Below are 56,443 nucleotides of genomic sequence, written 5' to 3' on the forward strand. Positions count from 1 at the left end.
GCAGGCGAACTGAGAATAGTCACTGAAAATGCAGAAGCCGCCTCATGGGCGGCTTCTTTCAATTCAGGAGCGTAATCCGCGCTCAATGTGCGGCGGACATGTCGCCCAGCACTTCCTTGGAAGCCACGGTTGAATCCGCGTTCAGCTTGTAGACCATGGGAACGCCCGTCGCGAGGTTGACGCCGAGGATCTGCTCCTTGGTCAGCTTGTCGAGCACCATCACCAGCGAGCGCAGCGAATTGCCATGCGCTGCGACCAGCACCTTCTCGCCACGTAGCACGCGCGGCAGGATTTCGGTCAGGTAATAAGGCCAGACGCGTGCACCGGTGTCGCGCAGGCTTTCGCCACCCGGCGGCGGGATGTCGTAGGAACGGCGCCAGATATGCACCTGCTCCTCGCCCCACTTGGCGCGGGCATCGTCCTTGTTGAGGCCGGAAAGATCACCGTAGTCGCGCTCGTTCAGCGCCTCATCCTTGATCGTCTCAAGGCCGGTCTGGCCGACGTTTTCGAGGATGATGTCGCAGGTCTTCTGCGCACGGGTGAGCACGGAGGTGAACGCGATATCGAACTTGATGCCGTAATCGGCAAGCGCCTTGCCGCCGGCATTGGCTTCCTGCACGCCGAGCTCGGTGAGATCAGGATCACGCCAGCCGGTAAACAGGTTTTTCAGGTTCCAGTCGCTCTGGCCATGGCGCACGAGCACGAGTGTACCGGTCATCGACAATTCCTCTTCTGACGATCAGGGGGTGGAGTTAAGCCCGAGCACGTCGAGCATGGTATAGCGACCGGGCTTCTGGTCCCGGGCCCAAATGGCGGCCTTCAAGGCGCCGCGGGCAAACAGCGAACGGTCGGTCGCACTGTGAGACAGGGTCACCATTTCGCCTTCGCTGGCAAACAGCACGGAATGCTCCCCGATCACCGAGCCGCCGCGCAGCGTGGCAAAACCGATCGAACCTTCCTCGCGCGGTCCGGTATGGCCGTCGCGCACCCGAACGGAATGATCGGCAAGCGATATGCCCCGGCCTTCTGCCGCTGCTTCGCCGAGCAGAAGCGCGGTGCCCGAGGGAGCGTCGACCTTGTGCTTGTGATGCATTTCGAGCACCTCGATATCCCAGCCGGCCGCATCGAGCGCCCGCGCCGCCTGCTTGATCAGAACCGAGAGCAGATTGACGCCGAGGCTCATATTGCCCGACTTCACGACGCGGGCATGCCTGGCCGCCGCATCGATCTTCTCTTCGTGCTCCGGCAGGCAGCCGGTGGTGCCGATCACGTGGACGATCCGCGCCTGCGCGGCGAGTGCTGCGAACTCGACGGTCGAAGCCGGCGTGGTAAAGTCGATGACCCCATCTGCGTGAACGAAGGCCGCGAGCGGATCGTCGGTGACGGCAACGCCGAGCTTCGGCAGGCCGGCCAGTTCGCCGGCATCCTGACCGAGCACGGCCGAGCCTGCCCGTTCGACCGCCGCATGCAGGACAAGGCCTTCTGTCTCGCTGATCAGCTTGATCAGCGTCTTGCCCATGCGACCGGCGGCACCGACGACGACGAGCTTCATGGGTGTATTCATGCGGGTCTATTCCTGGCTGATGAGCAGGCCGTTCGGAGCAGCCTGCAGATTGTTGAGGCGAGCGTAAAGACCGCCCTGCCGCTGTGCAAGGCTCTCATGCGTGCCTTCTTCCACCACTTCGCCGTCCTGCATGACAATGATCTTGTCGGCATTGACGACGGTCGATAGACGATGCGCGATGACGATCACGGTGCGGCCGGCCATGGCCGCATCGAGCGCCTGCTGCACGGCCGCTTCCGATTCCGTGTCGAGCGAGGACGTCGCCTCATCGAGGAGCAGGATCGGTGCGTTGCGCACCAGCGCGCGGGCAATCGAGAGCCGCTGCCGCTGGCCACCGGAAAGCGTGATGCCGTTCTCGCCGACGGGCGTATCGTATCCCTGCGCTTGCGCCAGGATGAAGTCATGGGCGTTTGCCAGCCGCGCCGCGTCTTCGATTTCGGCATCGGTCGCTTCCGGACGGCCGTAGCGGATGTTGTCGCGGATCGTGCCTTCGAAGAGGTAGGGTTGCTGCGACACATAGGCGAGTTGCTGGCGCAGCGACGATTTCGTCACGTCTGCAATATTCTGCCCGTCGATCAGGATCTCGCCTTCGGCCGGATCGTAGAAGCGCGGAACAAGCGTAATGACCGTGGACTTGCCGGCACCTGACGGTCCGACCAGCGCAGTCGTCTTGCCGCCTTCGGCCGTGAAGCGCAGCTTGCGCAAGACAGGCTCGTTCGAGCCGTAGGCAAAGGTCACGTCACGGAATTCGATCTTCGCCTCGGTCACCGACATCTGCTGGGCGCCGTCCTTGTCCCGCTGGTTCGGCTGCGTGTCGAGGATCTCGTAGATCATCCGCGCATTGACGGCGGCGCGTTCCATATGGACCTGCAGACGCGCCAGTCGCTTTGCGGGCTCGTAAGCGAGGAGCAGGGCCGTGACGAAGGAGAAGAAGGCGCCCGGCAGCACGCCGCCATAGATCGATTGATAGGCGGCATACGCCATGACGCCGGCAATCGACAGGCCCGCCAGGCTTTCGGTCAGCGGTCCGTTGCGTTCGCTGAGGCGGGCAATCCTGTTGGCGCGTCCCTCTGCGGCATTGATCGTCGACTGGATCTTGTTTTCCAGCTGGCTTTCCATGGTGAAGGCCTTGACGATCGCAATGCCCTGGACCGCTTCCTGGATCGCGCCGAGAACATGCGAGTTCAGAATGACCGATTCCTTCGTCGCGCTTCGCAGACGCCGCGAGATATAGCGCAGGCCGAGGAAAAGCGGCGGCGCCACGGTGAACACGATCAGCGACAGGACGATGTCCTGATAAAACATCACGGCGAGCAGCGCGACGAGTGTCACGAGGTCGCGCGCAAGCGAGGTGATCGTCATGTTGAGAACGTCACGGATCCCGTTGATGTTCTCGTTGATCTGGGCCGCGAGCCGCGCCGACCTTGCCTCGCTGAAATAGCCGACGGAGAGCGACATCAGATGGGAAAACAGGCGACGCTGGTAACGCGCCACGATGTTGTTGCCGATCGTCGACAGCGTCACGGCCTGACCGTATCCGGCAAAGCCGCGAATGAGGAAAGCCGCGAAGATCGATCCGCAGATGAGCCAGACGAGGTCGGCGCGCCGGTTGGCAAAGGCCTCGTTAATGACGGCTTCCATGATCCAGGCGGTGAAGGCGGTGGTCAGGGCAACCGTGATCAGGCAGACAATGGCGAAGGCATAGCCCGCCACATGGTCCCGGCCATTTTCGGAGATCACGCGCTTCAGGACAGCGGAGACGCTGTCCATGTCTGGCTGACGGGTCTGGCTATCCTGAGCGTCCAAAAAAGAATGTCCTGTCCTGTTGCCTTGCACGCCTCGAAAGGCGCCGCCGCTCTATAGCCAGTCGCAGCGCCTTTGACCATAGTGGGACAGGCGCTCAGCGCCAGTGACGCCCTTCGGTCGCAAGCCCGAAATCCGAAGGCGCGGTCGCAAAGGCGGCCAGCCCATGCAGGGCCGCCTGCGGATGGGTCACGACGAAGGTTGGGATCCCGTGCATCACGGCCTGGTGCGGCGCCTTGTCTTCGAAGGCGGCGCGGAACTCGCCGCTCTGCAGCGCCGGCAGGATCTTTGGCGAGATGCCACCGGCGAGGAATACGCCGCCCTTCGCCATGAAGATCAGCGCGAGATCGCCGGCAACCCGACCCAGATAGGTGGCAAACAGGCTGAGCGCCTCGCCCGCTCTCGCATCGGCGCCCGAGATACCCGCTGCCGAAACCTCGGCAGGCTCGTCGTAACGCGGCGTCAGGTTGCCGTCCGCCTTGCAGAGCGCCCGGTAGATGTTCATCAGACCTCGGCCGGAGAGCAATTCTTCCGCCGAGATCCGGCCAAGCGATGCGTTGGGGTCGCGCACAGGCGTTAGATGCGGCCAGATCTGGTGATCGCGACTTGTGCGCGGGCCGACATCCACATGCCCGCCTTCGCCCGGAACCGGAAACCACATGTCTCGCGCCCGGACCAGACCGGCAACGCCGAGTCCCGTGCCCGGACCCAGCACGACGCGTGAGCCGAGCGGCGCTTCGCTCAGCGAACCGAGATGCTGTCGATCATCGACATCCAGCGTTGCGGCCGCAAGCGCCTGCGCCTCGAAGTCGTTGAGCAGCAGCACTTCGGAAAAGCCCAGATCGGCCATCAGCACCTTCGGACGAACCACCCACGGGCAGTTGGTGAGCGGCACTTCGTCGCCCTTGATCGGCCCAGCCAGCGCCAGGATCAGTGAACGCGGCTTGTGGCTCGTCGTCTCCAGAACACTCGCGCGGATGGCGTCGTCGATCGTGGCGAAATCCTTGTTCACCACATTGGGGAAGCTGACCTTCTCGCCGCTCTCGTCGAGGAGGATCCAGAAGCGCGCATTGGTGCCGCCGATGTCACCAATCAGGATCGGAAAGGGAAGGGTGTCGTCGCGATGTGTCTGGGCCATGGTCTGTCCGGTCTTGGGCCCCGCTGCTCAGGCAGTCAGGGTCTGCATCAGGATGTCGGCGGTTGCGAGGTTCAGCGCCATCGGAATGTCATAGACGGTCGCCAGACGCATCAGCGCCTTGACATCCACATCATGGGGCATGGGAGTCAAGGGGTCGACGAAGAAGACGAGCATGTCCACTTCGCCGGTCGAGATCAATGCGCCGATCTGCTGATCGCCACCGAGCGGACCGCTTTTCAGCCGCGTCACATCGAGCTCGGGCACAGCATCCTTGATCCGGCCGCCGGTCGTGCCGGTCGCGACGATCCGCCAGCCCATGAGTTTGGCCTGGTGACGCCGGGCGAAATCCGCCATGTCGTCCTTTTTCTGGTCATGCGCGATCAGGGCGATGCAACGGGTGCGGCTCACGAGGGACCCCAGCTGATTTAAATCGATTTGATGGACCCATCTAGCGCAGGCAGAGGCGCTTGAAAAGCGCCTGGTACAACCTCGTCTTCACCAACCGGCCGGCCGGGCCGGGGGGACCGGAACGATGGCGGGCAATTCGAAAGGTTCAGCCACCCTCGCGACCGACGGTGCCGCGAAGGCCGACGCTGCGCTGCCGGGCATCGAACCACCTGCGGCCTGATAGGTCACCTCGAACTCGCTCGATGGGCCTTGCGCATCGAGAACCATGGCGCAGGCCTTGGGCAGATCGGAGACCTGCACGGCCCGTGGCTTCGGCGCAGGCTTTGCATTCGGGTCCTTCTTCGGCGCGGCCCACGGCTCCTTGGTGAACCACCAGGCAAGCGACTGATCACAGCCATCGCCGGGCGGTACGGCCGCCTGTGGTTTGCAGCCGGCAGCGCCTTCGGGGCAGCGCATGCGGATATGGAAATGCGCGTCATGGCCGTAGATGGGCCGGATCTTGCCGAGGACCGCGCGGTCCCCCGTCCAGGTGTCGCAGAGCTTCTTCTTGATCGCCGGATTGACGAAGATGCGCTCGACTTGCGGATAGCTCGCCGCCTGCACGACGACCCGGGCATGGGTATTGGTCCAGAGCCGCTTGTTGACGGTCAGAAACTTGTCCTTCTCCAGCATGGAGGTAAATGGCAGATCCTCGCGCTGCTGTGCTGAGAGCGGATTGGCAGGCTTCGGCGTAAACCAGATATCGGCATCGAGCCCGATCTGATGCGAGGCATGACCCGACAGCATCGGCCCGCCGCGCGGCTGCGAGATGTCGCCGATCAGAATGCCGGAACCCCAACCGAGCTGGACCGCATCTTTCGAGAAGCGCTCGAGAAGCGCGATCATCTCCGGGTGGCCCCAACGTCGATTGCGTGAAAGCCGCATCGCCTGCCAGGTGGGTCCGTCCGTCGGAATGGCGACCGCGCCGGCAATGCAGCCCTTGGCGTAAGAGCCGTAGGGCGAGGGGGCCGCCTTGGCTGGCAGTGCCATACCGCCGAAAAGCTCTTTGGCCGGACGCCCCTCGGCAGATGCCGTGTCGCTGATGACGGTCGCGAATGCGCAGGCAAACGTCAGTGCCATGGCGAGCGGGCGTGCGCCCTTGGTTTTCTTCATCGTGTGCATGTCCCCGGTCGATCCGAATTCGATCCCCCGCCGGATGGCCGGGGTGAATCACCTGTGAGTCTAGCCTGAAACGGAATTGGGGTGAATCTGCGGAAGCCACGACGCTCACATCTCTGTCAGTCCCCTGTTTTTTGCCTGGTTTTGCCCTATCCTGCTTCGCAACAAGAGCAGATAAGGGGAAGTCGGCGGATGGATCGCAACAAGTCGAGCTTTGCAATCTGGGGCCTGATGGCGGTGTTGGCATTCACGCCATCTCATGGGGCGGCGGAAGAAACGGCAGAGCCGTTCCGCCACGGTGTCTCGATTTTGGGCGACCTCAAATATCCGCCCGGCTTTGCTCATTTCGATTACGTCAATCCGCAAGCGCCGAAGGGTGGGACCCTGCGTATGTCGGCGACCGGAACCTTCGACAGCTTCAACCCGGTACTCGACAGGGGCGAAGCGGCGCCCGGCTTGATCAACGTCTTCGACACGCTTCTGAAAGACACGAGTGACGAGATTTCCACCGGCTATGGTCTGCTCGCGGAAGGCGTCTCATTTCCCGAGGACATCTCGAGCGCCACCTTCCGTCTTCGTGCCGAGGCTCGCTTTGCCGACGGTGAACCCGTCAAGCCGGAAGACGTCATCTTCAGCTTCGAGAAGCTGAAGGAACTGAACCCACTCTACATGAGCTATTACAGCCATGTGGTCGCGGCCGAGAAGACCGGCGACCGCGACGTCACCTTCCGCTTCGATCAGAAGAACAACCGCGAACTTCCGATGATCCTTGGCCAGTTTCCGGTTGTCCCGAAGCATTGGTGGGAGGCGAACGGGTCTGGTGGCCAGCCTCGCGACATCGCACGCACGACCTTGGAGCCGGTCATCGGGTCGGGGCCGTACAAGATCGCCGAGTTCAAGGCAGGCTCCACCATCCGCTACGAACTGCGTGACGACTATTGGGGCAAGGATCTCAACGTCAACTTAGGCTACAACAACTTCAAGAACATCACCTACACCATGTTCGGTGACCGCGACGTCGAGTTCGAAGCCTTCCGCTCCGGCAATACCGATTTCTGGGTGGAAACCCGAGCGGCGCGCTGGGCGACCGGCTTCGATTTCCCCGCAGCAAAGGATGGCCGCGTCAAGAAGGAAGAGTACGAAAACACGTTCCGCGCCACCGGTGTGATGCAGGCGCTGGTGCCCAACATGCGGCGCGAGATGTTCAAGGATCAGCGGGTTCGCAAGGCGCTCAACTACGCCCTCGACTTCGAGGAGCTGAACCGCACCGTCTTCTACAACGCCTATTTCCGCGTCAGCAGTTTCTTCAGTGGAACCGAACTTGCCTCCAGCGGGCTGCCGCAAGGCCAGGAACTGGAGCTCCTGACTGCTCTGAAGGACAAGGTTCCCGCTTCGGTCTTCGACACGCCTTACACGAACCCCGTCGGCGGGTCTCCGCAGGCATCGCGAGACAATCTGCGCAAGGCCGTCGAGCTCTTCAAGCAGGCGGGCTACGAGCTTCGCGGCAATGCTATGGTCAATGCGCAAACAGGCCAGCCCTTCCGCTTCGAGCTCCTACTGTCCAACCCCCAGCTTGAGGTGGTCGCGGTCCCTTACCAACAGCAACTGCGCAAGATCGGCATCGAAATGTCCGTCCGCACGGTCGATCCTTCGCAATACACCAATCGGACCCGAACCTTTGACTACGACATGACCTGGACCGTCTGGGCTCAGACGCTGAACCCGGGCAATGAACAGCGTGATTATTGGGGCTCGACATCGGTCAACCGCGAGGGATCCCGGAACTATGCCGGTATTGCCGATCCGGCCGTCGACGCCCTGATCGAAAAGATCATCTTCCCGGCCGACCGAGAGGAGCAGGTCGCCGCCACCAAGGCCATGGACCGAGTGCTCCTTGCCCATGACTATGTCATTCCGCTCTATTATGGCGGCACGTCCCGCTATGCCTTCTGGGACAAGTTCGAGCATCCCGCCGAACTACCGACCTACAGCACCGGCTTCCCGTCGATCTGGTGGGCGAAAAGCCCATGATCTCCGCTCGGGGCTTGCGCCCCCTGTGTGAGACTCTAGGAATGTAGCGGGCGAATCGCTGGATAACGGAGCAGCTGATATTGGCGGACGATACGAGCTTGGACATCGTGGGCAGATCTGATTGTGAGTGGGGGCGCCCCGCATGACCGCCTATATTTTCCGGCGTCTGCTGCTCATGATACCCACAATGATCGGCATCATGGGGATCTCCTTCATCGTTATCCAGTTCGCCCCCGGCGGCCCCGTCGAGCAGGTCATCGCGCAGCTCAGCGGCCAGGGTGACAGCGCAGATGCGCGCCTTTCGGGCGGCGGGGACATGCTGGGCCAGTCCGCCGGCGCAGATGAGGGGGGCTCCCGCTATCGCGGCGCCCAGGGGCTCGATCCGGAGCTGATCGCCAAGCTCGAAAAACAGTTCGGCTTCGACAAGCCGCCGCTCGAGCGTTTCCTCGAAATGATGTGGAATTACATCCGCTTCGATTTCGGCGAGAGCTTCTTCCGCAACACCTCCGTCATCGACCTGATCATAGAGAAGCTGCCGGTGTCCATATCGCTCGGCCTCTGGGTGCTCTTGATTTCCTACGCCATTTCGATCCCGCTCGGCATCAGGAAAGCGGTCTCCGACGGCTCCCGTTTCGATGTCTGGACGTCAGGCATCATCGTCGTTGGCTACGCCGTTCCCGGCTTCCTGTTCGGCATACTGCTGATCGTGCTTTTCGCCGGTGGATCCTTCTTCGACTGGTTCCCGCTTCGCGGCCTTACCTCCGACAATTTCGACCAACTCTCCTGGTGGCAGAAGATCCTCGACTACTTCTGGCATCTTGCATTGCCGCTGACCGCCCTCCTTCTTTCGGCCTTCGCCACGACCACGCTGCTCACGAAGAATTCCTTCATCGACGAGATCAAGAAGCAGTATGTCGTCACCGCCCGCGCCAAGGGTCTCGGCGAGCGCCAGGTGCTCTACGGTCACGTCTTCCGCAACGCCATGCTGATCGTCATCGCCGGCCTGCCGGGCGCCTTCATCTCCGCCTTCTTCACCGGCTCGCTTTTGATCGAGAACATCTTCTCGCTTGATGGCCTCGGCCGCCTCGGCTACCTCGCAATCGTCAACCGCGACTATCCGATCGTCTTTGCGACGCTCTATATCTTCTCGCTGATGGGCCTCGTGATCGGCCTGATCTCCGACCTGATCTACACCTGGATCGACCCACGCATCGATTTCGACCGGAGGGATGTCTGATGTCCGCCGTCGAAACCACGACCGTTGCTCCGCCGAAGAAGGGTTGGTTGAACCCGACGAACCGTCGGCGGCTTGAAAACTTCAAGGCGAACAGGCGCGGCTTCTGGTCCTTCTGGATCTTCATGGTGCTTTTCGTACTCAGCCTGTTTGCCGAGTTCATCGCCAACGACAAGCCCGTTATCGCCTCCTACAAGGGCGAGATCCTATTCCCTGTCGTCGTCGATTACCCAGAAGAGAAGTTCGGCGGCTTCCTCGCCGTCACCGACTATCGCTCGCCCTTCATATCCGACGAGATCAACGCCAATGGCTGGATGGTCTGGCCGCCGATCCGCTATTCCTACCGAACGGTCAACTCCGAGGTCCCGCATTCGGCGCCGACCGCACCCTTCTGGCTGATGGACAAGGAGACCCGTTGCGCCGCCTATCCGCTCGGCGCCGAGGATCCGAACTGCGTGCTCGGCAACATGAACTGGCTCGGCACGGATGATCAGGCCCGCGACGTCATGGCGCGCATGATCTACGGCTTCCGCATCTCGATCCTCTTCGGCCTGGCACTCACGCTCGCCTCCGCCGCGATCGGGGTGACGGCTGGTGCCGTGCAGGGCTACTTTGGCGGTTGGACCGATCTTCTGATGCAGCGTTTCATCGAGATCTGGTCATCCATGCCGGTTCTCTACATCCTGCTCATCATCGCAGCCATCCTGCCGCCCGGCTTCTTCGTCCTGCTCGGCATCATGCTGCTTTTCTCCTGGGTCGGCTTCGTCGGCATCGTCCGCGCTGAGTTCCTGCGTGCGCGAAACTTCGAATATGTGAATGCAGCCCGGGCGCTCGGCGTCGGCAACGGCACGATCATGTTCCGCCATCTCCTGCCGAACGCCATGGTCGCGACCCTGACCTTCCTGCCTTTCATCCTCTCAGGCTCGATCACGACGCTCACCTCGCTCGACTTCCTCGGCTTCGGCATGCCGCCCGGCTCGCCTTCACTTGGCGAACTGATCGCCCAGGGCAAACGCAACCTCCAGGCCCCCTGGCTCGGCCTCACCGCCTTCTTCACCATGTCGATCATGCTCTCGCTCCTGATCTTCGTTGGCGAAGCCGTCCGCGACGCCTTTGACCCGAGAAAGACCTTCCGGTGATGCTGGGTTCGTCAAAAGACAGCATCTGTGGCATGATGGACGCAGGCCTGATCAGGAGTGTGATGCGATGAACAAGATCGTCAGAGAGCATTATCCGGTTGAGAATTTGCCGGCGGATCTGCGTGAGGGACTGACCGAGGGCAGCACAGTTCGCGTCGTGCTGGAGATGGAAGGCGACGCCCCGAGCCCGGCCAAAACGAGCTATGAAGAGTTCATGAAAAAGGTAGAGGCCTATCGCAGCCAGGACGACCGCCGCGTTACGACCGCTGAAGCCGTGGCGCGTATTCGGGAACTTCGTGACGAATGGGACGACTGATGCCGCAACGGCACCAAATCTACCTCGACACGAATGCTGCGATCTTGCTCGTTGAGGGTGATGGCCCTCTACGTGACTTGATGCGAAACTTGACCAGCAAGGCATCATCTCGACCGAGCGCGATCTTGTCTACGAGCGCGTTGACCATTTCGGAACTGCTGGTGAAGCCATTACGCGATGGCGATATGAGACTCGTTGAAGTCTACAGGGCTTGGGGCTCGGGTCTGCCGTGGCTACAGATCGTTCCCGTAGCGAGCAACATCCTGGATACCGCCGCACAATTGCGGGCCCGCCGGAACAGCCTGAAACTGCCAGATGCCATCCATGTCGCATCAGCTCTCGCTGTCGCCACCACGCATTTCTTGTCAGATGACCAAGGCATTTCCAACTCTGTGACAAATTCGTCCTCGAAAGAGCCTGACTTGTTTGAAGTTTGCCGGTTGAACGCGTCCTCTCTCACCTCCCTGATCGAAAGCCTTACCGCATGACCGAACCCCTGCTCTCCGTGCGCGATCTGTCCGTCGCCTTTCACCAGGGTGGCCGCAAGAGCCTGGCGGTCGACCATGTCTCGTTCGACATCCAGCGCGGCGAGATCGTCGCTTTGGTCGGCGAATCTGGCTCCGGCAAATCGGTCTCTGCTGCATCCATTCTGAAACTTCTGCCCTATCCGGCAGCGAGCCACCCATCCGGCCAGATCCTCTTCGACGGCCGCGACCTGATGACCGCAAGCGAGCCAGAGCTCCGTTCCGTGCGCGGCAACGACATCACCATGATCTTCCAGGAGCCGATGACCTCGCTCAATCCGCTTCACTCGATCGAGCGGCAGATCAGCGAAATCCTCGCACTTCACCAGGGATTGCAAGGCGCACCCGCTCGCGCCCGCGTGCTCGAACTTCTGCACCAGGTCGGCATTCGCGATCCGGAAAAGCGGTTGACTGCCTTCCCCCATGAGCTTTCCGGCGGCCAGCGTCAGCGTGTGATGATTGCGATGGCGCTGGCCAACAGGCCGAAGCTCTTGATCGCCGATGAGCCGACCACAGCCCTCGACGTCACGGTCCAGGCCCAGATCCTCGAACTCTTGGGGCGCCTCAAGTCGGAGCACGGTATGTCCATGCTCTTCATTACCCATGATCTCGGCATCGTCCGCAAATTCGCCGATCGCGTCTGCGTCATGACCAAGGGCAAGATCGTCGAGGCAGGTCCCGTCGAGGATATCTTCGAGCGACCCCAGCATGCCTATACGAAGAAACTGCTCGCCTCGGAGCCGCGCGGCGAACCACCGTTGCTGGACGAGACAAAGCCAATTGTCATGCAGGGCGAAGACATCCGCGTCTGGTTCCCGATCAAGGCCGGCTTCCTGCGCCGCACCGTCGATCATGTGAAGGCGGTCGACGGCGTTGACCTCACGCTCCGCGCCGGCCAGACGCTCGGCGTCGTCGGCGAATCCGGTTCCGGCAAGACGACGCTCGGTCTTGCCCTTTCGCGCCTCATCTCCTCGAAGGGGCGCATCAGCTTCATCGGCAAGGACATCGATGCCTTCTCCTACAGCGAGATGCGGCCGCTGCGCGATCGCCTGCAGATCGTTTTCCAGGATCCCTTCGGTTCGCTGAGCCCCCGCATGTCCGTGGGCGAGATCATCGCGGAAGGTTTGAAGGTTCACGAAAAGCAGTTGACGGCAGAAGAGCGCGACAGCCGCGTTGCCTGGGCACTGGAGGAAGTTGGCCTCGACCCCGCCACCCGCTGGCGCTACCCGCATGAATTCTCCGGCGGCCAGCGCCAGCGCATCGCGATCGCCCGCGCCATGGTGCTGAAACCCCGTTTCGTCATGCTCGATGAACCCACCTCCGCCCTCGACATGACCGTCCAGGCGCAGGTCGTCGATCTCCTGCGCGATCTGCAGGCCAAACACGATCTCGCCTATCTTTTCATTAGTCACGATCTCAAGGTGGTGAAGGCGCTCGCGAACGAACTGATCGTTATGCGCGGTGGCAAGGTCGTTGAGAAAGGCCCGGCCGCAGAGGTCTTCGCTGCGCCCAAGGCCGATTACACCCGTGCCCTGATGGCCGCCGCCTTCAATCTCGAAGCCGTCGAAGCCGGCGGCATCCGCCAATAATGTGAGTCTGGAATGTCCGAAAAACGCCCCGTCGTCGTCGATCTCCGCTTTGCCCGCGAAAGCGTCGTCAATGCGCTTCGCTCGGCCTTCCCCGATCGTCCGGTTATCGACATGGGTGACCCGGCGAATGCGGACCGAGACCTCTCGGATGCCGAATTCGCCGTGGTCTGGAAACCGGATCCGGCCCTTTTCCGTCGTGCAACCGGGCTCACCGCCATCTTCTCCGGCGGTGCCGGTGTGGATCACATCCTCTCGGTATACGAGCTGCCTGATCTCCCGATCATCCGTTTTGTCGATCGAAGCCTGACGGACCGCATGAGCGAATGGGTGGTCTGGCAATGCCTTCACCATCTGCGCAACGGTATTGCCTATGCCGGCCAGCAGCAGGCTCGCGTCTGGCACGAGATTGCCGATCAGCCGGAGGCACGGGAGGTCACGGTCGGCGTCATGGGACTTGGTGTACTGGGCGCAGACGCCGTCCGGAAGCTCGAGGTCATGGGCTTCGACGTCATAGGCTGGTCCCGTCGCGCAAAGGCGATCGACGGCGTCGTAACCTTCGACGCAAAGGGGCTCGACACCTTCCTCGGTCGCACCGATATCCTGGTCGGCCTTCTGCCGCTGACGGACGACACGCGCGGCATCTACGACCGGGCTCTGTTTTCCAGGCTCCGCCGCACCGGCCCCTTGGGCGGTCCGATCTTTCTCAATGCCGGTCGTGGCGGCAGCCAGAAGGAAGCCGAATTGATCGAGTGCCTCAAGGACGGCACGTTGAAAGCGGCCTCGGTCGATGTCTTCGAAAAGGAACCGCTCGATCGTGACAGTCCGCTTTGGTCGATGCCGAACGTGATCGTCACTCCTCACGCTGCGGCCGCCTCCGATGTTCGTGCGCTCTTCCGTCACGTCGAGGCGCAGATCGCTCGGCTCGAGGCTGGCAAGCCCCTCGAATTTGTTGTCGATCGTACCGCTGGTTACTAGCCTCCCGAGAATTGCGGGAACAAACCCCACTGAGCTCCCGTTTCCCTTGAGAATTCGCGCCTTGCGCGCCTCAGGACACAAGGGAGCAACCACATGAGCAGCCGAACCGATCTTCCAGATACGACCGACCGTCGCACGCGCGGCCTTCAGCCGGAACCCATGACGCCGACCGAGGCGCGTCAAGGCTTTAAAGGGAAACCGGTCCTCATCGTGCTGCTGGGCGGACTGATCCTCGCCATGCTCGTCTGGATCCCGGCCGAATGGTGGGGCAATTCCATTGCACCGAGTGAGCCGGCCAACCAGCCTGTCGAGCAGACGGCCCCGTCGCCGAGCGACAACAATCAGGTTGTGCCAGACTCCAGCCCGACACCCAGCCAGTAACGCGGTCAGACCTACCAGAGAGCGGCACAACGCCGCTCTCTGGACATTCCCCCGGTGATTGCCGATAACTGCACCGGAAACGGCCGAAGCGTTTCGGCCGTCCCCCGCAGTCCCCCTGCGGATGGCAAGGCAGTCGATCATGACCAAGACAGATATTGCGACCAGGGTTTACAATCATGCCTGGAAGCTCGATCCCATTATCCGCAGCCTGATCGACACGGACTTCTACAAACTGCTGATGCTCCAGATGATCTGGAAGCTCTATCCGCAGGTGAACGCCACCTTCACGCTCATCAATCGCACGACTTCGGTGAGGCTCGCCGATGAGATCGACGAGCAGGAACTGCGTGATCAGCTGGATCATGTTCGTTCGCTACGGTTGACCAAGAAGGAAATGATTTGGCTGGCCGGTAACACGTTCTACGGTCGAGCCCAGATTTTCGAGCCTGAATTCCTCGCTTGGCTCGGCAATCTCCAGCTCCCCGAATACGAGCTCTCCAAGCGTGACGGTCAATACGAATTGACATTCCACGGCTCCTGGATGGAAACGACGCTGTGGGAAATTCCGGCGCTTGCCATCATCAACGAGCTGCGCTCACGGGCTGCCATGCGCTCGCTCGGCTATTTCACACTCGACGTGCTCTATGCGCGGGCCAAGGCCAAGATGTGGTCGAAGGTTGAGCGCCTCCGCGAATTGCCTGGTCTGCGCATTTCCGATTTCGGCACCCGTCGCCGTCACAGCTTCCTATGGCAGCGCTGGTGCGTCGAAGCCTTGAAGGAAGGTATCGGCCCGGCCTTCACCGGCACGAGCAATGTGCTGCTTGCCATGGATTCCGACCTCGAAGCCGTCGGCACAAATGCCCATGAGCTGCCGATGGTCGTTGCGGCACTGGCTAAGACCGATGAGCAACTGGCCGCAGCCCCCTATCAGGTTTTGAAAGACTGGAATCGTCTCTACGGCGGCAACTTGCTGATTGTTTTGCCCGATGCCTACGGCACGACGTCCTTTCTCCAGCATGCACCGGAATGGGTCGCTGACTGGACCGGTTTCCGTCCCGATAGCGCACCGCCGATCGAGGGCGGCGAGAAGATCATTGAATGGTGGAAGAAGATGGGCCGCGATCCGCGCAAGAAGCTCTTGATCTTCTCGGACGGGCTCGATGTCGACGCGATTATCGACACCTACCGCCATTTTGCCGGACGCGTCCGCATGTCCTTCGGCTGGGGTACCAATCTCACCAATGACTTCGCCGGCTGCGCGCCTGTCGAGATCGCTGGCCTGAAGCCAATTTCCATCGTTTGCAAGGTCTCGGAAGCCAACGGTCGCCCGGCGGTCAAGCTTTCCGACAACCCGCGCAAGGCGACCGGGGATCCGGAGGAAGTCGAGCGTTACCTCCGCTTCTTCGGCTCGCAGGACCGCGTTGAGCAGGCCGTTCTCGTCTGACGGTCGGTTGCGCTGATGGTTCAGCAGTCTTGCATCCGCCGCCTTCGCCATGCAGTCTGGGACTGCGGGAGGGAGCCCGCGATCCGCAAGGGAGGAAGACCGGATGGACATGCAAGGCAGCGAGCGCATCGAGGCGCCGGTGGAAACCGTTTGGCGTGCGCTGAATGATCCCGAAATCCTCAAGCAAGCCATTCCAGGGTGCGAAAGCCTGGAAAAGATCTCTGACAGCCAGATGGCCGCCAAGGTCGTTCTGAAAATCGGGCCGATCAAGGCAAAGTTCGAAGGGGCCGTCGAACTGCACAATCTCAATCCGCCGCATTCCTATACGATATCAGGCGAAGGCAAGGGTGGCCTTGCCGGTTTCGCCAAGGGTGGTGCAGATGTGACCCTGACCGAGGAAGAGGGCGGAGCGACCTTGCTCAGCTACACGGTAAAGGCCGAGGTCGGCGGCAAGATCGCCCAGCTTGGCAGCCGGCTGATCGAATCGACCTCCAAGAAGCTCGCAGGCGAGTTCTTCTCGAACTTCAATGCCGCAGTGACCGGTGGGGTCGAGACTGGCGCTTGACGGATGACGCAGGATCGGGTGAAAGCCCGGCACAAGGAAGCGGCGGCATCGTGGAACCAGCCGAGATGATTCGGCCTTAAGGGGACATGATGATGAACGAAGGACCTGATCAGTATTTCGAGCAGCAGGACATGGCGATCAAGCTGATGCTTCTCGAGAACAAATCCGACGAACTCACGGACATCCTGGTTGAAGCGCTGCAGGATGCGCTGAAGCTCCTCGAAGAAGAGCTGGCGACTGTCCACTGACTGCGACCAGCCTGTCGGTCAGAACCTGTCGGAGACCTGGATCCCTGCGGGCCCCAGAATGACGGCGATCAGCACCGGCAGAAAGAACAGGATCATTGGAACGGTGAGCTTCGGCGGAAGGGCTGCTGCCTTCTTCTCCGCCTCGTTCATGCGTTCATCGCGGCCCTCTTGTGCAAGCACGCGCAGAGCTTGCGCGACGGGCGTGCCGTATCGGTCTGCCTGGATGAGGGCCTGAACGACGTTTTTGACGCCGTCGAGCTGCGTTCGCGTGCCCAGGTTTTCGAGCGCCTGGCGGCGGTCGGGAAGAAATGAAAGTTCGGCCGTGGTCAGCACCATTTCCTCGGCGAGTTCGGGTGACTGCTCGCCGATCTCGTCCGAGACGCGCCGCATTGCCGCTTCCAGCGAGATGCCCGATTCCACGCAGATCAGCATCAGGTCCAGCGCATCCGGCCAGGCGCGCTTGATCGATTTCTGGCGTTTCGTGATGCGGTTCGACACATAGATGTTCGGCAGGTAGAAGCCGAGATAACCGCCGAGAATAGTGACGAAGAGCCGGATCGGCAGTGCCTTTTCGGCGAGATTGCCGAGCACGAAGATCCAGAAGGCCGTGAGGGCCAGTGTTGCGAACGGCAACAGGAAGCGCGCCAGAAGAAACATGTTCAGCGCGTTTTGCGACCGAAGACCCGCCGCCTTCAGTTTGTCCACGGTGGTGTCGTCCACCAGCGCCTTGCGCAGGTTGAAGCGTTCGACGATGTTGCGGACTGACTTGTTGTTGGTCGTGCGCAGCGATGCCCGTCCCTGGGCGGCGTCAGCATTCAGCTTGGCGCGCTCACGCGCACGGATGAGGTCACGTTCGGTCGACACGGCGCGCATGCGTTTGTTGAGATCGCCGCGCTCCATGTAAGGCATCGCGATGGTGTAGAACGTCCCGAACACCGCAAGCGCCACGAGGACGGCAATGATCAGTGCCGGATCGGTCACTTGTGCAGCCCAGTCTTCGGTCATCCTACCAGCCCCTCAGATCTCGAAGTTGATCATGTTGCGCATGACCAGCAGACCGATGCTCATCCAAACCGCGGATATCCCGAGGATCAGGTGGCCGCGCGAATCGGTGAAGAGGATCGTGATGTAGCCGGGCGACGTGATGTAGACGAGAAACGCCACGATGAAGGGCAGGGCGCCGATGATCGCGGCCGAGGCCTTCGCCTCCATCGAAAGCGCGTTGACCTTGGCTTTCATCTTCTTGCGGTCTCGCAGCACGCGCGAGAGATTGGCGAGCGCTTCGGAGAGGTTACCCCCGGCCTGGCCCTGGATCGCGATGACGATGGCAAAGAAGCTGACTTCGTTGAGAGGCATGGTCTGGTGCATACGGGCGACCGAATCGGCGACGCTCAAGCCCAGCTGCTGCGATTCGACGATGCGCCGGAACTCGGTCTTGACCGGTTCCTGGCCATCGGCAGCGATCATCCGGATCGCGTCGTTGAGCGGCAGACCCGAGCGGATCGAGCGCACCATCACGTCGAGGGAGTTTGGAAATTCTTCCAGAAACTTCTTCTGGCGGCGGCTGACGAGGAAGCCGACGATCCAGCGCGGCAGACCGAGACCGGCGACGAAGGCGGAGCCGACGATCACCAGGGTCGGCATCCCCGCGAGAAAAGTCATTGCCAGAACGACGATGCCCAGAATGCCGCTCAGAAGATAGAACTGGGACAGTGAAACCGAAAGGCCGGATTGCACCAGCTTGGCCTTGATGCTTGCGGCATTGGCCTTCTTGGTCTTTTCCTGTTGCTGTTTCTTCTCGAGTTCTTTCAGCGAATCCTGAACCGATTTGCGGCGCTTCGAGATCTCCTGCACGCGATCGCGTGCCGCCTTCATCTGCGCCGTGTCCGTCTCCGCCGATCGCACCCTGTTGATGCGGCTCGCGGTTTTCTTGTCGGTTTCGATCCGGGAATAGAGCACGCCATAGGCGATCGCGCCTGTCGAGACGGCAGCGAGGAGGACGATGGCGAGAATGGTGGGATCGATTCCGAACATGGTGATCAGATCCCCTTGGACTTCTGTTCCATGGCGTCGAGTGCAGCCGCCAGGCGACGATCTTCGTTGTAATAGCGGGCGCGATCCCAGAAATGCGGCTTGCCGATACCCGTCGACATGTGCCGACCGATGATCTTGCCATTGGCGTCTTCGCCGTCGATTTCGTAGCGCATCAGGTCCTGGGTAATGATCACATCGCCTTCCATCCCGATCACTTCGGTGATGTGGGTGATGCGGCGCGAACCGTCGCGCAGGCGCGCCGCCTGGATGATGACGTCGATCGACCCGGAGATGATTTCACGCACGGTTTTGGCCGGCAGCGAGAAGCCGCCCATGGCGATCATCGATTCCATACGGCTCAGGCATTCGCGCGGCGTGTTGGCGTGGATCGTGCCCATCGAGCCGTCGTGACCCGTGTTCATCGCCTGCAAGAGGTCGAAGACTTCGGGTCCGCGCACTTCACCGACGATGATCCGCTCGGGACGCATACGCAGGCAGTTCTTGACGAGGTCACGCATGGTGATCTCGCCTTCGCCTTCGATGTTCGGCGGGCGTGTTTCCAGACGTACCACATGTGGCTGCTGCAGCTGCAGTTCGGCCGTGTCTTCGCAGGTGATGATGCGCTCGTCCTGGTCGATGAAGCCGGTGAGGCAGTTGAGAAGCGTCGTCTTACCCGAGCCGGTACCGCCTGAGATGACCACGTTGCAGCGAACGCGTCCGATGATCTGCAGGACTTCCGCGCCTTCGGGCGTAATCGCGCCGAACTTGACCAACTGGGCGAGGTTGAGCTTGTCCTTCTTGAACTTACGAATGGTGAGCGCCGGACCGTCGATCGCCAGCGGCGGTGCGATGACGTTGACACGCGAACCGTCGGGCAGACGCGCGTCGCAGATCGGGCTCGATTCGTCGACACGGCGACCGACCTGGCTGACGATGCGCTGGCAGATCGACAGGAGCTGCGAATTGTCGCGGAAGCGGATTTCCGATTCGATCGTCTTGCCGCCGACTTCGATGAAGGTCTGCCCGGCACCGTTGACCATGATGTCGGCGATGTCGTCTCGGGCGAGCAGCGGTTCAAGCGGGCCATAACCCAGAACGTCGTTGCAGATGTCCTCGAGCAGCTCTTCCTGCTCGGAGATCGACATCGCAAAGTTCTTGATCGTGATGATATCGTTGACGATATCGCGGATTTCTTCGCGCGCGCTTTCGCCGTCGAGCTTTGCAAGCTGCGACAGGTCGATCGTGTCGATGAGCGCGGAGAACACCTGGCTCTTGGTGTCGTAATAGTCTTCGGTCCGCGGCGGCTTCTTACGACCGGGTGTCTGCATCGAAGGCGGTGTCACCTGCTGACGCGTGCTGACTTCCGGGCTACCGGGTTCGATGAGCGTGCTGGAGCGTGCCGCGGGCGCAGCAGCAGACGGCTGTGCCGGGATCGTGCCGACGCCCGCCCCGCCCTTGCCGAAACCGTCGTTTCCGCGTTTGCCAAACATGAGCTCTACCTGTTCCTGTTAGCGGTCTACTTCTTGCGCAGCTTTTCGATGAACGAGCCGAGACCCGCCTTCTTGGGTTTCTTGATCGTGGCACGGCCCGTCACGAGATGTGCGAGCTGTGAGAACGTTTCCGCCGTCGGCGACTTCCCATCCATCTCGCTGATCATCCGGCCGCTATTGGCAGCGGTGCCGAAAAGCTGGGCGTCGAACGGGATGATTGCGACCGGATCGAGCTCGAGCGGTTCGAAGAAGTCGGATGGCGCGATCTCCGGCCGCTTCGGCATGCCCACCTGATTGAGGATCAGATGCGGCGGCTTGTCCTGCGGTCTCAGCTTCTTCAAGGCGTCGATCATGTTCTTCATGTTGCGCAGATTGGCGAGATCAGGCGCGCAGGTGATGACGATCTCGTCGACGTCGGAGAGCACCGCGCGGGTCCAGTCGGCCCAGGTATGCGGCAGGTCGAGCACCGTCACCGGAGCACTCCGCTGCAAAACATCGAGGATCGGCTGGAAGGCGCCGCGCTCGTAGTCATAACCGCGGTCGAGCATCGACGGGGCTGCGAGCAGCGAGAGGTTCTGCCCGCATTTCGTCAGCAGTCGGTCGAGAAAGACCTCGTCGAGACGCTCTGGCGAGAATACGGCTTCTGCCATGCCCTGGGCCGGATCCTGGTCGAAGTCGATATTCGCAGTACCGAACGGCAGATCGAGGTCGGCAAGCACCGTTTCGGTCGAAAACAGCGAGGAAATGCCGAAAGCGCAGTTGTGCGCGATGGTCGAGGAACCCACGCCGCCCTTGGCGCCGATGAAGGCGATGCTGCGGCCGAGCGGTTCTGCCTCCGGATCGACGAAGATGGAGGCGATGGAGCTCATCATGTCGGCCATGGTGAAGGGCGCCACGATGTATTCGGAAATGCCGTTGCGGATCAGTTCGCGGTAGAGCGCGATATCGTTGTGCCGGCCGACGAGGATCACCCGCGAGCTCGGATCGCAGACTTCGGCCAGCGGTGCAAGCTCCGTCATCAGGTCGCGTGGCCCGGCGTCGGTTTCCAGAATGATGAGGTTCGGCGTGGGCGTCGAGGAGAACATGTTCGCCGCAGCGGCGATATTGCCATGCGTGATGCGCATGCTGACGCGGGCCATGCGTCGGTCGCCGGCGCATTGCTCCATCGTCCGATGCACGCCTTCGCTGATGCAGAAGGCATGAATCGAGATGCGCGGCAGCGGGCGCAGGCTTTCGACGTCGCCTGCGATCACGCTCTCGGAAGCGCTCCGATATCCCTCGTTGGATTCGCCGATGTCATAGTCGATCGCGTTCATGCTCTCATCCTGTCCTCTTGGACCGCAGTCGCATCAGTTCGTGGAGGTGTCGGCGCCCCGGCGATAAAGGCCGATGACGGTCGAGCGCCTGGTGGCGTCGATCGGAGCCATGTCGCGGGGGGTGACGAGATCCATCGGATTGGCGATCTGTGCGGCGAGGTTGCTCTGCGTCGCGCAGCCGAAATTGTGATAGTTCTTGTTGCTGAAGGTATTGCTCTGCAGGTCTTCCGGCCATTCGCCGCAGGGATTGGTCATTGCGGTAATCGCCACATAGCTGAGGCGCACCGGAGCCGCATTGCTGTTGGCCTCTGCCTGGTAAGACGTTTCGATGATCCTGTTGGCCGCAACGCCCCGCGTGGTCAGAACATGGCGGATCTGCTTGCGCATGGCCGACGCGGCGCCGGAATTCGGCGAGCCGTGCGGCACCATGATCTGGATCGTGCCCGTGGAAGCCGACAGATAGTCTGCGGCAAATCCGGCGATCGAATCCTGCACGCCGACCGTCAGCGACCGGTCGCCGGAGGCGATCGGAACGTCGAGCGTGTGTTCCACCTCGCTCAGCATGATCGGATGTCGCGTACGGTAGTCGTCGGGGATGGCGGACGTCGTCATCCGGTCCTTCGTGCTGCCGCAACCGGAAAGCGCGACGGCTGTTCCGAGAACGAGGCCGGCGAGGAGGATACGCTGGAATGAATGACCCACTGATGCCATGGCTGGCCGACTTTCCCTGACTTGACGCGCCGAATGTTGCATTTCGATCCTCACGCCGTTCACTTGTAGATGAAGCCGACAGCGCCATGGTACTGGCCGGTCGGTTGGTTGTTCTCGCGGCGGCCATAGACCTTGTTTACCTTGTTCAGGAAGAAGGTCGCGCCGTCGTTTTCCGGGTTGAAGTTGTCGTCCGGTCGCGACAGGGCGCCGCGTGCAACGGGCCGCACCAGATAGGGCGTCGCGATGATCACGAGTTCTGTCTCGTTGCGCTGGAAGTCCTTGCTGCGGAAGAGCGTGCCGAGAACCGGCACTTTGGAAAGCCCCGGCAGCCCGGACATCGCCTGGCGAATATTGTCCTGAACGAGACCGGCAATCACGATCGAGCCACCGGACGGCAGTTCGACGGTCGTCGACGCTTCGCGCTTGCGGATCGACAGGAAGGTCGAGCCCGGGACCTGATTGAGAACGTTACCCGTCACCTGAGAGGACTCCCAGGTCGGCTCGGAGACATTCGTCTCGATCTGCAGGCTGATACGACCCGGCGCCAGAACGACCGGACGGAAGTTCAGCTCGATGCCATAGTCGATGCTCTGCGTTGTGCGCTGGATGGAAGTGCCTTCTTCATCGCTCGACACTTCCTGCGGTCCCGCAAGCCGGAATTCGCCGCCGACGTAGAACTTCGCGGGCTCGCCCGAGATTGCGGTGAGGCTTGGCTCGGCCAGCGTGCGCATGACACCGGCCTGCTCCATGGCATTGATGTAGGTATTGAGCCCGAGGCCGCCGATGCCGGCCGAAATCGTGGCCGTACCTGTCGGATCGATGGCATTGCCGAGGTTGGACGGATTCGCATAGCTGATGCCGGTCGATCCGTCGGAAATGCTGCCGGAGAATCCGAGCTGCTTCAGCACCTGGCGGCTGACTTCGGCGACGGTGACCTTCAGCGTCACCTGATCCTCGCCCTCGATGGTCAGGAGGTTGACGATCTGCGATGTCTGTCGCTGTTCCGCATAGATGGCAACAGCGCCGTCGCCGCTGCTCTCGCTGGTGGCAGTCGTGTTGCGGGTCGTCGCTTCACCACCCTTTAGAAAGGCCTCTGCAAGGCTCGCTGCACGCGCGGCGTCCTGCGGCGTGCGGACCGTGCCGGTCAGAACGATGTTGTCGGATACGATCTCGACCTTGATGTCGGACTCGGGGATAAAACGGCGCAGATTGGCTTCGAGGCCGGTGATGTCGCGCTCGATCTGTATATCCAGGCTGACGATTTCCTCGCCATTGGCACCGAAGATGAAGATATTGGTCTGACCGACCATCTTGCCGAACAGATAGATGCGGCGCGACGAGCGCGTCACGGCATCGGCCATGACAGGATCTGCCACCAGAATGTCGTGTGCGTCTGCGGGCAGGTCGACGACGAGTGCCTTGTTGAGGCCGAGCTTCACCGCGCGGCGAGCGCCTGGACCGGAATTGGTAATGCGCAAGACCGTCTGCTGCGCCGCCTCTGCTGCGGGCACCATGCTTCCGTGGTCAAGAAAGGAGCTCGGAGCGCCGGTGATCGCCATGGCAAAGGCGATGCTGGCGGTCAGCGATACCTTGAGTTTGTGTGTCAGGCTGGCCACGATGGGTCTCCACTCATTGCATGGAATTGGCGGTCGATGAGGTCGACTTGACCACCTCGCCAGACTTGATGACCTGGATGATCGGCTGACCGTCTCCGCCACTGAGCAGATGGTCGGCAGCTGACGTGTCTTCCTCCTGCGCGTCGGCGACCGAACGCAGGGCGAGCGACAGGCGGTCTGCCATCTGTTGTGCCACTGCGATGACCTTGGTCTGGTCTGGCGTCAGTTCGAGGGTTGCCGTCGTGCCGATGACGGATTTGGAGCCATCAGGGGCTTCCGCGATCTGCTGGTCAATGGCCAGCACGCGAACATTGGAGAGAACGGTCTCGGTCAGGAAATTGTCCTCGTCCCCCTTGCGGACCATGATCACGTCGACCCGGTCGTTCGGCAGGATGAAACCGCCGGCGCCGGTCGCCACCGAGATTTCGGTCGAGACGGCCCGCTTGCCCGAGGGCAGGAGCGACGAGAGGATACGGGAAGAAGAATCGGCAATCTTTTCACGCCGCAGCGGCTCGCCTTCGAAAACGGGCAGGCGAACCACGACGCCGGAAAGCTCGGCGATGGCATCCGGTCGCGTCGATGATGTGATGAAGCCATCCACCACACTGCCTTCCGGCCAGGCCATCCAGCGCATGGAGTTTTCATCGAGGCGGGCACCGACCGGAAGGTTAGCCGCCGAGACGAGCACCTCGACGGTCGGCTCCTTTTCGATGACGGCATCCTGCACGATCACGGTTTGGTTGCCGCTGAGCCGCATGGCAAGCAGACCGGCCATACCGGCAGCCACGACGGCGACAGCGAGTATGATGAGGCGGGCGGGTTTCATGATCGATCCTCGGGCGACGCAATAGGTTCTGCCGACAAGGTTGATCAGGAATTGGTGTACTTATGGTTAATGAGCCGCTTACATTTGTGGTTAACGTAAGGTTTCTTCGGTTCCGGTCACAGCGCTTTCTGGATGGCTGCAACAACCAGAGGAGAACTTGGATAGGCCAGAAGTCCTGCGCCGCCGATTGCAATGGCGTAAGGGATCTTCTTGGCGACCATGAGGGTTTGTGGAAGTCGGACGCCGACAGTCGCGAGCTTGTCCCAGTTGGCACGCAGGAGCATGACCACGATGGTCAGCAGACCGCCGAGATATCCCGTGTAGACGAGAAACTCGAAGAGCGAGGTGTTGAAGCCGAACCAGAGTGCAGCAGCCGTCAACAGCTTGGCATCGCCGCCGCCCATGACATTGAGTGCGAAAAGGCTGAAACATCCGAAGAACACGAGTAGCGCAGCCGCCAGATGCCAGCCGAGCTCGATTACGGACAATCCGCTGAACGGAGCAATCAGGACAAAGGTACCGATGAGGAGGAGCGAGATCCAGTTCGGAATCGTCATCTCAACAAAATCGGTGATCGCCGCCAAGACAAGACAGACCGGAAGGACAAGAAAGATGGCGGCGTTGTACATGATCAGCTCCAAAACGGTTCCTCATCGTCTCCCAAAACTCTTTGTAAATGGCAAACGCCTCAAGCTTTCGCGCTGATTAAAACTGAAAAAGCCGCCCTAAGGCGGCTTCTCCATATGCTGTGAAGGGTTATGCCATTAAGGTGTGGGCGTGCTGGCGGTAACGCCCTTGCCCATTTGTGTGGCGACATTGGAGAACGTGTTGTTCAGAGCGCCACCGAGGGTCGTCGCGCCGGTGATCAGGGCGACCGAGATGAGGGCGGCGATAAGGCCGTATTCGATTGCGGTTGCGCCGGACTCGTCCTTGACGAAACGTGCGAAAAGCTTGGTCATGTTATTTCTCCTACTCCGCGAGGTTGATCAGCACTGCCGGCAACTGTTTGCCGTTGCTCGGATGTCGCCAACCTAAGCGGCGCCCTATTGCCATCGGCTTAAGAAAGACGGTTACCGGATCGTGAAACGGCGCAAGCCTCCGGTGTGGTAAATGAATACTGGCTTAGACCGATAAGATGCCTCAGATCTCAGCCAAAACAGCGCAGTAGCGGGAGCTTTTCCATCCCCATGCCGGGTGCGGCACGCCGAGGTCTTTCCCGTCGCAGGCAAGTGTTAACGCATCGGTCTGTCAGGCTGCGCCTGAATGGCACACATTCGGCCAATGGGTCGCTCGAGCCTGTGGCAATTTTTGATAACAGAGCCGAACGCGTGCTCTGACTAGGCCGCAGAAATGCACTTAACCCTTCATTCACCAAAAGCCGGCATGCTTCCCGCAACATCCCCACGCGCGTACTCAAAGGCACGTTCATGACCGACCGTCTTATTGTTGCTGCAACCGCCATGACCATGGTCCTGGCCATGATGTCGCCAGCAACCGTTGTGCATGCGCAAGATGAAGGCATCCTGCGCGTCTATATGAACAGCGCACGGGTACTTAAGCTGGATCGCCCGGTGAGCAAGGTGATTGTCGGCAATGCCGAGGTCGCCGATGCGACCGTCGCCGACGCACGCACGATCGTCCTGACGGGTCGTTCCTATGGCACGACAAATCTTGTCCTGCTGGATGCCGACGGCAATGCCATCGTCGACGAACGCATCCTCGTATCCATCGACGAGGCAAGCACGGTGCGGGTGTTCAAGTCCACCGCGCGCACCGTTCTCTCCTGCACGCCGAACTGCGAAGAACACGCAAAGACCGGCGCTACGCCGTAATACTCTTGAGTTTTGCCTTCAGACGGCGTGGCAAAGTGTAAATATTCGGGAAACGGAAAATCAATATTTGGCTCGTAGCTTCACCTGAGCTTTGAGGATGAAGAAGGCTATGACCAGCCAGGATATCGATCGAAATCATCGGATTGAGCGACGCAGACCACGCTTTCGGCTGTGGCGCAAGCTCGCGCGATCGAAGGACGGCGCCGCAGCGATCGAATTCGCGATCCTCGCTGTACCCTACTTTCTTATCATCTTCGCGATCATCGAGACCTTCGTGGCTTTCGCTGCCGAGCAGCTGGTGACCAATGCGGTCAACACGCTGGGCCGGCAGATCCGCACCGGTCAGATCACCTATCAACTCAACCGCCCTGCCACGGACATGGATGTCACCAAGTTCCGCAAGGCGTTCTGTGACGAGGTGAACATCATGATTCAATGCTCGGAGGCGGAAATCGCCACTCCGAGCAAGCTCTATATCGACGCCCGAGCCTTCACTAAGTTTTCGGATATCCCGAAAAACATCCCGCGTGTCTCGACGGCCAATTTCGCCGACATCGATCCGACGAGCTTCAAATTCACGCCGGGAGGACCGAATACGGTCAACATGCTGCGCGCCTATTATCGCTGGCAGGTGATCACCGATCTCGTCCGTCCCTACATCACGACCATCAGACCCTCGGATGGGTCCCTGCCGTCAGACTTCCTGATCGTCGCCACCACCGCCTTCCAGAACGAGAAATATCCATGACCGTGAGCGGCAGAGATAAATCCGCGCTGAGACGAAGCGTGACGAGCCTTCAGCAGGGCTATCTCGGCCTTGTCGGCACCTGGAAGCGCCTGATTGGCGACAGACAGGGCGTGGGTGGAGTCGAGTTCGCGCTCGTCGCCCCGATGTTGATCGTTCTCTATCTGATGGCATTCGAGCTCACCATGGGCCTGAGCGTTGCCAAGAAGACCTCGATGGCAAGCAGCACGATCGCAGATCTCGTTTCGCGCGAGGACAAAGTCGACCCGGCCTTTCTCGCAGGCATGGCAGACGTCTCCGGCGCAATCTTTGTGCCCTATCCCTCCAAGGATCTGCTGATCAAGGTCAGCGCGATCGAGATCGATTCCTCTAAAGCGGCGAAAGTCCTCTGGTCTTGGTCGACCACAGGCGTGGCCCCCTATGCCGTCGGCACGGATGCACCCGTGCCCGCCGACATGCTCGTCGCCGATACGTTTCTCATCCGTAGCGAACTCAGTGTCAGCCACGAACTGATGATGTATCTCCCGGGCCTGTCTGGCACCGAAGCCAAGAGCCTCACCATCGCGCGGGAATACTATTTCCGTCAGCGGCTTGGCACCGAAGTCAAATGCGGCAACTGCTGATCTGAGGCGTTTGCCAAGCCTTCGTCCAAGCGCTAAGGATGCGATAAAAGGCCGGCAGAACAACAAACCAGACCCGGCCGTGGTGTTCACATGGCACGTGCTTTCCTTTTCGTTCTCGATTCCTTCGGTATCGGCGGCGCGCCCGATGCGCCCGCCTATGGTGATGATGGCTCCGATACGCTCGGCCATATCGCCGAGTTCTGTGCGGCTGGCGCCGGCAACCGCAAGGGGCTGCGGCAGGGTCCGCTCGTCCTGCCGAACATGTCCGCACTCGGCCTCATCGAGGCCGCCAGGCTCGCCACCGGCAAGGCGCCTGACGGCATGCCGATCCCCGAGCGCGTTTTTGGGCTTCATGGCGCCGCAAGCGAAGTGTCGCACGGCAAGGACACGCCCTCCGGCCACTGGGAAATCGCCGGCACGCCCGTGATGTTCGACTGGGGCTATTTTCCGGAGGGCGAAGAAGCTTTCCCTCAAGATCTGGTGGAAGCGATCTGTCGCGAAGCGAACCTGCCGGGCATACTCGGCAATTGTCATGCATCCGGCACAGAGGTGATCGCCCGCTTCGGCGAGGAGCATATCCGCACCGGCAAGCCAATTTGCTACACTTCGAGCGATTCCGTCTTCCAGATCGCCGCCCACGAGGTTTATTTCGGCCTCGAACGCCTGCTCGAACTCTGCCAGATCGTCCGAAAGCTTCTTGATCCCTTGAACATCGGCCGGGTTATCGCCCGTCCTTTCATCGGCGAAACTGTCCAGACCTTCGAACGCACCGGCAACCGCCGCGACTATTCCGTACTGCCACCTGAGCCCACGCTGCTCGACCGTCTCGTCGAGGCCGGTCGCAAGGTGCATGCCGTTGGCAAGATCGGCGATATCTTCGCCCATCAGGGTATCTCCCGTGTCATCAAGGCCAATGGCAACATGGCGCTGATGGATGCGACGCTGAAGGTCATGGACGAGGCAGAAGACGGCGATCTCGTCTTCACCAATTTCGTCGATTTCGACATGCTCTTCGGCCATCGACGCGACGTGCCGGGTTATGCCGCAGCGCTCGAAGCCTTCGACCGCCGCCTTCCGGAAGTTCACCGCAAGCTCAAGCCCGGCGACATGGTTCTGATGACGGCCGATCACGGCTGCGATCCGACCTGGCGCGGCACCGACCATACCCGCGAGCGCGTGCCGATCATGTGCTTCGGTCCCGGTGTGCGCTCGCGCAACATCGGTGTCCGCAACACCTATGCCGATATCGGCGAAACCATCGCGGCGCATCTGGGGATCGCTCCCGGCCGCCACGGACGGAGCTTCCTGTGACGAGACAAATGAAGAAGGCCGAACTGCACTGTCATATCGAAGGTGCGGCGCCGCCGACGCTGGCGCTTGCCCAGGCCGAGAAATATGGCGTGGACCCCGCGACCTTCATGCAAAACGGCACCTACGCCTGGAGCGATTTCGCCGAATTCATCAAGGCCTATGACCGCGTTGCCGCCCTCTTCCGCACGGAAGAGGACTATGCCCTCCTGACCGAGACCTATCTGCGTGAACTCGCAGCCGTCGATACGATCTACAGCGAGATCATCGTCTCGCCCGATCATGGCGATCGCATCGGCCTCGGCGCGGACACCTACCTCTCCGGCATCACCGCCGGCATCGAGGCCGCCAAGGCAGCCACCGGCATCGAAGCGCGCATCATCGTCACCGGCGAGCGCCATTTTGGCCCCGACAGCGTCATTGCCGCCGCCGAATATGCCGCCCGTAGTAACAACCCGCTGGTCACGGGCTTCAACATGGCCGGCGAGGAGCGCATGGGCCGTGTCGCGGATTATGCCCGCGCCTTCGACATTGCCCGCGAGGCGGGCCTTGGTCTCACCATCCATGCCGGTGAGGTCTGCGGTGCCTTCAGCGTCACCGATGCCCTTGACCTTGTGAAGCCTGCGCGTATCGGCCACGGCGTCCGCGCCATTGAGGATCCCGAGCTTGTCAGCCGCCTGATCGATCTCGGCACCGTGTTGGAAGTCTGCCCCGGCTCCAACATCGCGCTCAAAGTCTTCCCCGACTTCGCCAGCCATCCGCTCAAGAAGTTCCACGAGGCCGGTGTGAAGGTCTGCATCAGTTCCGACGATCCACCCTTCTTCGGCACCTCACTCGCCCAGGAATACGACTGGGCCTCGAGCGAATTCGGCTTCACTGACGCCGAGATCGACGGCATGACGCGCACCGCGATCGAGGCGGCCTTCGTCGATGAGGAGACCAGAGCGCGGCTTCTCGCCCGGCTGTGATGTCGCAACTGTTGAAGACCGGGCAAAAACCGGCATCGCTCTTGCGGCATCTTGAGAGAACGTGAAAATAGAAGCACCTCAGAAAACAAGAAAAGAAGGCTCGACCATGGACGGCGTAACAGTCATCGATCACCCCCTCGTGCAGCACAAGCTGACGATCATGCGCCGCAAGGAAACGTCGACCTCGAGCTTCCGTCGGCTGCTGCGCGAAATCTCCACGCTCCTCTGCTACGAGGTGACCCGCGACCTCGAACTGACCATGGAGACGATCGAGACGCCGCTCACCGAGATGCAGTCGCCGATCCTTGAGGGCAAGAAGCTGGTCTTCGCCTCGATCCTGCGTGCCGGCAATGGGTTGCTCGAAGGCATGCTGGAGCTGGTGCCGGCCGCGCGCGTTGCCCATGTCGGCGTCTACCGCGACCATGAGACACTGCAGGCCGTCGAATACTACTTCAAGGCCCCGGAAGCTCTCTCCGAGCGCCTGATCATCGTCGTCGATCCTATGCTGGCGACCGGGAATTCCTCGATCGCGGCCATCGAGAAGCTGAAGGAGCGCGGCGCGAAGAACATTCGCTTCCTCTGCCTCTTGGCCGCACCCGAAGGCATCAAGAACTTCCACGCAGCGCATCCCGATGTGCCGATCTTCACCGCGTCTATCGACAGCCACCTGAACGAGAAGGGCTACATCATGCCCGGCCTCGGCGATGCTGGCGATCGGATGTACGGGACGAAGTGATTTCTTAACCAGATCGCAAGCTTTGACGGCCCGAAACCCCGGTTTCGGGCCGTTTTGCGTCACGGCTTATCCGTTTTTTCGGGTGCGGCTGATATGTTCGGCCCCATCGCTCTCGGGGGATCGACGATGTTTGCTCGCACATTCTTCATGGTCTTGATGCTTGCGCTCTCTGCCAGCCAGTGGCCGACGATCGCGGAGAAGGTTCAGGCCATGCTGGACGAGCGCGAGGCGGCTGAACCCGCTGCCGTCGTGGCCAAGCCTGCCGCAGCGGTTCCCTCCGGCCAGACGGTTCTCACGATGGGTCGCCATGGCCACTATTCGGGAACGTTCAAGATGAACGGCAAGCCCGTTGACGCCATGGTGGATACCGGAGCCTCCAGGGTGGCGATCAATGTCTCGACGGCCCGCCGCCTCGGTTTCAGCCCGGCAGCGCTCGATTTCCGTTACCAGGTGAGAACTGCGAACGGGGTGACCAGGGCGGCACACGTGACGCTAGACCGTGTTGAGATCGGCAGCATCCGGGTGCGTGATGTCGAAGCCGTTGTTCTGGGTGACGAGGCGCTTTCATCCACGCTTGTCGGCATGAGCTTCATGACAAAGCTCAGGTCCTATACGGCGGAGAAGCGCACGCTGCGGATGATCCAGTGAGGTTTTCGCCCGTTACTCGGCAGCGATCCTGAGCCCGATGACCGGTGTCGCAGCCGGCTTCGTCTCTGAAATCCGATAGCAGTCGGACACAGTCTTGGCGGCTTGAGCCGCAGTAGCTTCGTCATTCGCCTGCACGAAGGCGATTGGCTCGCCCTTCTCGACCTTTGCGCCCAGCGGCTTGAAGCCGGAGAGACCCACGCCGTGATCGATCTTGTCGCTGGGACGCTGGCGGCCACCACCGAGCGACACGACAGCGAGACCGAGACCGCGCGTATCGCACTCGCCAAGATAGCCGTCCTCATCGGCAAGAACGGCGACCTCAACCTTGGCCCGTGGGAGATATGTTTCTGCCTTGTCCATGAAATCGGCGGGACCGCCGAGCTCCGACGCCATCTGCCCGAAGATCTCCGCCGCCTGGCCGGAGGCCAGCACCTTTGCGCAGCGGGCAAGAGCAGCCGCCTGGTCGCTCTCGACGCCGGCATTGACCAGCATCTCGGCACCGAGCGCCAGCGTGACCTCCTCAAGCCGCGTCCCGCTCTTCTCGCCTTTGAGGAAATCCACCGCGTTCAGCACTTCGATTGCGTTGCCGGCGCAGTCGGCGAGCGGCTCGTTCATGTCGGTCAATAGCGCGGTGGTCTTCACACCCGCACCATTCGCGACACGCACCAGCGAGCGCGCCAAGGCTTCCGCATCCTCAGCTTTCGCCATGAAGGCGCCATTGCCAACCTTCACGTCGAGAACCAGGCTTTCCAGCCCGGCCGCAAGTTTCTTCGACAGAATGGAGGCCGTGATCAGCGGGATGGATTCGACCGTCGCCGTCACGTCGCGGATCGCATAGAGCCGCTTGTCGGCCGGGGCCAGATCGCCCGTCTGGCCGATGATCGCGCAGCCGGCGCGGTCGACCGTCCGACGGAAGGTGACATTGTCGGGCATCACATCGTAACCGGGGATCGACTGCAGCTTGTCGAGCGTGCCACCGGTATGGCCGAGGCCACGGCCTGAAATCATCGGTACGGCCAGCCCGCAGGCCGCCACGATCGGCGCCAGCATCAGCGAGACATTGTCGCCCACGCCGCCGGTCGAGTGTTTGTCGGCGATCGGCTTCCCGACGCCTGCCCAGGAGAGCACGTCGCCGGAATCGCGCATGGCAAGCGTCAGCGCTACAATCTCGTCTGGCGTCATGCCCTTGAAGAAGACGGCCATCGCAAACGCGGCCACTTGCCCCTCGGAAATCGTTTCCTTCGATAGACCCTCGATAAAGCCGCCGATCTCCTGCGCGCTCAGGGTCCCGCCATCACGCTTGCGTCGGATGATCTCCTGGGGAAGCATGGCTCAGTACCCCGATGCCGCAGCGGTCGAGCGCTCGCCCGAGAGCACGGCGATTACATCGTCGAGCAGGCCCGATGCACCGAAGCGGAAGGTCGACGGCATCACCCAATCCTCGCCCATGATGGTATCGGCGAGCTTCAGATAGTGACCGGCATCCGCCACCGTCGAAATGCCGCCGGCCGGCTTGAAACCGACCTTCTTGCGGCTGTCGCGGATCGCCTGCAACATGGTGTCGGCGGCCTCGAGCGTCGCGTTCACGGCGACCTTGCCGGTCGATGTCTTGATGAAATCAGCACCGGCCGCGATGGAGAGCTCTGAGGCACGGCGGATGAACGAGATATCCTTGAGTTCGCCCGTTTCCAGGATCGTCTTCAGGATCGCCGAGCCGCACGCGCCCTTCACCGCCGAAACCATGTCGGTCACGGCCTTATCGTCACCAGCCGCCAGCGCCCGGTAGGGGATCACCAGATCGATGTCGTCGGCACCATCGGCCACGGCATCGCGTGTCTCGGCCAGCACGTCCTCGGTCTTCATCTCGCCCGCGGGGAAGTTGACGACGGTCGCGATCCGGATCGGGCTGTCGGGGCCCAGCAGCGTGCGCGCCTGCATGACGAAGCGTGGCCAGATGCAGATCGCAGCCGTCGGACCGAAGGCGCTCTGGGCGCGCTCGCAGAGCGTCACGATCTGGTCGGGCGTGCAGTCGTCCTTCAGATTGGTCAGGTCGAGCAGCGCAAGCGCGCGTGAAGCCACGGCGCGCAGTTCTTGATTATTCAATGTCGTTTCCTCCGCCGATCATCCGTTTCAGGATGGTGGCCAGACGTTTGCCGCCGATCGGCGCCATGTCTTTGGTTTCTTCGTGGCTGAGTTCGCCACCGGTCATGCCTGCCCCATAATTGGTGATCACGGAGGCGGCTGCAACCCTCAGACCATAGAACCGGGCCAGAATGACTTCCGGCACCGTTGACATGCCCACGGCGTCGGCGCCCAGAATACGCGCCATGCGGATCTCCGCCGGGGTCTCGAAGCTTGGGCCCGAGAACCACATATAGACGCCCTGCGCGAGCGGCACGCCTTCGGCTTCAGCAGCTGTCCGCATCGCGGCCTGCAACTCGGCATCATAGGCCGAGGTCATGCCGACGAAGCGCCCGTCGCTCGGTTCGCCGATCAGCGGGTTCTTGCCGGAGAAGTTGATGTGATCGGTGATCTGCATGACCGATCCGGGGGCCATGTCTTCACGCAGCGATCCCGCAGCATTGGTCAGGATCAGCGACTTCACGCCAAGCCCCATCAGCACTTCGATCGGTTTGCGCATCGCATTCGCATCGCCGTGTTCGTAATAATGCATGCGGCCGGCCAGCATGATCACGGGCGTGCGCCCCAGATAGCCGGCGACAATTTCTCCGGCATGACCGGAGACGCCACTCAAGGGAAAGCCTGGCAGATCGGAGTAGGGGATGCGGACGGCGTCACGGACCTCGTTCACCAGAGATCCCAAGCCGGAGCCGAGAACGATGCCGTGGCGCGGCATCAGCCCGTTCAGGCGTTCGACGAGCAGATCTACGGCCGCCTTCATCCGAGGATGTCCGTCTTGAAGCTGAGCGGCAGAAGCTCGTCCATGGTCATGGTCTTCTGTACTCCGACTTCGTCACAGAGATAGATCTTGGTCGTGGCGGATGCGAATTCCGAGATCTTCTGCCGGCAGCCGCCACAGGGCGGGCAAAGCGCCAGCTTTTCGGCAATCACTGCCATCTCGACGATCTTCTTGCCCCCGCCCATGATCATGCAGCCGATCGCCGTCGGCTCGGCACACCACCCTTGAGGGAAGGAGAGGTTCTCGATATTGGCGCCGGTATAGATCTTGCCGTCGTCCGCGCGGATGGCAGCCCCCACAGGGAACTTGGAATAGGGCGCATGCGCGAATTTCATCGCGTCGCGCGCCGCTTCGAAAAGATCGTGCGCCATGATCAACGCTCCTTGGAGTAGGCCACGCCACCGGCCTTCGGCGGATTGGCAGAGCCGATGAAGCCCGCAAGCAGAATGCAGGTGAGGATATAGGGCAGGGCCTGGAAGAGCTGGACCGGCACTTCCCCGATGAGCGGTATTTCCTTGCCCTGCATGAAGTTCGCAAGCGCATCGAGGAAACCGAACAGCAGGCAGGCGAACATGACCGGCACCGGCTTCCACTTGGCGAAGATCAGGGCTGCAAGCGCGATGAAGCCCTTGCCGGCCGACATGTCCTTGATGAAGGCAGCCGACTGGGCGATTGCAAGGTAGGTGCCGGCGATGCCGCAGAGCAGGCCGGCCATCAGCACCGCGCGGTAGCGCAGGAACGTGACCGAGATCCCGGCCGTGTCGACCGCCCCCGGGTTCTCGCCGACGGCGCGCAGGCGAAGGCCGAAGCGTGTGCGATAGAGCACCCACCAGGAGATCGGAACGGCGAGGAACGCGATATAGGTGAGCATGTTGTTGCCGGAGATCACGTTCGAATAGAGCGGCCCGATGAAGGGCACGTCGCGCATCATGTCGGCACCCGGCAGGATGATGGGGGAGAAGCGACCGTCGCCCGAGACCTGCGGCGTGCGGCCGCCCTGGCCGAACCAGGCCTGGCCGAGCACGACGGTGAGGCCCGCTGCAACGAAGTTCAGTGCCACGCCAGAGACGATCTGGTTGCCCCGATTGGTGATCGAGGCAAAGCCGTGAATCAGCGAGAACACCAGCGATACCGCGATGCCGGAGAGAAGACCGAGCCAGGCCGAGCCAGTGAGATAGGCGACACAGGCCGCAGCAAAGGCCGCTGCCAGCATCTTGCCTTCAAGCCCGATGTCGAAGACGCCGGCGCGTTCAGAATAGAGGCCGGCAAGGGCTGCCAGGATCAGCGGGATCGACAGACGGATCGTCGAGCCGAGGATGCTGATGAGCATGTCGAATGATTCCATGGTCGCGTCCTCAGGCCTTTGTCATTGTCTGGTAGATGCGCACGATCATCGGCCGGCACATGAATTCGAGCGCACCGGCGAACAGGATCACGAGACCCTGGATGACCACGATCATCTCGCGGGTAATGTTCGGCATGTCGAAGGAGAGCCAGGCTCCACCCTGATAGAGAATGCCGAACAGGATGGCGGCGAGCACGATGCCGAGCGGATGGTTGCGCCCCATCAGCGACACCGCGATCCCGACAAAGCCGGCACCTGCGACAAATTCCACCTGCAGGCGGGCAGAAGCGCCGAGCACCGGATTGAGCGCCATCATGCCGGCGAGACCGCCGGAGATCAGCATGGTGATCATGACGATCTTCACATAGGGAATGCCGGCATAGGCGGCGGCCGAACGGCTGATGCCGAGCGTACGCATCTCGAAGCCGAGCTTGGTGCGCCAGATCAAGATCCAGACGAGCACGCACATGACGAGCGCGATCAGGAAGGACACGTTGAACGGGGCAGGTCCGAGCGTACCGCCGAACATCGCAATCAGCCAGTCCAACTTCGGCAGCTGGCCGCCTTCGAGGAAGGTGCGGGTCTCCGGTGCCATCTTACCCGGCACGATCAGCACGTTGACCAGCAGATAGACCATCAGCGCTGCGCCGATGAAGTTGAACATGATCGTCGTGATGACGATATGGCTGCCGCGCTTGGCCTGCAGCCATGCTGGAATGAAAGCCCAGGCCGCACCAAACAGGGCGGCCGCCATGATTGCAAAGGGCATGGTGACATACCACGGCACGTAATGGTCGAGCGCAAGGGCAGCGAGCGCTGCGCCTAGGCCACCCAGATAGGCCTGGCCTTCCGAGCCAATGTTGAACAGGCCGGCGTGATAGGCAACCGCAACGGAAAGCCCCGTGAAGATGAAGTTCGTCGCATAAAACAGCGTGAAGCCGATGCCTTCGCCGCTGCCGAGTGCGCCTTCCAGCATCAGCTTCAGCGCCTCCCACGGGTTTTCCCCGATGATCCAAACCACGAGGCCCGAGACCAGGAAGGCAAGCGTGAGGTTGATCAGCGGCAGCAGCGCATAATTGATCCAGTTCGGAAGGGGTACGGATGCAGTGCTCATCAAATCCTCAAGCGGCAATGCCGGCCATCATCAGGCCGAGTGTCTGTTCGCCTGTGTCAGGCGTTTTCTCGCCGACGACCTTGCCGGCGAACATCACCAGAATGCGGTCGGAGAGCGAGCGGATCTCGTCGAGTTCGACGGAGACGAGCAACACGGCCTTCCCGGCATCGCGCGTCTCGACGATCCGCTTGTGAATGAATTCGATCGCGCCGATGTCGACGCCGCGCGTCGGCTGGCCGACGATCAACAGCTTCGGATCGCGTTCGATTTCGCGGGCAACCACGATCTTCTGCTGGTTGCCGCCTGAGAAGTTGGCGGTCTTCAGTCGAGGATTCGGGGGGCGGATATCGTATTTCTCGATCTCCTCGACCGCCGCCTTGCGCATCAGGTCGGGGTTCAGGAACGGACCCTTCCCATAGCGCTCGTCTCGATGATAGCCGAGAATGGCGTTCTGGCTCTCCTCGAAGGGCAGCACGAGACCCATATGGTGGCGATCTTCCGGAATATGCGCCACACCGATGCCGCGCAGTTCCGCCGGGTCGAGGCCGGCGACATTCTGGCCATTGATCCAGATTTCGCCTGCAGTCGGCTTGCGAATGCCGGTGATCGCTTCGAGAAGTTCGCTCTGACCATTGCCGGCGACGCCGGCGATCCCGACGATCTCGCCGGAGCGCACATCGAAGGAGACGTTGTCGACCATGACCACGCCGCGGCTGTCCTTGACCGTCAGGTTGCGCACCGACAGAAAAATCTCGCCGGGATTTGCGGGCTTCTTCTCGACATGCAGCAGCACCCGGCGGCCGACCATCAGTTCGGCGAGTTCTTCCACGGTGGTTTCCGCTGTCTTGCGGGTCGCGACCATTTCGCCGCGGCGCATGACCGACACCGTATCGGTAATCGCCATGATTTCGCGCAGCTTGTGGGTGATCAGAATGACCGTTTTGCCCTGGTCGCGCAGCACGCCGAGGATCTTGAACAGGTGGTCGGCTTCGGCCGGGGTCAGCACACCCGTCGGTTCGTCGAGGATCAGGATCTCGGCACCGCGATAGAGCGCTTTGAGGATCTCGACGCGCTGCTGCAGGCCAACCGGCAGTTCCTCGACAACAGCGTCGGGATCCACGTCCAGCTCGTAGTCTTCTTCCAGTTTCTTCAGCGCCGCGCGGGCCGCATCCGTGCCCTTGCCGAGAAGCGCGCCGCCTTCGGCACCGAGCATCAGGTTTTCGAGCACGGTGAAGTTCTCGACCAGCATGAAATGCTGGTGCACCATCCCGATCCCGGAATTGATGGCGGCCTGACTGTCCTTGATCGTGATCGGCTTGCCGTCGATCTGGATGGATCCCTGATCGGCCTGGTAGAAGCCGTAGAGGATCGACATCAGCGTCGACTTGCCGGCGCCGTTTTCACCGATGATGCCGTGGATCGAGCCCTTGGCGACCGTCAGATTGATATTCTTGTTGGCATGCACCGCACCGAACTTCTTGTCGATGCCGATCAGTTCGATCGCGGGTGCCTGGCTCGCTGCATTCATTCCGGTCCCCCAGACATACAAAAAGGGCGCAGGACGACAATGGAGCCGTCCTGCGCCCGGATTCTAAATCACTTCGGGCAGGAATTGTCCGACATGTAGTCGTGGACCTTGACGGTACCGGCGGCGATGTCGGCCTTGGCCTTCTCGACGGCAGCCTTCATTTCTTCGGTGATCAGCTTGGCGTTGTTGTCGTCGAGGGCGTAGGCGACACCCTCCTGTGCGACGCCGAGAACCTGCAGGCCAGGCGTGAACTTGTCATCCTTGGCATCGGCATAGGCGTTGTAGACAGCGAGATCGACGCGCTTGACCATCGAAGTCAGAACCGAACCCGGATGCAGGTGGTTCTGGTTGGAATCGACGCCGATCGAAAGCTTGCCGTTGTCGGCTGCGGTCTGCAGCACGCCCAGACCGGTCGCGCCGGCTGCCGCGTAAACGACATCCGCACCCTGGTCGATCTGGTTCTTGGTGAGTTCACCGCCGCGAACCGGGTCGTTCCAGGCAGCGCCCGTGGTGCCGGTCATGTTCTGGAAGACCTGGATGTCGGCCTTGGCAGCGCGTGCGCCCTGCTCGTAGCCGCAGGCGAACTTGCGGATGAGCGGGATGTCCATGCCGCCGACGAAGCCGACCTTGCCGGTGGTGGAAGCCATGCCGGCCAGCAGGCCGACCAGGTAAGAACCTTCCTCTTCCTTGTAGACAACCGAACGGACATTCGGCTTGTCGACGACGGAATCGACGATCACGAACTGGGTATCCGGGAATTCAGCGGCGACCTTTTCGATGGCCGAAGTCCAGGCGAAGGAAACGGCAACGACCGGGTTGAAGCCGCGCGAGGCGAAGTTGCGGATTGCCTGTTCACCCTGCGTGTCGCTGGTCGGTTCGAAGTCGCGGTAATCGATACCGGTTTCGGACTTGAACTTCTCGGCGCCACCGTAAGCAGCCTCGTTGAAGGATTTGTCGAACTTGCCGCCCGTGCCGTAGACCAGCGCCGGCTTGATGTCGGCCGCAAGCGCGGTCGCCGACATCGCGGCCAAGGCAAAGAGACTGAGGAGGGTTTTCTTCATGGTGCAGCCCTGTTGTTGCTATTGATCTTGTTGGGTCCTCCCGCAAGCCTTTCTCACAAGAAAGACATGTCTGCGGAACCGCCGCCCCCTGTTCCGGAGGTCCTGGCTGGCTTTCATCCTTGCATGGCTCGCTTCAAAATTCACCAGATTTTTTTCATCTGGTAAAGATTCACAAGCCTGCTGATTTTTCAGCGCAGGACGCTGAAAAATCAGTCAGATCAATGGGGTTTGTGCTGCGCCTTTGGGCAATTGCCCTCAGGCTGCGGGCGAGATCGGGCAGGAGACGCCTATACCGCGCAGGCCGCAGTAACCATTCGGATTCTTCGCCAGATACTGCTGGTGATACTCCTCGGCGTAATAGAACGGTCCGGCAGGGGCGATTTCCGTTGTCACCCGGCTGCTGCGTCCAGCCTTCACCAGCGCCTCCTGGAAGCGATCGCGAACGGCGATGGCAAGCGCCATATCCTCGTCATCCTCGACATAGATCGCGGAGCGATAGGTGGTGCCGATATCATTGCCCTGGCGCATGCCCTGGGTCGGATCATGCGCCTCGAAGAAGATCTTCAGCAGCCCTTCCAGCGAGATTTTTGCGGGGTCATAGACCACCTTCACCACTTCGGTATGGCCTGTGAGACCCGTGACGGTCTCCTGATAGGTCGGATTGGGCGTGATGCCACCCTGGTAGCCGGAGACGGTGAGATAGACCCCTGGCGTCTGCCAGAGCAGGCGCTCGGCGCCCCAGAAGCAGCCCATGCCGAGATAGACGGTCTTCATGCCCTCGGGCGCTGGACCCTTCAGCGGCAGGCCCGAGATGAAATGCGTCGATGCGGTCGGGATCGGCTCGGCCCGGCCAGGCAGGGCGTTTTCTACCGTCGGCATCACAGTCTTCTTGTTGAACATGTCGATCAGGAACATCTTGAAACCTCCTGAGGCCGTTTGCCGGCCTGTTTTGCATTTTGCTCTGCCTTTCCGGCAGATCCCCGCGCGCCGCACAAAACGGCTGCGGTCTTGGATCATTGGTCGTCGGCACGCACCAAAACTTACAATCTGCCGGGCACGATCAAGCCTTTGCCGCCCCGAAGACCCGTTTCAAGCTGCAAATCGCCCGGCGGGCGACGGCCTCTTGTAACCGATCATCCAGAAGGCGAGTGACAGCACCAGCATGGCGGCAAATGCCGGCTGCGGCAGGACGACGTCGCGAAGCGCGAGCCAGGCACCGGCTCCGAGACGCCCGACGACAAGCTCTTCGAGTGTCATCAGAGAGCCCGGATGCGTCTCGATCCACGCTTCCGAAATCGGGGTCATGATGACCTGCGATGCGGACACCGAAGCAATGGCATCGATCACGCCGAACACGACGCCGACGCAAAGCGCAAGCAAACTCAAGACCCTGAACAGGAAGCGCACCACCAATGTCTCCGGCTGAAGCCCGGCCCGGCCTTCAAGGCCCGCCGCACTGAGCCTATAGATAGGGAATTGTCGGCCGATGTCAAAATTCTGATAGATTTCGGTTGATCCGCCGAAATTCCTCGGTATATATCGCGCCCGACCAACCGCGGTGGTTTTCCCCGCGTTCCCCCTGGACAGGTGGCCGAGTGGTTTAAGGCGCACGCCTGGAACGCGTGTGTGCGTGAAAGCGTACCGTGGGTTCGAATCCCACCCTGTCCGCCACCTTCTCTATTAGTGATTTGATTTCTCATCTTATTCGCCTTTCCTTTGTCCAACTTTTCGGTTGGGTTGGACAATATTTGTTCGTGATTTCTTCCCCGCGATTGCCTTAGCTCCCATTTCGGCAAGTGCAGTCTGATTGGCTGCGGCGGTGTAGACGCTGACCTGCTTCAGGTCCGTATGCCCGGTCACGGCCTTGATGATATCCCCGCTCATGCCACCTTCCGCCATGCGACGCGCCGCCGCTTTACGCAGTCCGTGGGCTGAACAGTGAGGCAGGCCTGCTTCATTGCACCGGTCCCTGAACCAGTTGCCAAAGCCGGCTGCCGTGAAAGGCTTGCCGAAATCGGTCGTCAGGAACGTAGGCTTGTCTCTCGGCAGCTCACGGATCGACGTGAGGAGGGCAGGGAGCATGAACAAATCCAGCTCTGCCCCGGTCTTTTCCTGCTTCACGCTGATTGTTCGCCCGTTGATCTGCTGCCAGCCCATCAGCACAACGTCGCTCCGCCTTTGCGCGGTGTAGAGAAGCAAGTTGAGCGCAAGGCGCGCCCTGGTTCCCTCTAGATGCCTTTCCTCGAAAGCCGCGATCTCTGCGTCGCTCCAGGTGTGAAACCCCTTCGTCTTCTTCGAGAAGCCTTTGATCCCTGTGGCCGGGTTGGCCGTGATCCAGCCGTTGTCGAGGGCGTGATCGAGCATGATCTTGAGCAATGACAGCAGCCGATTTGCGGCTTGTGGCCGATCCGACATGTCGCCGATCAGCGCCTTGACGTGCTCGCGCCTGAGATCCCGCATCATTCGAGCGCCGTGCTTTACGCGAAAGTTCTCTATAATGCGGCGGTAGGTCCGCTTTGTGGTCTCGCGTAGACCTTTGAAGGTCGGCGAGCGATAATAGGAGACCGCCAGCGCGTCGAAAGATCCCGGCCGCGTTCTGCTTGCGCCAATGTTCTCGCGCCACTCGGTGACGCCCGCAAGGGCCGCCGCGTAGGCCATTTCGAATTCCGGTCCGACAGGCGGGAATGGAAGATATGTGTCGACGCCTTTCGTACGGAACCGAATGCGCCGCTTCTTGTGACGATCGATCACCAGCGAGCAGTATCTCGGCAGTCCGTTGCGGCGCTTGCCCTTCATCAGCGCAGAACCTCGTCCCAGGTGTTGACAGGTTTCGACTGCTGTTGGTCGGCCATGGAGGCAGACGCCTCGATACGGCCGTCGGGATGGATGACGACCGTCGCGGACTCAAATCCAGCGCTCAAGGCCGCTGCGAAAAGGCGCTTCGCGTCTATCTGCTTGAATTTTGACTCTCGCTTCATAACAGCCTCATCAGGAGATTATGTTCAAGATGGTGTTTGTCATTTTGGCAGTCTCCGGTTCCACGTCTTGGTGTCTCTGTGGCGGAGCTATTCTGAACTGCCGGTTCGAATGCGCATTCTTAGAAAACAGAGTGCATTGATTTGACCGGCTGAAAAGTCGCAAATCTGTCAACGACCGATACAGGCGAACAGTATCGTATCATCCTGAAAATATTGAATAATGCCGCATGTCAGGCTCGGTGAGAGAATTGTGGCAATTGTGAATTTTTGTTCTGTGAGGGGAGAGTGCTGCCGTTCGGCCTCAAATATCTCGACTGTCAATGTTCGAATCTGTCAGGAGCGGAAGAGTGAGCGGGGTAAGTGTTCTCGATCCGGAGTTACTCGGCCGGCGGTCGCGATCGACGCGGAAAGGGAGGCGGAAGATGTCGACGGCATCGAAAATCTTCCCGGTGTCGACTACGCCGCCATCGATGCCCCGCTTGCCCGATCGGATGCGGTAATCGAGTATGCAACACGGCCGGCCGCGCCAGCGCGGCATACAGAAACGCACTGGCAATGGTCTCGACTGGGACGACGATGCCCTGCTGGAGGACTAGTGGGGTGCGGTGCACCACGCCGAAAACTTGCCGGCGGTGCTGCAGGCGATTATCGCCTCTCGATGACTGGAACGAGCTGGTCGAGCTGGTGATCTCGCGGCCGCGGGTGTCGGCCGGTATGATTGCGAAGGGGCTGGGCTTGCGGGAAATGACGGGGAGGGGGAGGTTTGGGGCATGGGGATAATATGAATACCGAGTTTATCCGTCATCCTATCTAGCTGTAAGATGGAATTCTCGGTTTCGGTATGGGTATTTTTTCGCTAAGAGCGGCGGTCAATCAAAAGCAGGTAGTGAGTATGGCTCTGCACAAGGACGAAGTCCTGAATTCTCTCGCGGCAACGGCGAATGTGGCGCAATTCGTAAGTTTTCGACCGTTATCCAAGGGTGGCCTGTCGCAGAGTTATTGCCGTGTCACGGGATATCCAGAGAATTACCGGTTTGGTGACGTCAAGGAAGCAGTTGCCGCCCTGTTAGCTGCTAGCTCCGACCGGATGGTCAACGTAAGAAGCTACGAGCCCAACAGTCCTCGAAGCCGTGAGTTTATCTATGGACTCGAAACAGCTGATGCCGTGCTTGAAACCATTGCGCGCCTCGCGAACGAGAATCTGCACCTGATCGTGAACGAAACTATCGACATCCATGATGGTGGCGTGTCCGGCGTGCTTCAAGGACAGCTCATCGAGTTTGCGCCGGATGACACGCCGAGATGTGTCGAAAAGCCAGGAATTGCTTCGCTTCCGGTGTATATGGGGGAGAGGATACTGCATACCGTTTATGGCTTCTCTCCTGATCTGAACTTCCCGCCAAACGCACGAGTTGAGTTCAGCATTCATCCCAGGGCGAGAGGGTATCATCACCGGCACACGATCGTCTGGGAGTTCGAGCCGGATGTTGCAGATTTTTTGCCGGCTGCAGTCTATTGGCCAAACCGTTTCAGTCAGCATGTAGGCGATAAGGTCTACGGCCTGCTGGTAGCTGATAGCCTGGGGCTCCCGGTTCCCAAAACGACAGTCATCGCGCGACGGACAGCGCCGTTCACTTTCGGCCGAGAAACGGGGTCAGCAGAGGTCTGGACGCGAACCTCTCCACGTGAGCCTCAGCCCGGTCTCTACACGACGGTTAAAGGTTGGATAGATCCCTTCGCGCTACTCAGTAAAGAAGATCCGAATGGAGAAAATCTGCGATCGGTCTTGTGCCAGGCAGCTGTGCGGGCGAAATTCTCAGGTGCTGCCGTCGCAGGCGCTAAGGGACATGTAATCATCGAAGGTCGACGCGGCGAGGGTGACCTCTTTATGCTCGGCCACCAACCACCGGAAAGCCTTCCTTCATTCGTCGTCGAAAACGTCCAAGCGACTTACAAGGTCCTGTCCAACCGGCTCGGTCCAGTTCGCTTCGAGTGGGTGCATGATGGCGACATAGTCTGGATCGTTCAGCTTCATTGCGGAGCCACGGGTTCAGAGGCTGATGTAGTGGTTCCCGGCGAAGCCCGGTCCTGGATCGAGTTTGATGTGGCCGAAGGGCTGGATGCCCTTCGGAGGAAATTGATATCCGTTGAAGACGATCAGGGCCTGCTGATCTTAGGCGAGGTTGGTCTGACGAGCCATGTTGCGGATTTGCTAAGAAAGGCGAAGCATCCAGCGCGCCTGAAAGCGAAATCAACGATCTAGGGATGATCGTTGTCGGTCGCCCGATCGCTTCTCCAGATTTCCTGGATGATCTCCGTCCCGCGCACCTTGTGGACCGCCAAAACGTGCGCGGCCACATCCGGAACGGAGTGATCGACTACCAGTTCAACGACATTGTTTTGCTTCGGTCGCTTGGATCGTTCCTTGAAGGGAAAGTCTTCAATCCTCTTGAACGTGTCTTTGCCCCGCGGTTGAGGTTTGAAGAGCGTCGAACCACTGTTCAATGGGCTCAGCCAAATCCGATCTCGGTGCGCCGCAATTAGTCCTGCTGAATCGATAGTCAGAACCGTTTGTGATTTTTGCCTGTACGCCCGGGCCTTGAGAAGACCCCAGACTCGAGAGGCCGATAGCCAGAAGAAGCTTCGGGAGTTGAGAAGTTCGTACCAGTCTTTGGGTGTCAATTTATCCTGCAGGCAACGCGTAAGCAGATGGTCCTGCATGGGCTTCTGATCTCGGATTACGGCGCCAAGCAAGTTCGCTCTCGTCAATGGGACCGACTCCGGCCGGCGCTGAGATTCCAGTGCGAAACGTGCTTTCCCTGATACCTGGTAGAGGTCAAGGAGCGCACTTGCGCTCAGTAGCCCATGCTTCTGAATTGCTGGCCAAGCATCGTCATGCGCCATGTGATATAGACGGGGATATGTAGCAATCAACTCTTCTTCAGTCATTCCAGGTCCTCCGATCAATCAGGCCCGCACGACCAAAGCCCTTGGAGATAAGTGATACGGGCAGATTACATACACGCTCGACGTCCGAAATGAACTTTCGGCTCCCCACGTTAAGCTCGTCAAATTTTGACGCGGCAGAATTATCGGTACCAAGGTAATCCACAAACGTCAGGGCGATATCAGTCGCGCCATTCCAATAGGCTGATCTTCTGATTTGCTCCCAGTTGAATTCGGCCATTCTCCTCGTTTTTCCGGAAACGCTTCCGATCTCGGTCTTATTGATGGCCTCTATGGCAAGGCCTGACCGCCTGGCAATTTCTTCAAATGTAACCATGGTTCCCATTGGGCCAGACTCGCCCCCGACGCGGATCGGATATGTCCGGGCGACGAGAATGACCTTTCTCAGTCGGGTAAATGGTATTCCTGCGTCTGACAGGCACCCCGCCGCCGAGGTCTCGCGCGAGGTAACATGTGGGTAAGAGCCGTGATGAATGCTGAGGTCAGTTCCCTGAGTTCCTTCAAGCATGACCCTTTTTCCGGCAGCCAGTGCTAGCTCAACCTTTTCGCGAACGTCCGCGATATAGCTCTCAAGCTCTGGAATATGGCGGGCCAGCCGTACCTTGGGTCCCCAAGACAAATCACCGTCCCGGCCCATAATTTTGCGCGCGGACGCCGCTCCCACGCCCTGTTTCGTGGAGGAGATCCCGTCGAGCAGCTTCTCCTCCAAAGCGATGTCGTCGTCTTCGATAATCATCGCTTGCGGATCAATAAAGAGACCAGCTTTTTGGAGCCGTGGATGGGCGTCCAATTCGAGACTGAGGCGCTTTAGTGAGATCGTCGAACCTGCAGCGATGCAAATTTCTGCGTTGGGATTTGAGCCAGTGCCAGATGGAAGCTGCCTATAGGTGTATTCAGGATCCTGCACCTTATGACCCGCGTTTGGACCACCGACACGGACCAGTATGTCTGGCCTGCTGCCGGTTTTTCGGACACCGAGTTAGGCTAATCCCACTTTGTTTTCAAATTCCATAGGGCTGAGGTAGCCCAGTGTCGAATGGCGACGCTTTGGATTGTAGAAGCGCTCGATGTAATCGAACACGTCCGCCTTTGCATCGTCCCTGGTCCTGTAGACCTTGCGAGCTGTCCTTTCCGTTTTGAGTGATGAGAAGAAGCTTTCCATCGCGGCATTGTCCCAGACATTGCCGGATCGGCTCATCGAGCATGTGATGCCGTGGTCGGCCATGAGACGCTGGAACTGCTCGCTTGTGTATTGGCTACCCTGGTCCGAATGGTGGAGGAGCGCATCTGGCTTGCCTCTGCGCCAGATGGCCATGATCAACGCATCTGTAACGAGCTGGGCTGTCATATTGGTGCTCATCGACCAGCCAACAACACGTCGCGAGAACAGGTCGATGACGACGGCCACATAGAGCCAGCCCTCAGCCGTCCATAGATAGGTAAAATCGGCCACCCACTTCTGGTTCGGTCTTGCTGCCGCGAACTGTCGGTCTAGCACATTCGGCATGATGACAGGGCGCTCACCGTCGTCTTTCGGCAAGCCACGCCGTCTCGGCCTTGCTCTCAATGCATTTTCCCGCATGAGACGCTCGACGCGATGCAGGCCACAGGAGAGGCCTTCGGCGAGGAGGTCGTGCCAGACACGCCGCGCGCCATAGGTGCGGTCGCTATCCTTGAAGCTGTCCTTGATCTTGTCGAGCAGAGCCTCGTCATACCGGGCATGCTGGCTCGGAGACCGGTTTAACCAGGCATGAAAGCCGGAACGCGATACACCCAGCGCTTCGCAGAGCCATGCCACCGGCCAGATCGAACGGTGCTTTGCAATGAACGCGAACTTCATATCACGTCCTTCGCAAAGTAGGCGGCGGCCTTTTTTAAGATGTCACGCTCCGCCTTCAGCTTGGCCACTTCTTTCCGAAGCCTCTCGATCTCAAGCTGCTCAGGCTTCATCTGTCCCTGACCAGGAAACGCCTGTGCTGGGTCCGAACCATATTCCCTGACCCACTTGCGCAGGACATTCTCATGAACATCCAGATCGCGGGATGCCTGCGCAACGCCGACCCCACGCTCTCGAACCAATCTCACCGCCTCAAGCTTGTACTCGCGGCTGAACTTCCTTCGTTGCATTAATGCACTCCAGTTTCATTGGAAGCACCTTAACTCGGTGTCCAAGAAACCGGCAGCAGGCCAAAGATTCGAAAGTCGCGAATTTCGATGCTGCTTAAATACATTTCTGGTTACCCCCACCGTTACCCTATCCCGGTGGATGTCGATCTACCAAATTCATTCCAAGCTTATCCAGCTCGAAGTCTCTAGGCGGGGTTCTGAAAGAGCTAAGATCGATGTAGCTGAGAAATAAGGTGGTTCTCATATTTCATTTCTCTAGGCACCAATGCCGAGGGAGAGCGGGAATCCCTTCAAGGCGTGAGATTTCTGCATGTTGTCTTGGTCGTGAGGAAGTTATCCCTAGATCTATGCAGGAAACGAAGCTGCGGTGTTCGCGAACTCACACTATAGCCACCCAGTTCAGCGCTGTTGAGTCTCATGGGCCTTGCTTTGAGCCTTTAGCCTCACGCCTGGCCCGCCATCTGGCGTGGCGCCCGCGTCAAAGAATATTATACCTCTCTCTTCATAAACGCGCTTGATGGCATCAACCGTAATTGGCTGTGGGCCGCGTGGCCCCGCTTCATCCTGCTCCAACCTGCTAACAGTGTTGGCGGTTACCTTTGCAAGCTCTGCGACTTCTCTGACGCCTAGCTTTAAGATGGCACGAGCGGCTCTAGCTTGACTAGGGTTCACAGATACCTCATATCTATTTCAATACAGTGTATTGACAATCATCATCTGCTCTTATAGATACACTGTAATCATTATTGGTTCAACAAATGCGCCCTCGGAGGAGCCACGCATTTGCATGTCCGGCCCATAGCCGCAGGATCGGAACTGTTATGGAAATCCGCCAGCTTTCCTATTTTGTAGCGGTCGCCGAGGAGTTGCACTTTGGCCGAGCCGCCATGCGGGTGAACATCGCCCAGCCGGCGTTGAGCACGCAGGTACAGGCGCTGGAGAAGGGGCTCGGCGTGCAGTTGCTTACGCGCTCGACGCGCAAGGTGGAGCTGACGCGGGCAGGGGAGGTGTTCTATGATCGCTGTGTCCGGATGCTGGGGGAGCTGGATCTGTCAGCCGAGATGGCACGTGCGGCTGGAGGCAGGACGATGCGGGAGATCAGGATAGGGACGATCTATCCGGCAACGACTGGGGTGCTGCCAGCGTTCCTGGCTAGGATCGGACGGAAGTTTCCTGATATCCGTCTGCATGTGTCGAATGGCTCGACCGCCGATATCATCCGCCAGCTGGAGTGCGGGAAGCTCAATCTTGGCTTTATCCGACCAGTCGAGAACATCGGATCCTTGCGCTTCTTCTCGATTGCCCATGAGCGTTATCTGCTGGCCGTGCCGATGAGAAATCCGCTTGCATCGAAGAACGAAGTGACGATCGAGGATCTCAAGGCCGAAAAGATCATCGCCTTCAAGCGGCAGAACCTCTCCTACACCGAGCGCTACTTTGCCGAGACCTTCGAAGAGCATGGGCTGAATGACAATGTCGCCTATACCTGTGACGACACCTTCTCGCTGATCTCGCTCGTCTCTTCCGGTCTTGGGGTCGGCTTTGCCCCGGCGTGGACTGGAGATCTGCCGGGCAGGGACGTGGTCTTGAAGAAGGTGACGGGCATCGATCTGAAGATCGGGCTCGGTGTTGCCTGGAGCAAGGATGATCCGACGGCGGCACGCGATGACATCCTCGACATCGCCAGGACACTGGGGCGGCCGGGCAGGTGAGGGTGGCGGTTTGCTACAGAGCTCACTCTGCCCATTCATGCGGAACGCCATGGCCGGGGGAAGGCGGTCCCGCCTGACCCTTCGGGTCGTTATGCTCAGGCTCCTGCGGCTTCCCTTTTTCCGGCCCTGACGTGACGAGAATTCCCGCTTTCGCGCCCTTCGGTCGCCGCGATGCTGAAAGCTCCGATATTCTTCATTGTCTGACCCGGATCTCGCGCAAGCGCGGCTTTGATCCGAGTGGTCTTGAGCGATGGCGCGCTATTGCTGGCTTTTCCGTCACTCAATACGTATCGAACAAGGTTCTGAACTCTGGGTCTGCATGGTAGCGCAGCTTTCGCGCCAGTGCTTGCCTCTGCCCGGTGCTGAGAGCGATCGAACAGGGTCATGGCTGCTGCTCCCTATCTGTGGCCTCGTCCGGCTTGGCTGTCCCGAGGATATCGTCGAACAGATCCCGGTCCTTCTCGCGCGTCAGAAACCACGGCAGCTCGGCACGCAGCCACTCGTCGAGACGGCCGGTCATATACCGCTCTGGTTGCCGCTCGATCCGATCGAGCACGAGCGCCCGATCAGGATCTTGCGTCTTGTATCCTGGGCACGCTGCTCTTTGCTCAGCCGTGCCACCAGCATCTGCTTACGGGCTTCCAGCTGTCGCAGTCTTTCCTGAATGCTCCGTTTGGTCATCGCAGCGTCCTTTCGCAATAAAACTTAATTCGACGCGCAGCAGCCAAGTCGCACAAGGTGCAAATCTGTCATCGGTCGCGATCGGCGGAGCCGCATCCCAACTGCTGGCGAGCGAAGCGAAGAAAGCAGGAAGGGCGCACTTACGAGTTGCTGCGCAACTCAGCGCTCTGACGCTTCTCATCAGCTGGAGACGTGCGAATGGCGATTTACCATTGCAGCATGAAGCCGGTGAGCCGCGGTGGCGGCCGAAGCGCCGTGGCCGCGATCGCCTATCGGACCGCCAGCCGGATGATCAATGAACGTGAAAACGTCTGGTATGACTTCACCCGAAAGTCTGGCGTCGTGCATTGCGAGATCGTGCTGCCGGAAGGCCCGGATGCGACGTGGGCACTGGACCGTTCGACACTCTGGAATGCGGCGGAGTTTGCCGAGAAACGCAAGGATGCGCGGCTTGCCCGCGAAGTCGAGATCGCCCTTCCGCATGAGCTGAATGCGGATCAGCGGTTGGCCTTGGTACGTGCCTTTGCCCGTGATCTCGCCGACCGGTATGGGGCAGCCGTCGACTTTGCCATTCATGCGCCAGGTGGCGAGAGCGACATTCGCAATATCCATGCGCATGTGATGATGACGACGCGGACAGTCGGACCCGATGGCTTGGGCGAAAAGACACTCATCGAGCGGGAGAACAAGTGGCTGTTGAACCACGACCTGCCGACGGCGCAGATGCAGCTGCGCGAGATCCGCCAGGCCTGGGAGACGCATGCCAACCGGGCGCTGATGCGGGCAGGGCACGAGATCAGGATCGATCATCGCTCTCATCTGGAGCGTGGCCTCGAGATCGAGCCGACCGAGCATATGGGCGTGCATGCATCCGAGATCGATCGTCGCGGTGGATCCGTCTCACGCACCCGGATCGACGAGGAGGCGGCACGGCGGAATGCCGAGCTGATCCGGCAGAAACCGGAGCAGGTGCTGACGCTGATTACCGGGGAGAAGAGCGTCTTCGATCGATATGATGTGGCGCGTGCACTTCACCGCTACATCGATGATAGCCAACAGTTCCGCAATGCCTTTGCCGCAGTCATGGGCTCGAAGGCTCTGGTGGAATTGCGCAAGGAAACTTCTGGCGAGCTTGCCCGCTACACAACGCGGGAAATGTTGGAGATCGAGCACGCCATGGCCGTGCGTGCGGATCGCATGAGCCGCCACTCATTTACGCAAGTCGGCTCGCACGCATCCCATAATGGGAGCGGCCATGGCGTCGATCGACATCATGTCGACCGCGCCTTGAGGCTACAGGACGAGGCCCTCAGGGCAATGACAGATGGCTCAACCTCGCAAACAGTTGAACAGCACACACTAGCTTCACCCACAGGTGTACCCCGTTCGACGTCACAAGCGGGCTTGAGTGAAGAACAGAGGCTTGCCGTCCGACATGTCACCGGTCCTGGGCAGATCGCCGCGGTCATCGGCTTTGCAGGTGCCGGCAAGTCGACCATGCTGGCGGCTGCACGTAGGGCGTGGGAGGCGCAAGGCTTCCGGGTGCACGGCGCAGCGCTCGCCGGCAAGGCGGCGGAGGGGCTGGAGGAATCTTCCGGGATCCTCTCGCGAACGCTCGCCTCCTGGGAACACAGTTGGCAGGCGGGCAGGGCGAAGCTTGGGACCGGCGACATTCTCGTCATCGATGAAGCCGGCATGGTCGGCAGCAGACAGCTTGGCCGGTTCGTCGAAGAGGTCGAGCGACGCGGGGCAAAGCTGGTGCTGGTCGGAGATCATGAACAGCTACAGGCGATCGGGGCGGGGTCTCCCTTCCGGGCCATTGCCGAGCGGATTGGTGCGGTCGAACTCTCCGAGATCCGCCGGCAGGAGCAAGAATGGCAACGACAGGCTTCGATTGCCTTTGCCACGCATCGGACGGGTGAGGGATTGTCTGCCTATGCCGATCGCGGACAGGTGCACTTCGCAGATAACAGGGACGAGGCAAGGGACGCTCTGGTGCGGGATTATCTCGCCGACCGTGATAAGCGGCCCGAGGGCTCACGGATTGCGCTTGCCCATCGCCGCGTCGATGTCCGGGCGATAAATGATGTGATCCGCAGAGAATTGCAGGCGCGGGGAGTGTTGGCGAAAGGCGAGGCGGGAGAACTGGGCCAGGCAGGCCAGGGCAGTCCAGATGGCGAACAGCAGGATGGGGACAGGACCAACCGGGAGATCCTCTACCAGACCAATGACGGCAGACGCGGCTTCGCACCGGGCGACCGCATCGTGCTCTTGGAGAACAACCGGGATCTCGGTGCGAAGAACGGCATGTTGGGTACGGTTACTGCCGTCGAGCCTGACGCACTACAGGTGAGGCTCGACGGTGCAGGGCAGAATGCCGCCCGTGTGATTTCCATACCGGTCAGAAGTTACCAAAGCTTTGACCATGGCTACGCGACAACGATCCACAAGTCGCAAGGTGCAACGGTCGACCGTGCCTTCGTTATGGCATCCACGACAATGGACCGGCATCTGACCTATGTGGCGATGACGCGCCATCGGGATGCAGTTGCCCTCTACGCCGGACGCGATGAACTCAACGATCTGAAGGCTCTCTCGATGAGCCTCGGCCGCTCCGGCGCCAAGGAGACGGTGCTCGATTACACCGATGCCTTTGCCGCACGGCGAGGGCTGGGCGAAGGCATTTATCTCCGGAGCGAGATCGTCATGGGCGCAGCGCCACAACGGGATGCCGCACACCGGGCTGCCGATCGGCCGGCGGCTCACTACGGCGCTATGGGTGAGCGCGTTCGCTCGCCCGCCGATCGGCAGCCGTCGGAAACACCATCCTGGCCCGAAAGCCATCAGATGGGTGTTGGTCAGGAGAACAGGGTGCCACCGCTGGTGCCTGCCATCACTACCTACGCCCGGACGGTCGATCAGGTGGCACGGGAGGAAGCAGCGCAGCATATGGAGCGGGGGTTGGAGACGGTACGCTGGCTGGGTGCCGGGGTCTTTGTCGATCGTAACCGGTTTGTCGAGCTGGTCGCGAAAACCATTCAGCAGCGGGATGGCGACGTGGCGGCGCTGGCGAAGGCCGTGGCCGAGCGGCCGGAAGAGTTTGGCGCCTTGCGAGGCAAGGCCGGGCTGTTTGGGGACAACAGGGAGCGGAAGGAGGCTCGTCATCTGGCGAGATCACTTGGGGCTCATGTGGGCTACACCGGAAAGGACTGGATCCGGCGTTATGAACAGGCGGTCAATACCGAGAAGTGGAGACGGGAGAAGGAGGATGTCATCGAGGTTCCGGGGTTGAGCCGTCGGAGTGAGGCTATCTTAAAGCAGCTCGATGGGCTCGACACGTCGGATAAGCCCGCGTTCCTGAAGAAGATTGTCGAGACGTCGGATGGAGTGCTCCCCGTTTCACCGGACATGTCGGCTAGTTTGATTTAGCCCTGATGAACTGCCGAGGGGAAGCCATCTTGAGCGCGGAATGGGGATGGATTTCGTTGTAGTCCTCGATCCATCCGTTGATGAGCCGGAGCGCCGTTTCGGCGTCCGGTAGTGCTGCGATGCGGATATAGTCCCGCTTCAGTGTTTTGACGAAGGCTTCCGACATGCCGTTCGACTGCGGACTGGCCACCGGCGTGAAGCAAGGCGTCAGATTGAGCGCCTGGGCAAACAGCCTCGTGTCCCTCGCGGTATAAGCCGAGCCATTGTCGGAGAGATGCTCGATTGCGTGCGGGGCTCGGGTGGCTGCGAACCGCTTCTCGACGGCCTCCAGCATCATGTCGCGCACGTCAGAGCCGGAGATGCCCGCGTTGCCGACCGCCGTCCAGGCGATGATCTCCCGGTCGAAGGCATCGATGATGAAGGCGAGACGGATGACCTCGCCGTTCCAGCAGGTGAACTCCAGACCGTCCGAGCACCAGCGCAGGTTCGAGCGCATGACCATCACCTTGCCATCGTGGAGGCGGCCCTTGCGAACGGCCGTGTGTTTCTCCAGCAGCATGGCATGGTTGCCCATGATGCGATGAACCCGCTTGGCGTTGACGATAGGCTTATCGGCGGCTCGCCTCTCGCGATTGAGGAGCGCGGCGATCCGCCGATAGCCATAGGTTGGCCTTTGATCCACCAGCCTGCGGATGATGGGCAAAAGCTCTGCATCCTCGGCCTTGTGATAGGAGCCGCGCGGCTTCGATCTGCCTTTCAGGCGCTCGATCAGATTGGAACGGGACACGCCGAGCGTGTCGGCGACAGCCTTCATCGGGAACCGTCCTTCGGCAACAAGATCGGCCGCGATATCCGTTTTTTTGAGTCCGCTTTGGACAAGGCTTCCCGCAGGATTTCGACCTCCATCGTCTTGCGGCCGAGCATGCGCTCCAGCTCGCGAACGCGGTCCTCCAGCTTCTTCACTTCCGAATTGCCGACAACCGGCTCGTCAGAATCCACGGCTGCAGCACCTCCCTCGCTCAAGAGCCTGCGCCACCGGTAAAGCAGATTGGGCGCAACACCATGGCGGCGAGCGGCCGAAGACACCGTCTCGCCTGGTTCGAAACTCTGCTCAATGATTGTCAGCTTCTGCTCGGTTGTCCATCGTCTACGGCGGACATCACCCGTCAGCAATTCAACGTGTCGATACTCGTTAGACATAAGCCTGTCCTCAAGCCTGTGCTTGAGCCTTTCTGCTTATGCCGACTGTCCGGTCGAAATGGGGGGCAGTTCATCGGAGGGGAAGCGGGCGCTTGCGGAGGCAGAGGCCATCACTGACGCGATGAAAGAGCGGTTCGGGACCGACGATCTGCGCAACAAGAACCTGGCGGAATTGACGAGGGGGCTGGCGGAGAAGGTGGATCTGGCTCGGGTGGCAGAGGTGGTCCGGGTCGCGTATCGGGCGAAGAACGCGGAAATGTTCAGGCAGCAGGATCTGGTGCGGAGTGAGAGGAAGGGGTTGGGGTTGGGATTGCGGATGTGAGCCGGTGGGCCGTCGAAGGTTTCAGCATGGCCAAGTGTGTGACGGGAACTAGTTGGATTTCGATGTATCCCGGAGCTAGACCATTCCGTCGCCATCAGTTGGCATGAGCACTTTGAACGGCTGAAGAATTTTCGCGAGCTTGGGCACTCCGGCCTTCGCCAGGCTTTCCAGGTATTCCTCGTAGACCAGAGGCGGTTTGCCGTAGTGGCCGAAATCACTTTGCACGGCGTCGACAAAATCCTCCGGTGACAGATTGTATGCGTCGACCAGGAAATCATCCGGATGCTTGGTATGGAGCCCGAACCGCGAAATCGCATCCTGCGGGAAGTCTCTTTGATTGAACGTCACGATGACGTTTGCTCGCGTTTGAATGGCTGCTGCCAGTACATGGCGATCATTCTCATCGGGGAGCTGAAGTCCGGCAATGAGAGGCTCATAGCCCTCGACAAGGCAGTCGGGTACCGCGCTGTTCATCAGTTGTCGGGTGCGATCAAGATCGCTCTCTTTGAGATCCGGACGGTTCTTGACGAGATTTCGAACCCATTCGTCATGCACCTCGTTCGACCAGCGGGCACGGAAGATTTTGGACTGTGCGACAAAAAGCACGAGGCTTCGCAGCCTCGCGCCGTAAAAAACATTGGCATCTATGAACGCGGTGAAGGTTGAAATCATTCAAGCCCAAGCCGTTTGGCTTCATCGTTTAGATCAACAAGAGCCTTTTTCTGCTCGTGCCGGCATGCTCGCTCGTAGTCGATCAGATCGGCGAACCTAACCCTACGGTGGCTTCCCACTTTGCGATACTGAAGCTTATTGGCTTCGAGCTGACGGATCAGGTGGGGGCGAGAGACGTTTAGATAGTCCGCAGCCTGCTGCGTGGTAAGCTCCGCATCATGCGGGATCAGGGACATGGGCGTCCTGTTCGCCATCGCCTCGAGAACCTCATAGATGAACGCAACGGCGCGAGCCGGCAGTGGAACGATGATCTTTTCGTCCTCTTTGCCGTCGACCGTGATTTTGACGCCTACATTCGCTTCTGCGACAGCCTTCAATTTGTCGGCAGCCTTTCTTGCGATCACCGCTTCAGCCTCATCGGCGACAAACGGCTCACGCGTCTGATCCATGAGTGCAAGCATTTCAATCTCCCTACGTGTCAGACAATCAGGAATATCATTCGACGCGTTTAAAGTCACTTACTAAACGCAATAAACGCAACGAACGAAACAATCGGTGCCGCAAACTGTTCCGTGCTCTAACGTAATGGCGAAGGTGACGCACAACGAGCAATGATAATGCTTGTTGGCGAAACGGAGGAGGTCTCAGCGCAACGGAAACGGGGTCAGGCCGCGGACTACTGTCACGGTTTCCGGGTCATCATAATGCAGGCAGTCGGCGAACGGTCCGGTTTGTCCTCAATGTTTGCCCTGGCGGCGCGAGGCTGCGCGCAGATGCGTCAACATTAACGCGCGTTAACCAGGCGTGGTCCTGCTGGGAATGGCTTTTTGGCGTAGAGCGAGATTTTCCTGCCCGGTACCCTTTGGCTTATAGCGACAGTCCGGAAAATTGGAGCATGATCGGAAGGCGCCAAAAGGGCCGGTTTTTTGGACAATAACGCCCCGCCGGCATGCTGGGCAGGTTTCCTCCTGCACCGGCTCGCCCTCTGAAGTCTGAATTCTCAGCGCACCGTCCGCC

At 60.4% G+C, this 56,443-nt stretch carries 57 protein-coding genes, 1 tRNA gene and 1 pseudogene (2 of these 59 cut by a window edge); 24 read left to right on the forward strand and 35 right to left on the reverse strand.

Going from position 1 to position 56,443, the window contains the following annotated elements; all coding sequences use genetic code 11:
- Positions 1-13, forward strand: partial view of a 3-oxoadipate enol-lactonase gene (pcaD, locus tag D4A92_RS07345; protein WP_203019022.1) — the 3' portion only. 782 nt of this gene lie to the left of the window's left edge; only the last 13 of its 795 coding nucleotides appear in the window; the start codon falls outside the window, past its left edge; the stop codon is at positions 11-13.
- A gap of 69 nt (positions 14-82) precedes the next feature.
- On the opposite strand, the gene D4A92_RS07350 is transcribed toward pcaD, so the two are convergent.
- The 6 genes from D4A92_RS07350 to mepA form a co-directional block, all read right to left on the reverse strand.
- Positions 83-718 (reverse strand): 2,3-bisphosphoglycerate-dependent phosphoglycerate mutase, encoded by a 636-nt coding sequence (locus D4A92_RS07350; RefSeq protein WP_203019024.1) that lies wholly within the window; start codon positions 716-718, stop codon positions 83-85.
- Positions 719-739: 21 nt separating this feature from the next.
- Positions 740-1,552 (reverse strand): 4-hydroxy-tetrahydrodipicolinate reductase, encoded by an 813-nt coding sequence (dapB, locus tag D4A92_RS07355; RefSeq protein ID WP_425959273.1) that lies wholly within the window; start codon positions 1,550-1,552, stop codon positions 740-742.
- Between the two features lie 18 nt (positions 1,553-1,570).
- The gene (locus D4A92_RS07360) at positions 1,571-3,334 is read right to left on the reverse strand and encodes an ABC transporter ATP-binding protein (RefSeq protein ID WP_425959271.1); all 1,764 of its coding nucleotides are present in this window, start codon (positions 3,332-3,334) and stop codon (positions 1,571-1,573) included.
- 130 nt (positions 3,335-3,464) lie between these two features.
- Positions 3,465-4,505, reverse strand: coding sequence for a glucokinase (locus D4A92_RS07365; protein ID WP_203019030.1), 1,041 nt, complete (start codon positions 4,503-4,505; stop codon positions 3,465-3,467).
- 27 nt (positions 4,506-4,532) lie between these two features.
- Entirely contained in the window at positions 4,533-4,913 is a 381-nt protein-coding gene (locus D4A92_RS07370; RefSeq protein WP_054149416.1) for a methylglyoxal synthase, read from the reverse strand.
- Positions 4,914-5,000: 87 nt separating this feature from the next.
- Entirely contained in the window at positions 5,001-6,074 is a 1,074-nt protein-coding gene (gene mepA, locus D4A92_RS07375) for a penicillin-insensitive murein endopeptidase (RefSeq protein ID WP_203019032.1), read from the reverse strand.
- A gap of 189 nt (positions 6,075-6,263) precedes the next feature.
- On the opposite strand from mepA, the gene D4A92_RS07380 reads away from it, so the two are divergent.
- From D4A92_RS07380 to D4A92_RS07430, 11 genes are all read left to right on the forward strand, one after another.
- Entirely contained in the window at positions 6,264-8,102 is a 1,839-nt protein-coding gene (locus D4A92_RS07380; RefSeq protein WP_425959219.1) for an extracellular solute-binding protein, read from the forward strand.
- A 142-nt stretch (positions 8,103-8,244) separates the two neighbouring features.
- Positions 8,245-9,339, forward strand: a complete 1,095-nt coding sequence (locus D4A92_RS07385; RefSeq protein ID WP_203019034.1) for a microcin C ABC transporter permease YejB — start codon at positions 8,245-8,247, stop codon at positions 9,337-9,339.
- Positions 9,339-10,475 carry an ABC transporter permease gene (locus D4A92_RS07390; RefSeq protein ID WP_203019036.1) on the forward strand — a complete coding sequence of 379 codons (1,137 nt, stop codon included), beginning with the start codon at positions 9,339-9,341 and terminating at the stop codon, positions 10,473-10,475. The genes D4A92_RS07385 and D4A92_RS07390 overlap by 1 nt, the downstream gene beginning before the upstream one ends.
- A gap of 67 nt (positions 10,476-10,542) precedes the next feature.
- Positions 10,543-10,791, forward strand: coding sequence for a hypothetical protein (locus tag D4A92_RS07395; RefSeq protein ID WP_203019038.1), 249 nt, complete (start codon positions 10,543-10,545; stop codon positions 10,789-10,791).
- Positions 10,791-11,279: a type II toxin-antitoxin system VapC family toxin gene (locus tag D4A92_RS07400; RefSeq protein WP_203019040.1), complete on the forward strand. Its 489-nt coding sequence runs from the start codon at positions 10,791-10,793 to the stop codon at positions 11,277-11,279. The genes D4A92_RS07395 and D4A92_RS07400 overlap by 1 nt, the downstream gene beginning before the upstream one ends.
- Positions 11,276-12,904, forward strand: a complete 1,629-nt coding sequence (locus D4A92_RS07405; RefSeq protein ID WP_203019042.1) for an ABC transporter ATP-binding protein — start codon at positions 11,276-11,278, stop codon at positions 12,902-12,904. The genes D4A92_RS07400 and D4A92_RS07405 overlap by 4 nt, the downstream gene beginning before the upstream one ends.
- A 12-nt stretch (positions 12,905-12,916) precedes the next feature.
- Positions 12,917-13,879, forward strand: coding sequence for a 2-hydroxyacid dehydrogenase (locus D4A92_RS07410; protein WP_203019044.1), 963 nt, complete (start codon positions 12,917-12,919; stop codon positions 13,877-13,879).
- A gap of 93 nt (positions 13,880-13,972) precedes the next feature.
- Positions 13,973-14,260 (forward strand): hypothetical protein, encoded by a 288-nt coding sequence (locus D4A92_RS07415; protein WP_203019045.1) that lies wholly within the window; start codon positions 13,973-13,975, stop codon positions 14,258-14,260.
- 139 nt (positions 14,261-14,399) lie between these two features.
- Entirely contained in the window at positions 14,400-15,704 is a 1,305-nt protein-coding gene (gene pncB / locus D4A92_RS07420) for a nicotinate phosphoribosyltransferase (RefSeq protein WP_203019046.1), read from the forward strand.
- Positions 15,705-15,807: 103 nt separating this feature from the next.
- Complete coding sequence (locus tag D4A92_RS07425; protein ID WP_203019047.1) at positions 15,808-16,269, forward strand: CoxG family protein; 462 nt, start codon at positions 15,808-15,810, stop codon at positions 16,267-16,269.
- Between the two features lie 92 nt (positions 16,270-16,361).
- Positions 16,362-16,517, forward strand: coding sequence for a hypothetical protein (locus tag D4A92_RS07430; protein WP_167539685.1), 156 nt, complete (start codon positions 16,362-16,364; stop codon positions 16,515-16,517).
- An 18-nt stretch (positions 16,518-16,535) separates the two neighbouring features.
- Here the strand turns inward: D4A92_RS07430 and D4A92_RS07435 are convergent, their stop codons facing one another.
- The 9 genes from D4A92_RS07435 to D4A92_RS07475 form a co-directional block, all read right to left on the reverse strand.
- Complete coding sequence (locus D4A92_RS07435) at positions 16,536-17,522, reverse strand: type II secretion system F family protein (RefSeq protein WP_006725203.1); 987 nt, start codon at positions 17,520-17,522, stop codon at positions 16,536-16,538.
- Between the two features lie 12 nt (positions 17,523-17,534).
- Positions 17,535-18,551, reverse strand: coding sequence for a type II secretion system F family protein (locus tag D4A92_RS07440; RefSeq protein WP_203019048.1), 1,017 nt, complete (start codon positions 18,549-18,551; stop codon positions 17,535-17,537).
- 5 nt (positions 18,552-18,556) lie between these two features.
- Positions 18,557-20,041 carry a CpaF family protein gene (locus D4A92_RS07445; protein WP_203019049.1) on the reverse strand — a complete coding sequence of 495 codons (1,485 nt, stop codon included), beginning with the start codon at positions 20,039-20,041 and terminating at the stop codon, positions 18,557-18,559.
- Positions 20,042-20,067: 26 nt separating this feature from the next.
- A complete protein-coding gene (locus tag D4A92_RS07450) occupies positions 20,068-21,357 on the reverse strand; it encodes an AAA family ATPase (RefSeq protein WP_203019050.1) in 1,290 nt (429 codons plus the stop codon).
- 33 nt (positions 21,358-21,390) lie between these two features.
- The gene (locus tag D4A92_RS07455; RefSeq protein ID WP_203019051.1) at positions 21,391-22,068 is read right to left on the reverse strand and encodes a CpaD family pilus assembly protein; all 678 of its coding nucleotides are present in this window, start codon (positions 22,066-22,068) and stop codon (positions 21,391-21,393) included.
- Between the two features lie 59 nt (positions 22,069-22,127).
- Positions 22,128-23,684: a type II and III secretion system protein family protein gene (locus D4A92_RS07460; protein WP_425959210.1), complete on the reverse strand. Its 1,557-nt coding sequence runs from the start codon at positions 23,682-23,684 to the stop codon at positions 22,128-22,130.
- Positions 23,685-23,697: 13 nt separating this feature from the next.
- Positions 23,698-24,510 (reverse strand): Flp pilus assembly protein CpaB, encoded by an 813-nt coding sequence (cpaB, locus tag D4A92_RS07465; RefSeq protein ID WP_203019052.1) that lies wholly within the window; start codon positions 24,508-24,510, stop codon positions 23,698-23,700.
- Positions 24,511-24,626: 116 nt separating this feature from the next.
- A complete protein-coding gene (locus D4A92_RS07470; RefSeq protein WP_203019053.1) occupies positions 24,627-25,139 on the reverse strand; it encodes an A24 family peptidase in 513 nt (170 codons plus the stop codon).
- 135 nt (positions 25,140-25,274) lie between these two features.
- Positions 25,275-25,469: a Flp family type IVb pilin gene (locus tag D4A92_RS07475; RefSeq protein WP_203019054.1), complete on the reverse strand. Its 195-nt coding sequence runs from the start codon at positions 25,467-25,469 to the stop codon at positions 25,275-25,277.
- Between the two features lie 501 nt (positions 25,470-25,970).
- Between D4A92_RS07475 and D4A92_RS07480 the strand changes: the two genes are divergently transcribed.
- From D4A92_RS07480 to D4A92_RS07510, 7 genes are all read left to right on the forward strand, one after another.
- Positions 25,971-26,342 (forward strand): pilus assembly protein N-terminal domain-containing protein, encoded by a 372-nt coding sequence (locus tag D4A92_RS07480; RefSeq protein ID WP_425959269.1) that lies wholly within the window; start codon positions 25,971-25,973, stop codon positions 26,340-26,342.
- Between the two features lie 109 nt (positions 26,343-26,451).
- Complete coding sequence (locus tag D4A92_RS07485; protein WP_203019056.1) at positions 26,452-27,090, forward strand: TadE/TadG family type IV pilus assembly protein; 639 nt, start codon at positions 26,452-26,454, stop codon at positions 27,088-27,090.
- 38 nt (positions 27,091-27,128) lie between these two features.
- Entirely contained in the window at positions 27,129-27,710 is a 582-nt protein-coding gene (locus tag D4A92_RS07490; RefSeq protein ID WP_203019057.1) for a TadE/TadG family type IV pilus assembly protein, read from the forward strand.
- Positions 27,711-27,800: 90 nt separating this feature from the next.
- Complete coding sequence (locus D4A92_RS07495) at positions 27,801-29,021, forward strand: phosphopentomutase (protein ID WP_203019058.1); 1,221 nt, start codon at positions 27,801-27,803, stop codon at positions 29,019-29,021.
- Positions 29,018-29,986, forward strand: a complete 969-nt coding sequence (locus D4A92_RS07500) for an adenosine deaminase (RefSeq protein ID WP_203019059.1) — start codon at positions 29,018-29,020, stop codon at positions 29,984-29,986. Before D4A92_RS07495 ends, D4A92_RS07500 begins: the two co-directional genes overlap by 4 nt.
- 106 nt (positions 29,987-30,092) lie before the next feature.
- Positions 30,093-30,722 carry a uracil phosphoribosyltransferase gene (gene upp, locus D4A92_RS07505; RefSeq protein WP_113458212.1) on the forward strand — a complete coding sequence of 210 codons (630 nt, stop codon included), beginning with the start codon at positions 30,093-30,095 and terminating at the stop codon, positions 30,720-30,722.
- Positions 30,723-30,848: 126 nt separating this feature from the next.
- Positions 30,849-31,370 (forward strand): TIGR02281 family clan AA aspartic protease, encoded by a 522-nt coding sequence (locus tag D4A92_RS07510; protein ID WP_203019060.1) that lies wholly within the window; start codon positions 30,849-30,851, stop codon positions 31,368-31,370.
- Between the two features lie 12 nt (positions 31,371-31,382).
- Here the strand turns inward: D4A92_RS07510 and deoA are convergent, their stop codons facing one another.
- From deoA to D4A92_RS07560, 10 genes are all read right to left on the reverse strand, one after another.
- Entirely contained in the window at positions 31,383-32,699 is a 1,317-nt protein-coding gene (gene deoA, locus D4A92_RS07515; RefSeq protein ID WP_203019061.1) for a thymidine phosphorylase, read from the reverse strand.
- Positions 32,700-32,702: 3 nt separating this feature from the next.
- Positions 32,703-33,473 (reverse strand): deoxyribose-phosphate aldolase, encoded by a 771-nt coding sequence (deoC, locus tag D4A92_RS07520; RefSeq protein ID WP_203019064.1) that lies wholly within the window; start codon positions 33,471-33,473, stop codon positions 32,703-32,705.
- Positions 33,466-34,272 carry a purine-nucleoside phosphorylase gene (locus tag D4A92_RS07525; protein WP_203019066.1) on the reverse strand — a complete coding sequence of 269 codons (807 nt, stop codon included), beginning with the start codon at positions 34,270-34,272 and terminating at the stop codon, positions 33,466-33,468. Before D4A92_RS07525 ends, deoC begins: the two co-directional genes overlap by 8 nt.
- Positions 34,269-34,661, reverse strand: a complete 393-nt coding sequence (locus tag D4A92_RS07530; RefSeq protein ID WP_203019068.1) for a cytidine deaminase — start codon at positions 34,659-34,661, stop codon at positions 34,269-34,271. Before D4A92_RS07530 ends, D4A92_RS07525 begins: the two co-directional genes overlap by 4 nt.
- Positions 34,662-34,663: 2 nt before the next feature.
- A complete protein-coding gene (locus D4A92_RS07535; protein WP_203019070.1) occupies positions 34,664-35,635 on the reverse strand; it encodes an ABC transporter permease in 972 nt (323 codons plus the stop codon).
- Positions 35,636-35,645: 10 nt separating this feature from the next.
- Complete coding sequence (locus D4A92_RS07540; RefSeq protein ID WP_054149444.1) at positions 35,646-36,749, reverse strand: ABC transporter permease; 1,104 nt, start codon at positions 36,747-36,749, stop codon at positions 35,646-35,648.
- Between the two features lie 7 nt (positions 36,750-36,756).
- Positions 36,757-38,277, reverse strand: coding sequence for an ABC transporter ATP-binding protein (locus D4A92_RS07545; RefSeq protein WP_006725180.1), 1,521 nt, complete (start codon positions 38,275-38,277; stop codon positions 36,757-36,759).
- A gap of 68 nt (positions 38,278-38,345) precedes the next feature.
- The gene (locus D4A92_RS07550; RefSeq protein WP_006725179.1) at positions 38,346-39,338 is read right to left on the reverse strand and encodes a BMP family lipoprotein; all 993 of its coding nucleotides are present in this window, start codon (positions 39,336-39,338) and stop codon (positions 38,346-38,348) included.
- 255 nt (positions 39,339-39,593) lie between these two features.
- Positions 39,594-40,253 (reverse strand): peptide-methionine (S)-S-oxide reductase MsrA, encoded by a 660-nt coding sequence (msrA, locus tag D4A92_RS07555; RefSeq protein WP_203019071.1) that lies wholly within the window; start codon positions 40,251-40,253, stop codon positions 39,594-39,596.
- Positions 40,254-40,427: 174 nt separating this feature from the next.
- Positions 40,428-40,748: a hypothetical protein gene (locus tag D4A92_RS07560; RefSeq protein ID WP_006725177.1), complete on the reverse strand. Its 321-nt coding sequence runs from the start codon at positions 40,746-40,748 to the stop codon at positions 40,428-40,430.
- Between the two features lie 171 nt (positions 40,749-40,919).
- Here D4A92_RS07560 and D4A92_RS07565 point away from each other — a divergent pair.
- A tRNA-Ser gene (locus D4A92_RS07565) sits at positions 40,920-41,009 on the forward strand.
- A gap of 30 nt (positions 41,010-41,039) precedes the next feature.
- Here the strand turns inward: D4A92_RS07565 and D4A92_RS07570 are convergent.
- Positions 41,040-42,134: a tyrosine-type recombinase/integrase gene (locus D4A92_RS07570; protein WP_203019072.1), complete on the reverse strand. Its 1,095-nt coding sequence runs from the start codon at positions 42,132-42,134 to the stop codon at positions 41,040-41,042.
- Positions 42,134-42,316 (reverse strand): hypothetical protein, encoded by a 183-nt coding sequence (locus D4A92_RS07575; protein ID WP_203019073.1) that lies wholly within the window; start codon positions 42,314-42,316, stop codon positions 42,134-42,136. Before D4A92_RS07575 ends, D4A92_RS07570 begins: the two co-directional genes overlap by 1 nt.
- Before the next feature lie 892 nt (positions 42,317-43,208).
- Here D4A92_RS07575 and D4A92_RS07585 point away from each other — a divergent pair.
- Entirely contained in the window at positions 43,209-44,579 is a 1,371-nt protein-coding gene (locus D4A92_RS07585; protein WP_203019074.1) for a hypothetical protein, read from the forward strand.
- On the opposite strand, the gene D4A92_RS07590 is transcribed toward D4A92_RS07585, so the two are convergent.
- The 3 genes from D4A92_RS07590 to D4A92_RS07600 all read right to left on the reverse strand — a co-directional run bounded on the left by D4A92_RS07590 (position 44,576) and on the right by D4A92_RS07600 (position 47,410).
- Complete coding sequence (locus D4A92_RS07590; RefSeq protein WP_203019075.1) at positions 44,576-45,265, reverse strand: DUF7002 family protein; 690 nt, start codon at positions 45,263-45,265, stop codon at positions 44,576-44,578. The two genes, D4A92_RS07585 and D4A92_RS07590, sit on opposite strands and share 4 nt — an antisense overlap.
- Positions 45,258-46,229, reverse strand: coding sequence for an adenylosuccinate synthetase (locus D4A92_RS07595; RefSeq protein ID WP_203019870.1), 972 nt, complete (start codon positions 46,227-46,229; stop codon positions 45,258-45,260). Before D4A92_RS07595 ends, D4A92_RS07590 begins: the two co-directional genes overlap by 8 nt.
- Before the next feature lie 33 nt (positions 46,230-46,262).
- Positions 46,263-47,410 (reverse strand): IS3 family transposase gene (locus D4A92_RS07600; protein ID WP_203016721.1). Its coding sequence is split into 2 segments (ribosomal slippage): positions 46,263-47,164 and positions 47,164-47,410, totalling 1,149 coding nucleotides; the frame shifts between segments, so codons are not numbered across the junction.
- Between the two features lie 821 nt (positions 47,411-48,231).
- Between D4A92_RS07600 and D4A92_RS07605 the strand changes: the two genes are divergently transcribed.
- Complete coding sequence (locus D4A92_RS07605) at positions 48,232-49,122, forward strand: LysR family transcriptional regulator (protein ID WP_203019076.1); 891 nt, start codon at positions 48,232-48,234, stop codon at positions 49,120-49,122.
- Positions 49,123-49,504: 382 nt separating this feature from the next.
- On the opposite strand, the pseudogene D4A92_RS07610 reads toward D4A92_RS07605, so the two are convergent.
- Positions 49,505-49,803: pseudogene (locus D4A92_RS07610) on the reverse strand (mobilization protein).
- 198 nt (positions 49,804-50,001) lie between these two features.
- Between D4A92_RS07610 and traA the strand changes: the two are divergent.
- Positions 50,002-53,232, forward strand: a complete 3,231-nt coding sequence (gene traA, locus D4A92_RS07615) for a Ti-type conjugative transfer relaxase TraA (protein ID WP_246754043.1) — start codon at positions 50,002-50,004, stop codon at positions 53,230-53,232.
- Here the strand turns inward: traA and D4A92_RS07620 are convergent.
- A protein-coding gene (locus D4A92_RS07620; protein ID WP_113462474.1) for an IS3 family transposase occupies positions 53,219-54,432 on the reverse strand; the annotation gives its coding sequence in 2 pieces (ribosomal slippage) (positions 53,219-54,096 and positions 54,096-54,432; 1,215 coding nt in all). The two genes, traA and D4A92_RS07620, sit on opposite strands and share 14 nt — an antisense overlap.
- A gap of 22 nt (positions 54,433-54,454) precedes the next feature.
- Between D4A92_RS07620 and D4A92_RS07625 the strand changes: the two genes are divergently transcribed.
- On the forward strand, positions 54,455-54,754 hold the full coding sequence (locus D4A92_RS07625) for a hypothetical protein (RefSeq protein WP_203019077.1): 300 nt from the start codon (positions 54,455-54,457) through the stop codon (positions 54,752-54,754).
- 75 nt (positions 54,755-54,829) lie between these two features.
- On the opposite strand, the gene D4A92_RS07630 is transcribed toward D4A92_RS07625, so the two are convergent.
- The 3 genes from D4A92_RS07630 to D4A92_RS07640 all read right to left on the reverse strand — a co-directional run.
- Positions 54,830-55,426: a PIN domain-containing protein gene (locus D4A92_RS07630; RefSeq protein ID WP_203019079.1), complete on the reverse strand. Its 597-nt coding sequence runs from the start codon at positions 55,424-55,426 to the stop codon at positions 54,830-54,832.
- Positions 55,423-55,887 (reverse strand): helix-turn-helix domain-containing protein, encoded by a 465-nt coding sequence (locus D4A92_RS07635; RefSeq protein WP_203019081.1) that lies wholly within the window; start codon positions 55,885-55,887, stop codon positions 55,423-55,425. Before D4A92_RS07635 ends, D4A92_RS07630 begins: the two co-directional genes overlap by 4 nt.
- Positions 55,888-56,220: 333 nt before the next feature.
- A protein-coding gene (locus D4A92_RS07640; RefSeq protein WP_203019083.1) for a UvrD-helicase domain-containing protein crosses the window boundary here: on the reverse strand, positions 56,221-56,443 show its 3' portion. 2,582 nt of this gene lie beyond the right edge of the window; 223 of the gene's 2,805 nt are visible here — the last part of the coding sequence; the start codon falls outside the window, past its right edge; it ends in the stop codon at positions 56,221-56,223.

The organism is Rhizobium rosettiformans (assembly GCF_016806065.1).
Classification (GTDB): domain Bacteria; phylum Pseudomonadota; class Alphaproteobacteria; order Rhizobiales; family Rhizobiaceae; genus Allorhizobium.

Bases quoted from the DNA above. Each gene is read 5' to 3' on its own strand.
- D4A92_RS07350 (WP_203019024.1), bottom strand. From the start codon at position 718: ATGACCGGTACACTCGTGCTCGTGCGCCATGGCCAGAGCGACTGGAAC.
- dapB (WP_425959273.1), bottom strand. From the start codon at position 1,552: ATGAAGCTCGTCGTCGTCGGTGCCGCCGGTCGCATGGGCAAGACGCTG.
- D4A92_RS07360 (WP_425959271.1), bottom strand. From the start codon at position 3,334: ATGGACAGCGTCTCCGCTGTCCTGAAGCGCGTGATCTCCGAAAATGGC.
- D4A92_RS07365 (WP_203019030.1), bottom strand. From the start codon at position 4,505: ATGGCCCAGACACATCGCGACGACACCCTTCCCTTTCCGATCCTGATT.
- mepA (WP_203019032.1), bottom strand. From the start codon at position 6,074: ATGCACACGATGAAGAAAACCAAGGGCGCACGCCCGCTCGCCATGGCA.
- D4A92_RS07380 (WP_425959219.1), top strand. From the start codon at position 6,264: ATGGATCGCAACAAGTCGAGCTTTGCAATCTGGGGCCTGATGGCGGTG.
- D4A92_RS07385 (WP_203019034.1), top strand. From the start codon at position 8,245: ATGACCGCCTATATTTTCCGGCGTCTGCTGCTCATGATACCCACAATG.
- D4A92_RS07390 (WP_203019036.1), top strand. From the start codon at position 9,339: ATGTCCGCCGTCGAAACCACGACCGTTGCTCCGCCGAAGAAGGGTTGG.
- D4A92_RS07395 (WP_203019038.1), top strand. From the start codon at position 10,543: ATGAACAAGATCGTCAGAGAGCATTATCCGGTTGAGAATTTGCCGGCG.
- D4A92_RS07400 (WP_203019040.1), top strand. From the start codon at position 10,791: ATGCCGCAACGGCACCAAATCTACCTCGACACGAATGCTGCGATCTTG.
- D4A92_RS07405 (WP_203019042.1), top strand. From the start codon at position 11,276: ATGACCGAACCCCTGCTCTCCGTGCGCGATCTGTCCGTCGCCTTTCAC.
- D4A92_RS07410 (WP_203019044.1), top strand. From the start codon at position 12,917: ATGTCCGAAAAACGCCCCGTCGTCGTCGATCTCCGCTTTGCCCGCGAA.
- D4A92_RS07415 (WP_203019045.1), top strand. From the start codon at position 13,973: ATGAGCAGCCGAACCGATCTTCCAGATACGACCGACCGTCGCACGCGC.
- pncB (WP_203019046.1), top strand. From the start codon at position 14,400: ATGACCAAGACAGATATTGCGACCAGGGTTTACAATCATGCCTGGAAG.
- D4A92_RS07425 (WP_203019047.1), top strand. From the start codon at position 15,808: ATGGACATGCAAGGCAGCGAGCGCATCGAGGCGCCGGTGGAAACCGTT.
- D4A92_RS07430 (WP_167539685.1), top strand. From the start codon at position 16,362: ATGAACGAAGGACCTGATCAGTATTTCGAGCAGCAGGACATGGCGATC.
- D4A92_RS07435 (WP_006725203.1), bottom strand. From the start codon at position 17,522: ATGACCGAAGACTGGGCTGCACAAGTGACCGATCCGGCACTGATCATT.
- D4A92_RS07440 (WP_203019048.1), bottom strand. From the start codon at position 18,551: ATGTTCGGAATCGATCCCACCATTCTCGCCATCGTCCTCCTCGCTGCC.
- D4A92_RS07445 (WP_203019049.1), bottom strand. From the start codon at position 20,041: ATGTTTGGCAAACGCGGAAACGACGGTTTCGGCAAGGGCGGGGCGGGC.
- D4A92_RS07450 (WP_203019050.1), bottom strand. From the start codon at position 21,357: ATGAACGCGATCGACTATGACATCGGCGAATCCAACGAGGGATATCGG.
- D4A92_RS07455 (WP_203019051.1), bottom strand. From the start codon at position 22,068: ATGGCATCAGTGGGTCATTCATTCCAGCGTATCCTCCTCGCCGGCCTC.
- cpaB (WP_203019052.1), bottom strand. From the start codon at position 24,510: ATGAAACCCGCCCGCCTCATCATACTCGCTGTCGCCGTCGTGGCTGCC.
- D4A92_RS07470 (WP_203019053.1), bottom strand. From the start codon at position 25,139: ATGTACAACGCCGCCATCTTTCTTGTCCTTCCGGTCTGTCTTGTCTTG.
- D4A92_RS07475 (WP_203019054.1), bottom strand. From the start codon at position 25,469: ATGACCAAGCTTTTCGCACGTTTCGTCAAGGACGAGTCCGGCGCAACC.
- D4A92_RS07480 (WP_425959269.1), top strand. From the start codon at position 25,971: ATGACCATGGTCCTGGCCATGATGTCGCCAGCAACCGTTGTGCATGCG.
- D4A92_RS07485 (WP_203019056.1), top strand. From the start codon at position 26,452: ATGACCAGCCAGGATATCGATCGAAATCATCGGATTGAGCGACGCAGA.
- D4A92_RS07495 (WP_203019058.1), top strand. From the start codon at position 27,801: ATGGCACGTGCTTTCCTTTTCGTTCTCGATTCCTTCGGTATCGGCGGC.
- upp (WP_113458212.1), top strand. From the start codon at position 30,093: ATGGACGGCGTAACAGTCATCGATCACCCCCTCGTGCAGCACAAGCTG.
- D4A92_RS07510 (WP_203019060.1), top strand. From the start codon at position 30,849: ATGTTTGCTCGCACATTCTTCATGGTCTTGATGCTTGCGCTCTCTGCC.
- deoA (WP_203019061.1), bottom strand. From the start codon at position 32,699: ATGCTTCCCCAGGAGATCATCCGACGCAAGCGTGATGGCGGGACCCTG.
- D4A92_RS07525 (WP_203019066.1), bottom strand. From the start codon at position 34,272: ATGAAGGCGGCCGTAGATCTGCTCGTCGAACGCCTGAACGGGCTGATG.
- D4A92_RS07530 (WP_203019068.1), bottom strand. From the start codon at position 34,661: ATGGCGCACGATCTTTTCGAAGCGGCGCGCGACGCGATGAAATTCGCG.
- D4A92_RS07535 (WP_203019070.1), bottom strand. From the start codon at position 35,635: ATGGAATCATTCGACATGCTCATCAGCATCCTCGGCTCGACGATCCGT.
- D4A92_RS07540 (WP_054149444.1), bottom strand. From the start codon at position 36,749: ATGAGCACTGCATCCGTACCCCTTCCGAACTGGATCAATTATGCGCTG.
- D4A92_RS07545 (WP_006725180.1), bottom strand. From the start codon at position 38,277: ATGAATGCAGCGAGCCAGGCACCCGCGATCGAACTGATCGGCATCGAC.
- D4A92_RS07550 (WP_006725179.1), bottom strand. From the start codon at position 39,338: ATGAAGAAAACCCTCCTCAGTCTCTTTGCCTTGGCCGCGATGTCGGCG.
- msrA (WP_203019071.1), bottom strand. From the start codon at position 40,253: ATGTTCCTGATCGACATGTTCAACAAGAAGACTGTGATGCCGACGGTA.
- D4A92_RS07570 (WP_203019072.1), bottom strand. From the start codon at position 42,134: ATGAAGGGCAAGCGCCGCAACGGACTGCCGAGATACTGCTCGCTGGTG.
- D4A92_RS07575 (WP_203019073.1), bottom strand. From the start codon at position 42,316: ATGAAGCGAGAGTCAAAATTCAAGCAGATAGACGCGAAGCGCCTTTTC.
- D4A92_RS07585 (WP_203019074.1), top strand. From the start codon at position 43,209: ATGGCTCTGCACAAGGACGAAGTCCTGAATTCTCTCGCGGCAACGGCG.
- D4A92_RS07590 (WP_203019075.1), bottom strand. From the start codon at position 45,265: ATGACTGAAGAAGAGTTGATTGCTACATATCCCCGTCTATATCACATG.
- D4A92_RS07605 (WP_203019076.1), top strand. From the start codon at position 48,232: ATGGAAATCCGCCAGCTTTCCTATTTTGTAGCGGTCGCCGAGGAGTTG.
- traA (WP_246754043.1), top strand. From the start codon at position 50,002: ATGGCGATTTACCATTGCAGCATGAAGCCGGTGAGCCGCGGTGGCGGC.
- D4A92_RS07630 (WP_203019079.1), bottom strand. From the start codon at position 55,426: ATGATTTCAACCTTCACCGCGTTCATAGATGCCAATGTTTTTTACGGC.
- D4A92_RS07635 (WP_203019081.1), bottom strand. From the start codon at position 55,887: ATGCTTGCACTCATGGATCAGACGCGTGAGCCGTTTGTCGCCGATGAG.